The following is a 57,671-nucleotide window of genomic DNA, read 5'->3' on the forward strand; positions in this document are numbered from 1 at the left end:
TCAGAGATAGGCCTATTTGTTCTGATATTTTTGATATAACCCATGATCACTACTTTATTTTTGTCGTGAGTCTGTACTTCAAAATCTACAGACATGCGCTGTGGGGTATATTGTACGATAATATGTTTCCCCAATTCTTTAAAACTATATTCCTTCCCTAAAATATAATCGAGATAACCAAATAAATTACCCTGATATGCCGCAAGATGAAGTGTACTATCCATCTGGAGGATATTGCTATTAAACGAGAATAAGGTTCCTTGTTTTTCTTGTAAGACCTGAAAAACCTGACCAACTGTGGTGCTTGGAAAAGCAGGCATTTGGATATCAGCAGCAAGTTGCTGCTGCCCGTATCCTTTAAAAAAACTAAATAAAACCAAGAGTAATGAAAGGTGTTTAAATCTTGTAAAAGAAAGTAGGGTATAAATATGATGGATAAGTTTTATCAAAAACATGATTATCTAGTTATATGAATAATGGAATCTTTAATAATGACTTTACTTTTAAAAGTATCTGCAATAACCTTCAAAATATCATTTAAAGTATTTTGTTTAAAAGTCGCCGTCAATAAAAGTTTTTTATCCGCTGCAACATCAATGACTATTTTTTGCTCATAAGCTTTACTTAATAACTCCACCACACGTTCCAAGCTTGTATTTTCAAATATAAACTCGCGATCTACATAATATTTATAAAATTGATCTGGCACCTGTTTAACAGAAACTGTAGTTGTGTCGTTGTCTTTCACAGTAATCATTTCTTTAGGATGTAGATATATTTCATGATTGTTGTAAGAAACTTTCACCAAGCCCGTCGCTACAATAACCTCAGTGGCATCTACATGACGACGCACATTAAAACTAGTCCCCAATACCGTAATCTTACTTTTACCAGAAGCGATCACAAAAGGATGTGCCCGATCTTTCAATACTTGAAAAAACACCTCACCTTGCTCTAATTTGACACTACGTGCTGCATTCATCCACGTACTAGAATATGCGAGTTTCGAATTTTTATTAAGTGTGACTGTCGATCCATCGGGCAATGTATTTTTAAGTACTGATGTGGTACTATAGAGATTTTGCTCTTGTCTATTACTTTTATCAAAGTAATAAAATCCCAAAGAACACATCAACAGGACTGCCGCTGCCGCCCACCAATTCCATCCAATGTCGACCGTTTTCCTGTCCCGAGTATCATTCCGATCAGCAGATCTATTGGCTCTAGCAGCTCTAAACTTTGCCCAAGCTTGATCCACATCTACTTCTGGAGCTTCAAGCGCTTGAGGTAGGCTATCCCACATTTGTTTCATTTTTAAATATTCAGCATGATTGCGGCTATCTTGTCCCAACCACTGTTGAATAATCTTATTTTCTTCTTCATTGGTTTCTCCAATGATGTATTTTTCTAACAATTCCTTATTCATATAATATAGATGATATAGAAAACAATCACAGTTAAATAATCTATCAATTCAATACGTAAATGTCGAAGAGCTTTGCTCATATGGCCTTCAACTGTTTTTATGGAAAGATCCAGTGTATCGGCAATATCTTTATATTTCATTTCCTGAAAACGACTCAGCTCAAATACAATACGGCTCTTTTCTGGAAGTCCAGCTAATGCTAACTGCAGCTTTTGATCAAGATCTTTTGCACTTTGATCTACAGCTGGCACGACATCCTGTCGGCTCAGTTGATAAGATTGGTAAGTCAACTTTCTTTGTTCCTTTTTTAGCAAATTCATACTTTCATTATAAACCGCACGATATAAATAGGCTTTTATTGAAGTATGCACCTCCTGTTCCCACTCTTTTTCCCATAAACGCAAAAAAACTTGCTGGACAATTTCTTCAGCACTTTCACTATCCCTCACGTATCGAAATGCCGAACGGTGCAATTCCTGATAATACGTACGAAACAGTTGCTCAAATTTTTTTTCTTTATTTTCTGACATGGATTTTATTTTCCGCACTCATTAAACGATCTACTGTATTATATAGGACAATCAAAACGACCTATACCCTTACCTGAATTTCATTTTTTTCTACCCGATCAAATTTAAAACATATTACACCATAATATTTTAAAATTTATCAAGGGTATGTCCATACTTGGTTGTCATAAAAGAAAGACGAATAATTAATCGACACAAATACAAACAATTTAGAAAAATGAAAACAACATTAAAAACTGCCCTTTTGGGATTGACATTATTAGGATTAGGTACAGTAGCAAATGCGCAGGAAGTGACCTATGGAATTCAAGTTGGAAGTAATTATCATATGACATCATTTGGTAATCATTCCATTAAAGATAATAATGGAAAAGTTGGTTTTTCAGTAGCTGGATTTGCACGCATTGGAAATCAATTATTCTTTCAACCAGGTGTTGGAGCCAGCTTATTACGCAAAAACTATACATTAGATAAGAGTGAGAAGACATTAAAATTTTATCAAATAAATTTACCACTTCAGGTGGGATATAAATTAATCGATCAGGAAGATTTCAACCTTCGGGCGATGTTAGGTCCTCAATTAAATTATGATCTCAAAACGGTTAAATCTACAGGCACCACGGATTACAAGAAATTTTCTTTCGATGGAAGAGTAGGATTAGGTATCGACATTAGTCGATTGACAGTGGACGCTTATTACACCCACGGATTGAGCAGTGTTGATAAAACACTAGATGCCAAAAACAGGACAGTAGGAATTATGGTCGGCTACAAATTCTAATCTTTTGCATGGATATACCACGGGCTTCATTCAAAAAAGTAGTGCTCGTGGTATCTCTAAATATGGACATCTTAAGATCGTTTAAACTCAAAAGCAATAAGACAACTAAACTATTGGATTAATTTCCTCTTCGGACGGTACCTCAACTTTTCTGGCGAGCTCATTTACTTTTATCAAAATAGACTCTACGATTACATCCGCATTTTCGATCCAATCTAAAGTCCAAATACGGAAAATATTCCATCCTAAGCTCTCCAGCATCTTGGGCAATACCAGTTCTCGATCATTCGTAGTTTCAGCATCAAAATAATTGGTTCCATCTAAAAGAATCGATAAAATATAACGGTTTGGAAATTCTGGATGAACAATACCTAGGTCAACTTTAAAATCTGATGTTCCTATATTCTCATTAACCACCAATCCTTCAGCTCGTAATCTACTTGCCACGTTATGACTTAAATTTATGTGGTTATCTTCAGCTTTTATCAGACTTGCATCAAGTGGCAAATGTCCCTTTTCTGCAAAGGCTAAGAAGTTTTTCAGACCGGCGACCCCTTCCGAAGCTGTACGGTTTAAATTAATCTGGTCTGATCGAAGCGTTGCAAACACTTTCATTTCCTCACGAGCTCTTGTTACAGCGACATTAAGTCTCCTCCATCCACCCTCACGATTTAAAGGTCCAAAATTCATACTGAGCTGACCTTTATCATCCGGTCCATAACCAATAGAAAACAAGATCACATCACGCTCATCTCCCTGCACATTTTCCAAATTCTTGATGAAGATCGGTTCATCTCTTTCTACTGCCCATGATTCCAGCTGCGCATCCTTTCGATATAACTCATTGAGTTTATCTTCGATTAAACTCTGTTGCACCTGACTAAAAGTGACGATACCGATACTTTGTTTACGTGTCCTTTCATTTCGAAGTCGTTTTGCGATATCATCCACGATAGCCTGTGCTTCAAATTTATTTTGACGACTTTTACCCTTATCATAATACCCTTCTACATACTGATAAGTAACTCGGCTATTTAAATCATCTGCCGATGGGAATGTTAATAGTTTATTGTCATAATAATGTGCGTTGCTAAAAGCAATTAAACTCTCATGCTTACTCCGATAATGACGCAACAGATACTTCGATGGAAAAGATAAAGAAAGGCAATCATCCAAAATACTTTCCAAATCCTCAATTTCTATATTTTCCTCATCGACTTTATTGCTCATAAAAAATGATGTCGGCGGCATCTGTTTTGGATCTCCCACGATCACGGCATGTTTGGCACGTGCAAGAGAACTTACAGCTTCACAAGTCGGCAATTGCGAGGCCTCATCAAAAATTAATAAATCAAATTGCTCCGGATTTACTTCAAAATACTGCGCAACGGATATTGGACTCATCAACATACAAGGAGCCAATCGAGGTAAAAGAGTAGGCATCTGATCAAATAATCTTCTGATACTTAATCCCCTTCCCTTATTTTTGATAGCACGCTGTAGCACGGCTATTTCAGAACCTTGAGCAGCCTCCTGTACCGCATTTGGCAAGTCCTTGTTTAGCCGTAACAACAATTCCTTTTTTGTCAATTCAGTGAAGCTTTCAGCAATTTGTTTATACTTCGAAATTTTATCCTCAAATAATCGAACATTGAACATATTTAATGCTTCATGAGAAGCGATTACTTGATCCGCCAGATTATAGTGAATGATATAATCAAAATGCTCAACCAAATGTTCTTGCTGGATATCATCATTTTCATAACAAGCTACCAACCATCCTAAGTCTAGTCCTATCGCCCTTTCCTTGGTTTTAGAATAGTTAGTCCAATTTTTAATGGTATCAATATGTGTGACTATGCCGGTCATTTTTTTCCTTATTTCAGTCAACCAATCGATTTCAATAGGATAAGATCGGACATCCAATTGGGTTTCATTTTGAAATTGGTGGATATGACCAAGTAAGGTCTGCCATGCTGCTAAAACATGGCGTAGATCTTGTTTGGGTACCAATTGCTTGATATCGGTTTTCGAATGCGCTATCCATTGCGAGAGAACTTCTTCCAAAGGAGAAGTTAATAAGGGCCCCAACAATTCGTTTAATGCTTGTAAGCCTTCGACTTGTTTTCGGATATCACTCAAATCTGTTTCCTCTTCTAAATAAGAATTGGATAATGCTTGACGGACGAAATCATATTCTCTTGATTTGACAACTTCATTAATTTGTTGGTAAGCATTGACTTCGTTAAAAAATTGATCTAATGCAGCATCTTCATTTAAAAGCTTACTGCTGTAAGTAGATAATCCTTTTTTCACTTGTCTCTTTTTTAACCACTTTGGAAAAAACCAAGTTTGTTTTGCTGCATTCCAGATTGATTCTAAAGCCGTTAGATTCGCATCCAACACACTTTTATGGGCCTTACTTAATAAAATACGCCGTTTAATTTGAAAATTTTCAAAATCAAGCATCCATTTCTGTAGCTTTTCTTGCTGTGGCTGATTAAGGATCAGCCGCCAAAGCGACAAACCCGTTTCTGGCAACTGTGCTAATGAATTTACAAATTGATTAAACTGATTCAAGTCTGACCACGAAAATACTTGGATCGGGATACCAAGAGTTTCAATGACACGCCGCATTACGAGCTCATATTCTTCACAGCTTTGTTTCAATTGAAGAGATGAAGATGCTACCTGTTGTTGAATTGCCGGCGAATAATTAGTAAGCGCAATTCCCTTAAATGGATTATGACTAGGCTTGGTTATGATCTGTGACACAGAATATAAGTCGATAACCAAATCTTTCCATGATCGCCACTTTTCATTAGTTAGGGTATCAAAAATTGTTTTTGGCAAATCAATTTTACCAAAATTATAGGATTCTAATGTTGTAATTGCAATAATACTATCATACAAAGTCCAACCGATGGTCTGTTGTGCATGCAGTTGTTCGATATATACTTGAAGTTCTCTTTTCGCATTTATCAAATGATTAGCCTCTTCATTAAAATCAAAATTACCCAATATCTTCGGCAGATCTAGGGTTTCAGCAAGCTGCGCAAGGACATCTGATTTCTTGGCTTTGTTAGAGTGAAGCTCCAAACAGAAATTTGATAACCCGATAGTCGCCAGTCGTTTATATACAACATCCAAAGCAGCTTTTTTTGCCGCTACAAAAAGTACCTTTTTTCCCTGAAATAGGGCATTAGCAATGATGTTGGTAATGGTCTGCGACTTTCCTGTACCTGGAGGTCCATGTAGCACAAAACTTTTATTTTCACTTGAAGCATATATCGCTGCTAATTGCGAAACATCTGTTGCAATAGGTAATGCTAAAGCCGCGGGATGAATATTATCAAAATCTAATGTATTTTCTTCATTATTGACATTAATCCGCAATTGACCATCGATCAGACTCTGCACAATTGTACTTTGTGCAATCTGCTCAGATTGATGTGCAATATCATTCCAAAGAATCAATTTATTAAACGAGAAATTACCTAAAACCACTTGATCAGCAATATCCCAACCTCTTAATCCCATAATCGCTCTGCGTATGTGTGCGATTACCTGCGTGACATCAATACCTTTGTTGTCTCTCGGAAGTTCTTCCAGATCACTTAAATCAAGTTCATATTCTTGCCTGAGAAATTCCAACAATGTGATATTAATCATCGCCTCTTCTTCCCGGCTACGAAGTATAAATTTGCTATTGATAGAGCGACGGGTCAACTCTACAGGAATCAAGATAATTGGTGCAGACCTGACTTGACTAGGAGTCTTCTTATCCCTCCACTTCAAGAGCCCAATAGCCAAATAAAGTGTACTCGATCCATTTTCCTCAATAGATAATTTGGCGTTTCGATAGATATGGGTGAGGATAGTATCCAAATCCTCACTGTGGTAGTAAGAGATCAAACGATTATGGGCCAATTCCTCCTGAGCTAGCTGATATGCAGGAGATGAAGCATGCAGTGTTTCATTCAAGATACTATACTGTTTTAACAGCGGAGCATTTGCACTTGCGCTAATCGAAAAGCTCTTCCCTTCCACTAACAGATCTTCCAGATCATGAATATTAACATCCATGATCTGTAACATATTTTTTGTCATGCGCAGATTCAGTAAATTGTTGCGCAACGACAGATCCAATAGTTTCCTTTCCCAGATTTTTTGTTTACTGATGGATTTATTCCCGTTTAATTCTTTTTCAGCGTAGATCTTACCAATCTCAATCTTTTCATCTTTTAAAGCAGCATTTCTTACGATTAGATCAGAAAGTTCGCTCATGCTAGCGTCCAACTTGAGAGGGAGAGGTTTAATACCACTAGCTCGGGCTCTTTTGATATCAATAGATAAAACAAAATCATCCTTTTCGACAAGGTTTGCTTCAGCGAGATCAATCGCTTCATTGAAACTGATATCGGTACCTTTACAAACACTGGTCGACTCGATAACGACTATTTCACTTATTCCTTTAGCAAAACGTTTGGTTATAGCCGTTTTATCTTCATTGATAATTTCGGAAAATTTATCATTATGAAGCCAACAACCCACAAAAGCATGTCCTTTCGTTACAATTATAATGGGATTTAGATCTATAGCCTCCAGACAAGCAGCGTACAATAAACTGATATCAATACAATTACCGAAACGCTTACTGGCAATCACATCAAGTAAACGCAAACGTTGCCCCCGTTCCTCATAACTTGGAGGCAGAGCACTGTACACGATCTGTTCAGACTGTATTGCTTTATATATCGCACGCATCATTTCCAGTATGCGCACAGGATCTTCATATTGGTATCCTTCAAATTTAACGGGCAGATTTTGCTCTTCTAGATAGGTTATTGCTTTATTCTTTATATTATAAATATAAGAATGGTTGGGTGTTACATAAGAAGCTAATAGTTCAGGAAGTGCATTAAAACCTCCAAAGAACGACATAGGATGCAATTCTATTTCGACCCTTTCCTCCGTCAATAAATTTTCATCTTGATAAATCCGAATATAATATAAACTGCGTTCAATCTCACTTAATTGAATAAAATAAGCAGGTTTAATCATGATCTTATCTGTCGGTATTTTAACCGATAAACCCACAGGTAAATATGCGAGTTGGTAGGAATAACGCTCCATCCAGGGTTCATCTGTATCAATATCAATACGAATTTTCTCTAAAATTTGATCGCTTTCAGAAGAAATCATCAGGTTGCTTAAAAAAGTAATCTGATTTTGATACATGGAAAGATTCAGGAAATTTGCTGTCTCTTTTTCTATATGAATCTGTTTAATATTTTCCATTCGCAATTTTAACTTATTAACTAAGATAAAAAAGATAAACAATAGTTCAAATATCTTCTATCTTAAATAATTATCATATCAGATTATTGTGCGATAAACACAGGTATTTTTACGGTATGTCTCAATTTATTTACAGTTTCACCAAAAACAAAATCTTTCACACCTGTATGTCCATGACTGCCAACGATTAACAAGTCAGCATGATATTTTTCGCAGATCTTCGCAATTGAAGCAACCCGATTATTATACCCCAGTTCCCAATCCACTTGATAATTTCGGTCTAAAAAAAAGTGAGCATATTTTTTTAGCCGGTCCAAATCTTGTCTAGATTCAAAATCATCGGTACTTTCTCCCGTATATTTTACCCCTGCGCTTTCAACAATGTGCACTAAAATAAAATGAGAATCCGGATTTGCGACTGAAAGTGCATATTTCACGGTTTTAGTATCTGAGGTAGAATAATCCAAAGCTAGAACAATTTTATTAAATACGTCCGGTTCTTCAAATTTCAAATCCTCAAAAGGAGGATGCACATCAAATTCAATGGGTTTATTTTTGTGGAGAATAGGATATAGCAGTGTCATAAAGAGTAAGACCACCATGCCCACCGCACCAAGGATCAATACACTCGTCAACCACAGCGAGTCATACTTGACAATCCATCCCGTAATCTCTTCATATACCAATTTTATATTAAGTATCGCAATAATAGCGGCAATCAGCCAAGCTAATACCTGTACATAAGGTTTAATCGCAAAACTGCCCATTTTTTCCTTATCGCTCACGAAGTGAATTAAGGGGATAACAGCAAATGCTAACTGCATGCTCAATATGACCTGACTAAAAATAAGTAAGGATCCAACCTGAGATTCTCCTGCGATTAAAATAACCAATACTGCAGGAATAATGGCCAACAAGCGTGTAATAATTCTTCTTAATGTGGGGCTAATGCGCAATCTTAGATATCCTTCCATTACAATTTGCCCCGCTAAGGTACCTGTAACAGTTGAGCTCTGCCCTGCAAGTATCAGGGCAATAGCAAATAACTTCGGTGCCAGATCCGTTCCCAATGTTTTTCCCAATAAATGATAAGCGTCCTCTAAGTCTGCAACATGGTGCATTCCGTTTTTATGGAAAGCCGCTGATGCGAGAATGAGGATTGCGGCATTTACCAAGAATGCTAAATTTAAAGCGATAGCGCTATCGAAAAGGTTATATTTAATGGCTTTCTTGATAGAATGGTCATCTCGTTCTATTTTTCGCGTTTGAACTAGGGCAGAATGTAAGTACAAATTGTGAGGCATGACAGTTGCACCTATAATCCCTATTGCGATATACAATGCTGCGCTATTGGGCAAACTGGGTATAAAACCTGTCACCACTTCACTAAAATCAGGCTGCACCAAAAACATTTCTACCATAAAGCACATACCGATCATCGTAATGAGCCCTATAATAAAAAGTTCCATTTTACGCATACCCAGCTTCTGCAAATACATGATGAGAAATGTATCAGCAAAGCTGATCAACACCCCCCAAAGAATATCAATTCCGAAAAGAAGATTAAGACCTATTGCCATACCCAGCACTTCAGCAAGATCACATGCAGCGATCGCAATTTCGGCTAAGATATAGAGCACAAAATTCATGCGTTTTGGATAGGTCTCCCGGTTGCACTGTGCAAGATCCTTACGTCGTACAATACCTAATCGTGTACACAAACTCTGCAATAGCAAAGCCATGATATTACTCATCAATAACACCCACAGTAAGGCATAACCAAATTGACTTCCACCAGCCAGATCAGTAGCCCAATTACCGGGATCCATATATCCTACGCTAATCAGATAAGCAGGTCCAAAAAAACTGAGTACTTTCTTAATCTTTGACTTACCCTTAATAATTTCAACACTTTCGTGTACGTCAGAAAGAGATTTTTCATGTTGGTAAGGATCTTTACTCATGTAGCAATTTATTGTAATTTATACCCGATCTATCTTGTGGAAATAAAGATATAAATCCTTAAACTAAAAACTACATTTTTACACCTTTTATTAAAAATCAAAGGATAATTGCCCGACTTCGACCGGCGGTTTTTGAAAATTCCCAAACTTAAGCTCTTCTATGATATCATATTGCTTTCGAACCGGATTAAATTTACGCAGAAAGATACTTGAACAAAAAAAGTCTAAATCAACTGTTCTAAGATTCTCAGAAGCAATCGCCAGCGCTTCTTGATCTAATTTACGCGCTACGGTCAAGTGAGGTTCTTCGCTTTTATAAAGCTCCGTTGCAAAATCTATTTTAGTGATTGCCTCTATTTTCTTTTTCAAAAATTGCTTGGATTTTAATGCGGGTGCGATATAAAAAGTTCCCTTCTGTGGAAAAACCTGATATTCGTCAAAATATACATATTGAGATTGTTCAAATTTTAACACATCTACAACTTGTTTCTTTATATGCGATAGCATCTCCTGATCAGCATGATATTCACATATCGTAATATGAGCCATTGAATGACAGCTGGAAAACCATCCAATCTTATTTTTTAAACTTTCTTTAATCGATTGTACAAGTTGAATACCTTTTTCACAAGGCTGAAATACAAATGAATACTTTTCTACATGTGCGGACATCTGCCCTCCTTTCAATAACGTCAAATATGCTTTTTTTAAAGATAATCATAATAAAACAATAAAAGAAGTTGATAAAACAAATCAGGCCCTCTCCATCCTCTTGGCGCGCCGTTGATCAAGTAATATACCATAAAGGTCTATATTCGGGTATTTGCAAAGTTTTTTTTAAGTAACTTTGACCATTATTCATTAAATACGACGATAAAGTGTCTCTCGATAAATTAAAATTAGGCAAGCGGTTACAAAAATCCATGGAAGATCTGGGTTATTTAACGGCAAAGGAAATACAGGTAAAATCGATGTCACGGATATTAGGAGGTCAAGATATCATTGCTATCGGTCCTGAAGGTTCAGGAAAAACGACAACTTACGTACTCAGTGTACTTTCTGGACTTAAATTTAATGTTCCTGATGCGCCCAAAGTTTTAATTTTGGCACCTGATCAAGAACGCGTTCAGGCTATTCTAGATCAATTCTATTTGATCAGTAAAAATAAAGACCTCAGTATTATAGGCTTGCGCGCAGGTGGAAGTATGGAACAGGAGATTGAAAAGCTGGTAGCAGGTGTTGAAATCGTTGTTTCCACACCCAATAGAGCAAGAGCTGTTTACCTCAAACTAGGCTTAAATCTCAATTTAATCCATACCCTGATTATCGATGATGCCGAAGAGGTTATAAAGAATGGAATGATCACCCCTGTCAAAGAACTTGTACAAAGCTGTAAAAAATGTCAACATCTAATTTTCAGTACTGTAGAGCACGAAAAATTACATCAGATGATCGATAGTTTTATGGTTACTCCTGCCCTAATTGAAGTAGAGGAACTGGCAGCAGAAAAACTTAACGTTCATGACTTGTTTCTTTATCAAGTACCCAATTTCACTACTAAAATCAATCTTCTCAATAGCTTGATGTTAGATAATGAAGTATTTGATAAAGTCATCATTTTTGTCAACAGTAAACTTACTGCCCAAAAGCTAGGAAAAAGCTTGCACCGCAAGTACAATGAAGAAATTCTGATTTTCAACCCCCTATTTTTTGAAGATAAAAACATTCATGATATCAATCTATTCAAACAAGATAACGCACATCGGATCTTAATCGTTGCAAATGAAGGAACTGAAGAATTAGACTTATCAGGTATACCTTATATCTTTCATTTTGAAATACCTGAGCATAACGATACCCTGATCCAACGTATTATCAAATCTGGTGATGAAGAACAATTGGCGTTTACCCTCGCAACTGATTTGGAATTGCCTGAAATCAAGAAAATTGAACAAATTGTAGGTCAAAAAATGGAAGTACTTGATTTGCCTGAAAAATTATCAATTTATAGTGCAAAAAAAGAAAATCCTACACTGATCGATGAAGGAACCAATGACAATCGTGGCGGAGCCTTCCATCAAAAGAAAGAAAGCAATAGTAAGACCTATAATTATGGCGCTGGCAAAAAAGCTAAAATGACCATGAAAAAGAAAAAAGGTTAAAGGAGTCAAATTCCTAAAAGATGTTAAAAATCACGGAAATAAAATTCCGTGATTTTTTATTTATACCATATTCAAACCAGCACCTTTGACCTTCAGCGAACCTTCTTTAGAAAATTATGGTGTTATGAATTTATCAATTATATTTTATCTTTACATAGGCTATATAAAAGCGCCTTGAACAGATAAAGAACGTAGGAAAATATTAAAAAATGTATAATTTCAAAAATGACTATTCTGAGGGTGCACACCCCAATATTTTAACTAAACTCATTGAAACAAATCTCGTACAGCAACTGGGCTATGGTGAAGATGAATATGGTATTGAAGCTAAAGAGGTATTAAAAGAAAAAATAAAAAACCCTCATGCTACGATACATTTTCTTTCTTGCGGGACACAAACCAATCTCATCGTAATTTCTTTTCTCCTTCGTGTCCATGAAGCGGTTATAAGTGCTAAAACAGGACATATTTCTGCCAACGAGACCGGTTCTATCGAAGCAACGGGTCATAAAGTTATTGCAGTAGAAACGGAGGATGGTAAATTAAGACCTTCAGATATCCAAAACGCATTAAAAGAATATGCACTAAAGCCACATGTCGTCAAACCAAGAATGGTTTATATTTCCAATTCGACTGAGATCGGTACCATATATACAAAAAGTGAATTAGAAGATTTATCTTCATGCTGCAAGACCAATAATTTGTTACTCTATCTCGATGGTGCTCGATTGGGACATGCACTCATGGCGCAAAATAATGATATGATACTCGCTGATATCGCAAGATTAACAGATATCTTCTATATCGGTGGAACAAAAAATGGCGCATTATTGGGAGAAGCGGTTATTTTTAGGACCCAAGAACTAGCCTTCGATTTTGAATATGTATTGAAACAGAAAGGAGCGCTACTTGCCAAAGGAAGAGTACTAGCCATACAGTTTTTAGAATTATTTAAGCACGATCTATATTTCGATTTGGCACATCACGCAAACACGATGGCCTTGAAAATAGTAGATGCCGTACAGTCAAAAGGATTTTCTTTTTTAACAAATTCAATGACCAATCAAATCTTTCCTATTTTACCAAAAGATATTATCCAAAAACTCAGTGAAAACTATCAATTCTATATTTGGAAGGAAATAGATGATGATCATGCTGCAATTAGACTGATCACATCTTGGGCAACAGATGAAAAAAATGTTGATGCGTTTATAGCAGATCTAAAATCACTTTAAGCAGTTTCTCTTACTCGTGAATAATCATTAAAATAAGCGTGGCTTATCTGAAACCAGACAAGCCACGCTTTATTGCTTAAGAAACAAATTTTTAGTAACCGGTATTTTGTGTTAAAGCTCCCCCACTTCTATCAATTTGCGTTTGAGGAATTGGGAAGTATTCATTTTCAGGTTTAAAGTTCAGTCCTTTATAAGTTGGCAAAATACCCCCTTCAAAAGTTGAATAGCTCTCTAATGTAGATTTTGCTTCTCCCCATCGTACTAAATCATAAAAACGATGTCCTTCCATAGCCAACTCTAAGCGGCGTTCAAAACGAACAGCTTTACGAGCATATGCTGGATCAGGAAAAGATAAGTACGGTTTTACCACATACACAGCAGCATTATTATTATATGCTGTTTTTTTAGGTGGCAAATTTGCTGCACGGGCACGCACTGCATTCACATAATTCATCGCTCCTGTCAAATTGCCAGCCTCTATTTCACACTCTGCCGCCATCAATATCACATCAGCTAGACGGATAATATTAACGTCCAAATCCGTGATATATGCTGCCCCAGAAGCGGTATGGCTACCAAATTGACTCTGTGGGATCATCGTTTTGATACCGACAAAAGGACCACCGCTTGCCACCTCTCTTATCCAAGCATTTCCTGGCATAACACCATAATCAAGATAGCGCACACCCCTACGACCTACAGTATAATCTAAACGTGGGTCAAAACGCAATGTAGTATCCAATTTGTAAGTCAATGGCGATGCTTCATTAAAATCTGATTTGTAAGGATTTGTACGGTAAGATCCATCCAACATCGGTAGACCATTGGCATCTACTTTATAAGCATTTACCAAGTCGATCGTAGGCTGATAAAAACCACAACATCCAACAGGGTTATTTCCATTTAAGCCAGCCAACATATCTCCGACATTTGCATTGTCTCCAGTTCCATCAGGATTGATTGCATGTTTCGACACTAACAATGCTTCAGGTCCATCCTCATTCAGCACATCAAAGTTATTTTGAAAAGGCATTCCCTGAATATCTTTACCTGCAATAACTTCTTTGAACAACACAAGAGCTTCAGGATATTTCTTCTGGTATAGATACACTTTACCTAAATATGCCTTTGCAATATTTCTATCCATTCGACCCGACTCTTGATTGATTTTGGTTAAAGGTAAGTTTTCAATACCGATCTTTAGATCATCAATTATTTTAGGCAATACATCATCTTTATTAGGCTTTACTTTAGCTTCATCAGCAGTCGTATTTTCGTCTACATATACCAAGTTTTTAAAAACTCTCCAAAGATAAAAGTAGTAGTGTGCCCTTAATACACGAGCCTCACCTTCAATCTCCTTAGCTCGCGCTGCAGTGATGGTTTTCGCACCAGCCTGATCTACTTTTAATAAGCGCAACGTATTGTTAGCTCGCAATACTCCCTCATAATACACTTCCCACATTTGGCTCAAGTTATCATTTGAGCTGTTTGGTGTATGAAATTCAATCATATTCATATTAGGTTGATCGGTAGATGTTGAACCTTTATGCGCATTGTCTGACGCAACTTCCCCAAATAACCACTGACTAGGAGCAGATGAATAATTTCCCCAAGTTCCACTTACATTTCCATTCAATATGCCATAAGCACCAATCAATACCCCTTCAATTCCCTTTGCATTTTCAACTTGTGATTCTGCCAATTCTCCCTGAGGTAGTTTCTCCAAAAAGCCTTTACCGCACGAAGCAAATAAAAGTGTAGTGGCCCCCAGGATCATATATATATTCTTTTTCTTCATGATATTTAAATTTTAATAATTAATAAAGCCCTAGAATCCTAAACTAAGTCCTAACATATATTGTCTTGACTGCGGATATACTCCAAAATCAACACCCAATGCTGGGTAATCTGAAGGAGTAGCAGTTACCTCTGGATCTAAACCTTCATATTTGGTGATCGTAAATAAATTCGTAACAGCAAAATACATTCTAAATTTGCGTACCGAACTATTTCCTCCAAATAGATTTTGAACAGGTAAATTATAACCGATCTGTAAATTCTTAAGCTTTAAAAAACTTGCATCTTGTACATAGTAACTTGAAGAGGCATATTCATAAGGAGAGGCGTCATTAACTTGCGAAGGGATCATACTTCCTGTATTTGTTGGACTCCACTCATCTAAAACACGCACACTTTTCTGTCCTTTGAAAACTCCAAAATCTGTAAAGTAACGAGTTGCTTCATAATTTTGATTTCCCTTAGAACCATAGAAATAGGCCATTAAATCAAAGTTTTTATATGTAGCATTAATATTCAATGAATATACGAAATCAGGGTGTGGGCTTCCGATGATTGTTCTATCATTAGCATCGATGACCTTGTCTCCATTAATATCTGCATATTTAAGTCCCCCTATCCTTGACTTTCCATCAGCGTAAGGAGCGCTTGCGATATCAGCAGCATCTTGATATATACCAACCACTTTATATCCGTAAAACGCACCCAATGGTTCTCCAGCTTTCAAAATTGATGTTTCCATACTTCTGAATGCTCCATAAACCTGCTGGCTTATTGATGGTGCCAATGACACGATCTTATTGACATTTCTAGAAATATTTGCCGAAAGATCTAATGTGAAAGGTTTGTCCTGTTTCTTACCGTAGTGATAATTCAGTGAAAACTCAACTCCTTTATTTTGCATATCACCGATATTGACATAAGGTGCATCTGCTCTACCTGCAACAACTGCTGGCAAAGGAAGTGGATAGAGCATATCGGTAGTCTTCTTATTATACCAATCAAATGATCCATCAAGATCGCCATTCAGAATCGAAAAATCCAATCCAAGGTTTAGTGCAGAAACTTGCTCCCACTTGATAGCTGGGTTACTGTATGCATTTTGCCATACTCCCGAACTAAGCGGTCCATTGATCGGATAAGAAGATGCATTCACTTCCACTCGATAACGATTCACATATTGATTTTGTGGAATGCGCTGATTTCCCGTCACACCATATCCTGCTCTTATCTTTAGATCATTCAACCACGAAGAGCCTTTTAAAAACTCTTCTTCAGACAAACGCCAAGCGGCACTTACACCCGGAAATACACCATATTTATTATCAGGTCCAAAAGTGGAAGATCCATCTCTTCTCACAGTTCCACTGAAAATGTAACGATCTTTATACGAGTAGTCCACCTTTCCGAACATAGAGAATAGAGCTCCAACACTTCCCTCTCCGTTTCCAAAAATGTCCTTCGAAGCAGAATTGATGTAAAAATAATCTAAACTTGCTGTTGTAAAGTAACCATTTCCTCTAGCAGATATTTGTCTATATCGATTTTCTATTGCCTCTGTACCCAATAAGATATTGAGGTTATGGTCATCATTAAATTTAGCTTTATAATTTAATGTATTTGTCCAAGTCCACTCTTTATTGATTCCAGAAGATTCATTCATTCCATTATTAAAGCTTCCCTCTGTAAATTCTGGATTGGGGTAGGTATATGAAACTGTATTATAATTTTCATACTTCATACCCATACTTGTACGTAAGGTCAACCCCTTAAGCAGATCATACTCACCATACACATTTCCAAAAAATAGATTACTCTTATTTTTATTATCTTTAGCACGATAAGCTATTGCTACAGGATTTTCCCCATTCCCATATTGTCCACCGACCGATCCAGCAAAATTTCCACCTTCATCATATACCGGTATCAAATTGTGAATACGATATGCAAAACCAAGGGCACTACCTTCTCCAATATAATCTCCGGCAGTATTGGTATTTACCCCCATACCAAAGCCTTCAGTGAACGAATATTGTATATTTTCCCCAAATCTCAACTTTTTATCAAAAGCAGAAAATGACATGTTAGAACGGATATTATATTTTTCAAAACCCGTATGAACAATGGTACCCTTTTGTTTTAAATAACCTCCTGAAAATGCATAATTAGCACTTTCACCACCTCCTGTAGCACTCAATTGATAAGATTGTGTAGGTGCATTTTGCGATAAAGCATCAAACCAATTTGTTCCTGCTTTATTTGCTTTCGTGATCTGATAAAAATCAGAACGACTCGTAGCATTGTATTTATATTTTGACATGTCAAGGTCAGCAGGTGTAATGGCATTGCCGAGTGCTGCTCCTGCAATTATATAATCTGGTAAAGTATTGTTTTTTCCATCCAATCTATTTTCAATATCTAAAACTTGTTGCGGACTCAACATTTTCGGAAACCGGCTACTATTAGGCACTTGTAATCCATAATAGGCATCCAAATTAATTTGTGGCTTACCCGATTTCCCCATTTTTGTGGTCACGATCACAACACCATTATTTGCTCGAGAACCATAGATAGAAGCCGCTGATGCATCTTTCAGCACTTGCATAGACTCTATATCGTTTTGATTTAACCAGCTCAGCTTACCTTCGTAAGGCACTCCGTCAATAATATACAAAGGTTCGTTATTGTTGATGGTACTATATCCACGAATTTTAATCTGTGGTGTAGAACCGGGCGCACCGTCTGTAACAACCTGAACACCGGTAGCCCGACCTTGTAAAGATTCGACCGCACTAGCAGCAGGCGTACTCTTCAATTGATCAACGTTAACCACAGAAACAGCTCCTGTTAGATCTTTTTTTCGTTGCGTGCTATACCCCGTTACAACGACCTCCTCTAAATCATCACTTTGACTTAACATGCCTACAATAAGGGGCAATGAAGTGGAAGTGACATTAACAGTCTGCTTCGAAAATCCAACATAAGTAATTTCTAGGACATCATTTACAGCTGCATCAATCTGAAAATTACCGTCCGCATCAGATGATGTGGCTGCCGTTTTCCCGACAACTTTAATGGTTGCTCCAGCGATCGCTTCTTTGGTAGCTGCATCTTGAATTTTTCCTCGAATAGGTTTTTGTACTGACTTTGCACTGACCGCATAATAGGTCGCATCAGCAAATTTGGACATTGGGTTACCTAAGGTTTGATGGCTAATCAACACAAGTGCGGTAGATGCCCAAAGAGAGTATTTTATCGTTTTTTTATGCTCAATAAAATCCTCGTTAAGAAACTGTAGTAGTTTTCTCATAATGTGAAAAAGGTTTAATTTGGTAATTTAATCAGTGCTATATCCTCTTGAAGAATCTCCCCTAGCACTACATGTTTAGTTGTTAATTAAATTTACGCAAACGATTGAAATTTCATAATTATTTGTTAAATATCTTTTAAACAAATACATAACAGATTGATACATAAGCAATAAAACTACAATCACTTATTGTAACAAATACATTTTGTAACAAGAAAAAGACAGTAAAAAATTTAAACTCCCTATAACTCAAAAAAGTTGACACATTAATGTTAAAAAACTGTTAAAATCAAAGTAGATCATAAACTTATTCAACACTTAAAAAGTACTCTTATCTTTTATCAAAAAATTATAAACTTAAAATGACTTTCTTTATAATTTGAAGATCAAACAAAATAGCTTCGTAAGCTAATCTTATTTTAGATAGGCAATATTTCTGTAAAGAAAAGGGCCTATACAATTGTATTGTATAAGCCCTATATATCATTAATCCTTTAGTTTTTTTTTAAAAGGATACTACATGATCAGTATTAACCCATTTTTTTGTTTCCAATGCTAGCAAGAAACAGATAGCCTATCGCTCCTGAAAACAAAGAACCGATCAATACAGCAAACTTTGCTTCTTCGATTAACATCGGGTCTGTAAACGCCAATATAGAGACAAAGATGGACATCGTAAATCCAATTCCCCCAAGTAGACCTACTCCAAAGATATGTTTCCAGTTGGCCCCTTCAGGTAAGGTGCATAATTTAAGTTTTGTAGCAATAAAAGAAATCCCTAAAATACCAATAGATTTTCCAACCAGTAGCCCCCCTATTATACCAATACCCAAAGCAGTAGTTAAGCCTCCAACCATTTCACTATGAATCGTGATATTGGTATTTGCAATTGCAAAAAGTGGGATAATAATAAAATTGACTGGAGAAGTAAGGATGTGTTCCAGTTTTTCTAATGGAGATTCATCATCCGTAGCATTTGTCGGCAATGTCAATGCCACTAATACCCCAGCAATTGTTGCATGTATACCCGAATGGTGAATAAAATACCAAATAAATACTCCAGGAATCAAGTAAGCCCAAATCTTTTTGACACCAAAATAATTCAACCCTAATAAAAATGCAAAAATACCTAAAGCAATAAATAAGTAGTTATAATGTAAATCGCCACTATAAAATAAAGCAATCACTAAAATGGCCAATAAATCATCCACAATAGCTAAGGCAGCCAAAAAAATCTTTAAACTAGCTGGCACCCGATTGCCCAATAGCGTAATAACAGCCAATGCGAAAGCAATATCGGTAGCCATCGGAATTCCCCAGCCATGTTCTGTAGGTAGACCTTTATTAATAAACAAATAAATGAGGGCTGGAAGAATAGCACCACCAACCGCTGCTAAAATTGGTAATAAAGCTTTTTTCGGAGATGATAATTCCCCTTCCACCAATTCACGTTTGATCTCTAAACCCACCAATAGAAAAAATATTGCCATCAAACCATCGTTTATCCACAGCAGAATGGAATAGTTCAAATGAATATTTTCTGTCTCAAATCCGATCGTTGTATTTAAAAGATTACTAAACGAAGTTGCCAGTGGAGTGTTCGCAACAATCAAGGAAACAATAACGCAGATAAATAACAGAATACCACCTATATTACTAGATTGTAAAAACTGCTTGAAAATTTTTAGATTAATTAAATTTGACATGAAGACTTTTTCATTTAGTGATCAATAAGAAAAAAGTAGGTATCAAAATGACTATACGACCTACATAATGTAATTGCACTAAGATAAGTTTTTCTTTTAAAAAACGAAGCTTTACAGCCCGATATATCTGAATACTTCATGCTCAATACCACATGTATATTAACAAAAAAACGATTTCGAAATACTTAACATAAACTTCACATCATATTTACCATATGGTAAGAATACAAGCTTATCTTTATGGTAATTAAAAATGAAACAAAATGATTAAAGACTTTGAAGTAACAGCTTTAGAAAGCTACACAGATGCAATCGAATTTACATTTGATGGAGATGATTTATTATCAGGAGAGGATTAACTTACCTGTATTGAACAATTTGTCGCACGCTTAAAGCGTGTTTTTTTTTCTTACGGATCAAATAAAAAGGACCAATTAAATTAATCAGTCCCTTTATAGTATTGTACGGTAAAAAGTGATTACTTAATCTTCATGACCATATTATCTACACCTTCTATTTTTGTATCCGCTTTACCAGTCTTATTTTTTGATGATTTATAATGTACATGATTTTGAGTCCCCTCTACATGTACAATATCAACATTGTTGGCATTGACCTTATTTCCCATACCTTCTATGCTGACTTTTTTAACTTGATCTAAGTTTACAGAATTACTTGCACCTTCTATCTCTAATTTCGCAAAAGAACCTTCGATGGTCACTGCATTTTCCAGCCCCTCTATTTTGACAACATCATTCGCAGTCACTTTAATAGTACGCTTATTACCTTTACCTTCTATAACAATTTCTTTTCCTTTTACCTGATCCACCTGCTTAATAGGTTTAGAATCGATCGCTGCGTAGGTTACACTTGTGGCCGCTAATAGAATAGCAGCAAAACCAAGTATCATGTTTTTTCTTATCATAATCATAACAATATATTTGTGTCTAGAACAATCAATAAGGCTATAATGTTTTTATTTTTTCAACCAGCCCAACCATCCAGATCCCCAAGCTTTTTTCTTTTCTAAAGCTTTTTCATGTTTTGGAAAAAGCTTTAGGATGGCTTGAATCTTTTGCTTTGCAGTGTCTTGATCACTCAGCTCAAATGATGCTTCAGCAGACATCAACATCATTTCGATCCAGTCATCATCCTCTTCCCAGTTTTCATTAGCATACATTTCTTGTGACTCTTGACTGATCCGAATAACATTTTCCCAATCTCGCAAATGAAAATATGCGCGGACAACATGAATCAATATCAAATGAAAATCACCATACGACTCTTCTTCTACTAAAGTGGACTTAGTAGAATCATAGGCGACTAAAAGATCCTGTAAAGCAGCAGCATAGTTTCCCAACAAATAGTACGATTTACCTCTCAGATAATGCAATTTACGATAATCGATAAGCGCCATTTCCTGTATAGGTTTTGTTGCTTGGTAATTATTAGCACACGCAATACATTGATCGTACTGTTCTAACTGAAAATAATTTTGCATGAGCATATACCAATTTGAGGCATCGTCAGGTTTATTTTCTAATTCTTTTTGCCAATCCTTTAACGTTTCAGAATCTCCCCTATGATTGATTAAGTCAAAGCGTGCATTCTGAATTTCCATATATGCCTGGCGGGTCACAAACAGATCCTCTTCATCATAAGCGGCATAATCTGCCGAATGAATGAGTTCGTCATATTCCTGAGAGATGGTTTTCAACCTTTCCTCTGCTTCTTTTATATAGCCTAATTTAAATTCACATTTGGTGACATACGCAGAAATACGAAGGTAATTAGGTAAGTCAAACTCTTTAAAACTTTCATCCAATAACTCATGATAATTGATCAAGGCATCTTCGTAATCACCTTTTTCAAAATACGCATCAGCCAAAGTATTGTACAGCTCCCAAAACCGACTATAAGTAAGACCTTCTTTACAGATATCAATCACCTCATCATATTTGCGTTTACTACTGAGTGCCAACGCATAGTTATTGCAACACATAGACATAAGTTGGCTATTGATGAAGTAATTAGCTTCAAATTTATTCTCATGAAAATACGCCTTAAATCCTAAGTACGATCTTTTAAAAAACTGTAGGCGATAATTTAATAAAGGCATATCTAGAACTGGAGAACCAATTGAATTTTCAAATTCTGAAAATTCACATCCTGAATTAAAATAATCAATAGGTCCATCTTCTGGCCAGTTCAAAATTTCAGGTAATTCTTTATGAACGTGATAGTAAGTCAAGATATACCGGTGGATCGTAATTGAAAAGCCTTCCAATTCTACGGCTTTCGCTAAGTAAGGCAACGCCTCATCATAGTTTCCGCCTTCAAGAATATACGTTCCAGCAAAATGATAAGGAATGAACCAGTCCGGGTAAAGATCGATATAACGCTTAGCTTCGATGAGAGGGTCGGACAGATCGAGTCCCAACTCCTCACGAAAATTGCGTTGTACCATGATCGCAAAATAGATGCATTGTTTATTTTCCAATCCACCATTTAACAAATCCATTACCCGTTCATAATACTTAAATATTTCAGCATCTACTTCTGGATCTTCATTTCCATATAAAACTGCCTTCACCCCTGCCCAACCAATCATTTCATAATCATGATATTCCAGTGCAAGTTGACCGATATCCAAGTATAGCAAAACATTATTGGATAGAATATCGTGTTTATATTTTTTAAATTCGGCTAATGCCTGTTGATGTTGATTGAGGTTCTCCCGGAGTATCATGGCTTTAAAAAGTACACTTTCCGTTAGCAAAGCACATTTACTAATACGATCATGGGCATATAACACTTCATAAATGGCGAGCAATTCATTTATATTACGAATTGATTCAGCATATTTTTCATGTAGATAATTTAGATCAGCGCTGAATCGACATACATTTTCCAATTCGTCCTCATGTACGCTCAATCTTTCGATATACGACGAGTACTCGTCATAGTCTAAATCTTTATAGAAAAATCGTGTCGTTTCCAATAAACCAAATAATGCAGCTTCATGGTTTGGTTCAATTTCTAAAATAGTTTTATAAATGGTGATGACTTCTTGAAAATCATTTAATGAAAGTTCATTATTGTCTTCTTCTGAAATTTGATAATCAAGTTCTTTAAGTACGTTTGCTTTTAGTAGTAATGCTGGGATATCTTGAGGGTTTAATACAAGAAACACTTCCAATTCAGATAAACAATCCTCATATCTCCCTTCTTCATACAAATTTACTAGATCTTGAAACTTCATAAATTACGGCTCTTTTATATAAAAATAAAAATATATTACAAACTTCAAAACAGTTAAAAAAAATAAACTGTAAAACAGCTCATTATTAAATGATAAAATAATGAATAGCTTGCAACATTAAAATAAAAAAAAGGAACCCAGATGGGTTCCTTTCCAATATCTAACAAATTGACTCGGGGTTAAAACTCTATTTTACTGCGTCAATAACTGCTTTGAAAGCATCTGGGTTGTTTAAAGCTAAGTCAGCTAAAACCTTACGGTTTAAACCAATATTTTTAGCGTTTAATTTACCGATCAACACGGAATAAGATAAACCTTGTTGACGAGCTCCAGCGTTAATACGTTGAATCCATAAAGCTCTAAACTCGCGTTTTTTGGTTTTACGGTCGCGGTAAGCGTACTGTAAACCTTTTTCTACTGTATTTTTAGCAATAGTATATACTTTGCTACGTGATCCATAATAGCCTTTCGCTAATTTAAGGATTTTTTTACGTCTTCTTCTCGAAGCAACTGCGTTAACCGAACGTGGCATATTTTTAAAATTATTTGGTAAAAGGCGCCATGTTTTGCAATGAACTTACTACCCTGTACCCGGTTAAAAAATTATTATTAATTAAATCGAATAAAACTTATTTACCGATAGCAAGCATACGTTTAACGTTGCCCATATCGCCATCAGATACATAACTTGTTGTTGTTAAGTTACGTTTACGTTTTGTGCTCTTTTTTGTCAAGATGTGGCTTTTGAAAGCGTTTTTTCTTGCGATTTTACCTGTTCCAGTAAGCTTAAAACGTTTTTTAGCGCTGGAATTGGTTTTTACTTTTGGCATAATACTTTAAATTTTATATCAATCTGTTAGAATTTCTTTATTATTTTTTAGCCACCAATTTAGGTGCTAAAGTTAAAAACATACGTTTTCCTTCCAATTTAGGTAGCAATTCTACTTTACCCACTTCTTCTAAAGCTTGTGCAAAACGCAATAACAAGATCTCTCCTTGTTCTTTGTGTACAATTGCACGACCCTTAAAGTGTACGTAAGCACGAACTTTCTCACCACTTTCAAGAAACTTAATCGCATGTTTCAATTTGAAATCAAAATCATGTTCGCTGGTATTAGGTCCAAAACGGATTTCCTTAATAACAGTTTGCTTTGCATTAGCTTTGATTTCTTTTTGTTTCTTCTTTTGCTCGTAAACAAATTTACTGTAGTCGATAATTTTACAAACCGGCGGAACAGCATTTGGCGAAATCTCAACTAAATCAAGTTCCAATTCATCTGCAAGCTCTAAAGCTTTACGTGTAGGATATACTCCTGTTTCCACATTGTCACCTACCAAACGTACCTCAGGCACACGGATTAGCTCATTAATGCGGTGATCTGGTTCTTTCTTTCTCATTGGTGGTCTAGGACCACCTGGTCTTTTTAATGCCAAATGTTTAAATATTTAAACGGTTATTTCTTTAATTAATACTTCTCTAAATTCGTCAGCAGTCATGGAACCCAAGTCTACTGAACCATGTTTACGAACAGAAATCGTGCCATTCTCAGCCTCTTTCTCGCCCACAATCAACATGTAAGGCAGTTTTTTCACTTCTGCATCTCTGATTTTGCGACCTACTTTTTCATCACGCAAGTCTATCAGTCCGCGAATATCGGAATTATTTAGCGATTCTAAAAGATTTTTCGCATATTCTTCATATTTTTCTGATACAGGCAAGATGATAAATTGTTCTGGGGCAAGCCATAATGGAAATTCTCCCGCGCAATGTTCGATCAATACGGCGATAAAACGCTCCATAGAACCAAATGGTGCTCGGTGAATCATCACAGGTCTATGTTTTGCATTATCAGAACCTGTATATTCCAATTCAAAACGCTCAGGCAAATTATAATCCACTTGAATGGTACCCAACTGCCATTTACGACCCAAAGCATCTTTCACCATGAAATCTAGCTTAGGACCATAGAAAGCTGCCTCTCCATACTCAATAACCGTAGACAATTCCTTTTCTGCAGCAGCTTCAATAATCGCGCTTTCAGCTAAAGCCCAGTTTTCATCTGTACCAATATATTTAGTACGATTTTCAGGATCTCTCAACGAAATTTGTGCCGTATACTCTTCAAAACCTAGGGCTCTGAAAACATACAGGACCAAGTCGATTACTTTTTTAAACTCTTCTTTTACTTGATCAGGACGACAAAACAAATGCGCATCATCTTGAGTAAACCCTCGCACACGTGTCAAGCCGTGTAGCTCTCCAGATTGTTCGTATCGATATACAGTCCCAAATTCCGCAAAACGTACAGGAAGATCCTTGTAAGAACGCGGTTTTGTCTTATAGATCTCACAGTGATGTGGGCAGTTCATCGGTTTCAAGAAAAACTCTTCATTTTCAACTGGAGTTCTAATAGGTTGGAAAGAATCCTCACCATACTTATCATAATGACCAGAAGTCACATACAATTGCTTGTTACCGATATGCGGAGTCATAACAGGCTCATATCCTGATTTCAATTGCGCTCTTTGCAAAAAATCTTGCAATTTCTGACGTAAAGCAGCTCCCTTTGGTAACCACAATGGCAGTCCAGCTCCAACTTTTTCTGAAAAAGCAAACAATTCCAATTCTTTACCTAATTTACGGTGATCACGTTTCTTAGCCTCTTCGATAAACTTTAAATATTCAGTTAATTCAGAAGCTTTTGGAAATGTAACCCCATAAATACGAGTCAATTGTTTACGAGACTCATCACCTCTCCAGTATGCACCAGCTACATTCGTCAGTTTGATTGCTTTGATAAATCCTGTATTAGGAATATGCGGACCACGACACAAATCTGTAAATTCGCCCTGTGTATAAAATGTGATCTTTCCGTCTTCAAGATCTTTGATAAGATCTAATTTGTACTCGTCCCCTTTTTCAGTAAAATAAGCAACAGCATCAGCTTTTGAAACGGCTTTGCGTTCGAAAGTTTCTTTACGCTTTGCCAATTCCAACATCTTATCTTCGATGTGTTTAAAATCATCCGATGAAAATTCACGATCGCCAAAATCTACATCATAATAAAAACCGGTTTCGATAGCAGGACCAATACCAAACTTGATGCCTGGATAAAGATCTTCTAATGCTTCGGCTAATAAATGCGCTGAAGAATGCCAAAAGGTAGATTTACCATTCGTATCATTCCAAGTTAACAATTTTACGGTAGCATCTTCTTCAATCGGGCGAGATGAATCCCAAATTTCTCCATTTACTTCGGCCGCTAATACATTTCTAGCTAGACCTTCCGAAATTGACAGTGCTACTTGAGCAGCTGAAGTCCCTTTTTCATATTCACGAACGGAACCATCAGGTAATGTAATTTTAATCATCAACAAATATGATTATTTTTAGTAATTATTTATAAAACAATACTTTACAGATAAACAACATACTAAGTTGTTCGCTATCTGCAAAGCTTAACTCTTAAAATCTATTCATAGATTCCTTATCCATCAAATATACTGAAAATAATCGATAATTACACTTTTAAGTCTTACCCATACTCCATTAAGATTTGATATGAGCTACTTTCCTGTACAAATGTCATACTTTTGACTATTTCGCAAACCTAGCACATGAACTTCAGCTATTGAAAAACTACACGATACATGTAATGATTTTTTGTATCGCAGCCGGTACCTAAAATCTCATTAAAAATAATATCGGCAAAGTGCTAAACCTATCTAATCTAAAAGTAATGAATTGAAAACAATCCCGATATCACAATCTTTTTTATTATTTTTGCAATCTTAAATTCATTACTATGTCACATCAAGTTCCAGAAGACGGTACTTTGCTTCCGTTAATGGAAGAATTCTATACAATTCAGGGAGAGGGATTTCACACAGGAAAAGCTGCATATTTTATTCGATTGGGAGGATGTGATGTCGGTTGTCATTGGTGTGATGTCAAAGAAAGCTGGGATGCTAATTTACACCCATTGACTACTGCAGACCAGATTATTGAAAATGCTAAAAAATATCCAGCGAAAACCGTTGTCATTACCGGAGGGGAACCTTTAATCTATAATTTAGACTATCTGACAAAAGGATTGCACAAAGCTGGTATTCAAACGTTTATTGAAACATCAGGAGCCTATCCACTCAGTGGAGAATGGGATTGGATCTGTCTATCTCCAAAAAAATTCAAAGCCCCTAGAAAAGATGTTTTAGAAGCTGCAGGCGAATTAAAAGTCATCGTTTTCAATAAAAGTGATTTTGAATGGGCAGAGGAGCATTCAAAACTAGTCAACAGCGATTGTAAACTATACCTACAACCTGAATGGTCTAAGTATGCCGAAATGACTCCGCTCATCATTGATCATGTTAAAGATAATCCGAAATGGAATATCTCACTACAGACACATAAATATTTGAACATCCCTTAATCAACACGATATTCTTATCCTAAAAAAGGCGATCAATAATCGCCTCTTTTATTACAAGAATTACTTTTCTACTTATTTCAGGTACTTTGCCTGGAAATCTGTTAGCGAATATTGCTGCACTTCTGGGCTCACCTTTAAGTCCTTGACCAGAATATTTCCCTGATCATCTGTATCTATAAAATCCAAAGTAGGCTTAAGCACCACCTTTCCATTGAAATCCAACAGTCCTTGTTTATTATTTTCTGAAAATAAAAGATATGATCCTACAAAATTGCTGATATTATTTAAACCACCAATAATGGAAACTCCTGCTGCGTTAATAATTCCATATTGATCTTCTATCGCATAGACCATATTTTCATCATTGACAGGATACAGCACTTCAAATCCCACTTGATTTATTTTCTTCGCTTCATCATCGATGATCCAAAAAAGACTACTGCTATCCGAAACGATTGCTCTTTTCTTATTCAGCACATCAATAGAATAAAAAGTTGCAGGTTGTACAACAGTACCATCGTTTTTTTTCACACCAAATAAATGTTCGTCGCCATACGCTACATTCTGCTGTGAAAACCATTTTAAAGGAGCCTTCAGTTCAAAAGCATCTTGAAAGACACTCGCATCCTCCAGATTACTTCCCTCCGTTGCAGATAGTTTTACGATTTTCACATCTTGGGGTAACTCAAATTCCTTTAAATCGGTCAGTTTTTTCAAGTCGGACACTTCAAACCCCAACTCTTGATGAACCTGATCATTTAATTTCAAGACCGCCCCCGGGATATTGATCAAGAAAGGTAAACTACTTAAGTAATAACTTGGCAACTCAGGAGCATACCAGACGAGCAAGGTTACTTCACCGGCATTGGGATCAATAACCTTCAACTTTGCTTTTATACAACTTATACCATTTATCGTTTCCTTTTCAGCCTCGTTTTCTAAAGTAAGATAGGCATCCTCAACAGTTTTTGGATCTTTTAATAATGGATAATCAATTGACAGATCATCTTGAGACAATAAATCATCACCTTTGGTAAAAGAATACTCTTGTTTTTGAATCCGATCGGCAATTAAAATATGCCCCAGATTGTCTACAGATTTAATTTTCGATGGAGAAGCATAGATAGCTACTTCCTTAACAGCAGCTCCCCCCTTTATAAAAGGTTCATAAAAATCGACCGCAAATTCGGGTACTGATTTCTCTAATTCTTCTAGCGCTATCTGTCCCTTAAAACTTACTTTCATTTGCCACACTTTATCCTGAGCAATTGCCGAATGGGATAATAATATAGTTAGAAATACAACATGAACCAACTTTTTCATACTTTACAAATATAGCTCGTAAACAACAAAAGACAGACCAAAAAGACCTATCTTTTGCAATAAAAAATTATTTAACTGATTTAGTTTGTTTTTGTTGATTTAAACAAAAATAGCGAAGTTAATTTTACTGATCATATCCAGCATCTTTATACAATCCTATTTAAATACGATTTTCTGATCTACTTTTCACAACAGTTTCATGATAAATCAATGACCTTCTTTGTTTTTACAGCTTCGTCACAGGCAAATGCAATACGCAGACTATTTAACGCATCTTCAGATTGTTTGGTTAAATCCAGATCTTCAATAATTGCTTTTTGAAAAAACAACTGTTCGCGATTACATAAATCCTGATGATTAGGTTCATCCTCAAGCCTAATCCATTCATCCGCTTTTAAAAATTCATTATTCTCATCAATATCGGCATGATGAACACGAATAGATTCTGTTTTGGTATGAGCCTCTACAGAGTCCGAAACGCCATCTTTCACAGCTTCCTGAGGCACGATAGATACAGACCCTCTAGGTCCAAATACATCTTTCACAAAAAAAGCGGTCTGACTCACCATAGGTCCCCAACCTGCTTCATACCATCCCACAGAACCATCATCAAAATGCAACTGGAGCTGTCCATAATTATAGTTTGTTTCTGGTATATCGGTAGTCAGCCGGGCTCCTATCGCAGAAACACGGATTGGTTTTGCATCTGTCATTTGACACATCACATCGATATAATGCACACCACAATCGACGATGGGGCTTAAGCTACCCATCAGATTACGATGTACATTCCACATGTATCCATGACTCTGCTGGTTCAAATTCATGCGCATGACCAAGGGTGTACCCAACGTGCGACTGATGGAAATAAATTTTTCCCAAGACGGATGATACCGCAAAATATAGCCTACCACTAGCTTTTTTCGACACCTTGATGCCGCGTCAATCACCTGTTGCGCTCCTAAAACCGTATCTGCGACAGGTTTTTCGATAAAAACATGAGCACCTGCTTCAAAAGCTTTAATGGCATAGCTTTCATGTGTATCAGGATAGGTTGAAATACATACAGCATCCGGCTTAGTTGCTAGAAGAGCCTGTTCAAAATCATCAAATTCAGGATAGCTCGAACTTAGCTTTTTATTTAACGCAGTCTTACTCGCTCCGCGAGACACCAGACCAACAATTTCAAATCCAGCAAGATCATGATAAGCACGTGCGTGAGAAGCACCCATATTACCACATCCTACAACTAAAATCCTAATTAATTTCTCCATAACTTATACAAACGGGGTTTTTCCAGGTTGGGGAATCGCACGATGATCAGCCTGCATACTCCAATGATATTCCGTAGATGTAGGTCCTAATACTTCAGTAGATTGCATGATCTGCTCATATGTGATTGCTTTTCCAGTATATGCAGCTGCTCTAGACCAAATTGCAAGTAACGTACTGTTAGCAAGATGTTGCCCATCATTGATCACTTTCTTATTGCGAATGGCTTCAAAAAGCTCATCGTGCTGAGTTTGGTACATGTTGTTATTCCTTCCCGTAAATTTCCAGGCTTTATCACCATACACCTCAAAATTAGAAGGAATATTTAAGTTTGCACGCCCATTCTTTCCGATCACCTCTACCGTATTTCTTGAATCGGTACCATTCTGTTGGCGACAGGAGTGAAAACCTTTCAATCCATTACCGTAATCAAATTCGATGGACATATGATCAAATACATTACCCAATTTATCCTGTTCACGAGACTGTCTTCCACCAGTCGCAATAATAGTCTTAGGAACAATATCACCCAATGCCCAAGCCATCATATCGACACTATGGATCGCTTGCTCTACGATCAAATCACCTGAGTATCTTTGAAAATAAAACCAGTTTCGCAATTGATACTCCAGATCAGACCAGTTTGCCTGCCTCTCTTTATGCGACAATTCTCCTCCAAACCTAAATGTAGAAATGGATTGTATAGCACCGACATCACCTTGTTTGATCTTTTGAAAAATCTCGCGGTTTGGTGTCGCATAGCGAAAACAAAAACCACTCACCAGACAAAGGTTTTTATCTTTTGCAAGCTTGACACTTTCAAAAACTCTTTTCAGATTGGGAATATCAACAGCCACCGGTTTTTCACAAAAAATATGCTTGCCCCTTTTCACTGCTTCTTCCAAATGATCAGGTCTGAAATTTGGAGGAGAACAGAGCAATACCACATCCACATCGGTATCCATCAATTTCTGAAAGCCTAGAAAACCCAAAAAGATATTGCTATCATCCACTTTCACTTGATCTTTAGAAATTTGTTTTAGAGAATCAAGACATAGGTCAATTTGATCTTGAAATATATCGGCAACAGCCGTAATGATGACATTTGGATCTGCCCGCAACGCCTGTGAAGCTGCGCCCGTTCCTCTACCGCCGCAACCTACAAGTCCGATTTTAATTTTCTTCGAAGCATTATTCGCGTACAAGTCTAGACTTGAAGCAGCTAAGGCAGTACCCAAGACCATGGTATTTGTTTTCTTTAGAAAAGAACGACGATTTAGATTTTCTAAATTCATGTGATAGTTATTATTTTCGGTTGTATGTATCTCCAATATTGTTTCAAATTGGGAGATTTAAAATTAATATTAAATATGAGACTATAAAATTATAATTGACTTCCTTATGTAATAATCTTGTGCACTGGCGTATTTGCAACCAGCACGTTAAGCTAAATTAACTGGTAACATAGAAAAAAGCACCCTCTAATATCGTTCTACTTTTTAAAATCATATAGAACAGTAACAGGATTTGAATACATTAATGCCATATTTGAGGTATCTCTATTTTATTTTTAGCAATTAATAGCTATTTTAATTTGATTTCTATTAACAAAGTCTTATTTTTGACTCATTATTAATACAAACATGATTTTTGCTCACGTACATCACTTTCATATGCATCATCGCCATTGCGGCGATATGTAATAAGTGTGTTTCTACGTGAAGCATTTTTTCCCTTGTGTTTGATTTCTATATATTAATAATTTACAGCTAACATTATAAAGCTTTGAAAAATCTTAAAATTGCTATCCAAAAATCGGGTAGATTAAACGAAAAATCAGTTCAATTACTTAAAAACTGTGGTCTTGACTTCGAAAACTATAAAAGTTCTTTAATAACAACCGTTTCCAATTTTCCATTAGAAATTCTTTTTCTTCGCGATGATGATATCCCAGGATATGTAGAGCAGGGCATTGCTGATCTTGGAATTGTTGGTGAAAATGTCATTGATGAAACCGAATCTGAAGTAAATTATTTGCAACGATTAGGTTTTGGAAAATGCATGTTAAAATTGGCTGTTCAAAAAGACAGCGACATTCAAGATCTAAAAGATCTAAACGGAAAATCAATTGCAACCTCCTATCCTGTTATCTTAAAGAAGTTCTTAGACGAATATCGCATTGAAGCAGATATTCAGATGATATCTGGTTCTGTTGAAATTGCTCCAGGTTTGGGGCTAAGTGATGCGATCTGCGATATTGTATCCACTGGTGGAACATTAAAAAACAATGGTCTTAAACAATTTGCTGATGTCCGCAAATCCGAAGCTATTCTGATTGGCCGCCCAGGATTAGAGGACAACGAGATACTGTTGGAGCTTTTGCAAAGGATTCAGTCTGTCTTATTGGCGAAGGAAACAAAATATGTTGTTCTCAATGTGGAGAAAACAAATCTACCTACTATTACTGCTTTGTTACATGGTGTAAAATCGCCAACGATTGTTCCTTTAGCTGAAGAAGGTTGGGTTGCTGTTCACACGGTTATCTCAGAAGATGATTTCTGGGGCAAGATCAACAAATTAAAATCTGCTGGTGCCCAAGGAATTGTCGTGATGCCGATCGAGAAAATTATTATGTAAAAAAAGAACGATTTTCGCTTTAAAAAAATCTATGATGCTTAAAACTTTCGAGTATGCCAAGTTAACACCTGCTGAACTGCAAACGTTAACCACGCGTAATACAGATCCTTCACATGCCATTCAGGATACGGTTTTGGATATTATTCAAGAAGTACGTCAGAATGGAGATCTAGCTTTAATTAATTATGCTTATCAATTTGACAAAGTTGAATTAGAGAAGCTTTATCTTGATGCGGATGATATTGATGTATTAGCATCAACGATCAATCGTGATCAACAACGGGCATTAGAGATTGCCTTTCAAAACATTCATAAATTCCATTCTTCACAAGTGAAGCGTGAGCGTGTTGTAGAAACTACTACTGGTGTAAAATGCTGGCGGGAAATTCGCCCTATTGAAAAAGTTGGTCTTTACATCCCTGGTGGATCGGCGGTCTTACCAAGTACATTATTAATGCTGGGTGTGCCGGCACGAATTGCAGGTTGCAAAGAAATTATTGTCTGTTCTCCACCTCAAAAAAGTGGTAAGATCAACGGCTTTGTTGCCTACTGCCTTAAATTGTTAAAAATAGAGCGTATCTATTTAGTAGGAGGTGCGCAAGCTATAGCGGCAATGGCATTTGGTACGGAAACCATACCAAAAGTAGATAAGATATTTGGTCCAGGCAATCAATTTGTAACCAAAGCGAAAAGTATCGTTCAAGGGATGGCCAATGTCAGCATCGATATGCCCGCTGGCCCTTCGGAGGTATTAGTGATTGCAGATGAAACCGCAACTCCTGCTTTTGTTGCAGCTGATCTGTTAGCTCAAGCTGAACATGGTGCAGACAGTCAAGCCGTACTGGTCGCCACTTCTATCGATATTATTCAATCTGTCAATCTAGCATTAGAGCAGCAATTGTCGGTTTTACCACGTTTTGAATTAGCGAGTAAAGCCATCGACAACTCTTACGCGGTACTAGTCGCTGATATGCAAGAAGCTCTTGCCTTTAGTAACTATTACGCTCCGGAACATTTGATTTTGGAAACGGATGAATGGGAACGTCTAGTTCGTCTTATTTTGAATGCAGGTTCGGTATTTTTAGGACACTTAACTCCCGAAAGTGCTGGAGATTATGCATCAGGAACCAATCATACATTACCAACATCAGGTTATGCGAGGTCTTATTCAGGTGTTTCGGTTGACTCCTTTGTCAAAAAGATAACTTTTCAACATATCAGTGAAGAAGGTTTGGTCAATATTGGCCCCACGGTAGAGATATTAGCCGAGTTAGAAGGACTTCACGCCCATAAAAATGCGGTTACTGTCCGAAGAGAAAATTAAAAATTTCAAATCAAAAGAAAAGCCTTTCAGAAATTCTGAAAGGCTTTTTTATTAAAATCTTACTTCGATTTAGTTTTTCAAAGCTTCACCTACTTTTTTGGCTTTATCACCAACAGCTTTAGCCGCATCTTTAGTACCTTCGCCTACAGCCTTAGCCGCATCTTTGGTACCTTCAACTGCAGATTTTCCAGCTTTCGCGGTAGCATCAGCAGCTTTATCAATCGCGTTACCTGTTGCGTGAGCAGCATCTTTAACACCTTCTTCAACATCGTCCGCTACTTTAGCTGTCCCTGCAGTGAATTTTTCCCAAGCAGTTTTTGTTTCTGCTACCGTTTTACGAGCAGCTTCCTCAGCTTTTTTGTCTCCTTTAGCAATCGCTGCGTCCAGATCTCGTTGAGCTTGCTCATATTTAGCTTTCGCTTCATCAGCAGCAGCATCCGTATGTTTATCCAAGCTATCTAAAGAATTATCCAGCTTTTCACCTACTGTGACTTCTCCATCACTATTTTTATCTTCTTTCGGAGTGTTATTACAAGCAGCAAAAGTTAATGAAACTCCTGCGAACAATGCTAAAAATGCAATTTTTTTCATTTCTATATTTTTTTGGTTAACAGATTTAACCAATCAATATTTATGCCAATTATGATCTTGGATATATGGTTCCTTTTGCAGCTTCCAAAGTATTCTTCAATAAACCAACAATAGTCATCAAGCCCACCCCACCTGGTACAGGTGTGATCCATGAAGCCTTAGGTGCTACTTGATCAAAATCCACATCGCCATAAAGCTTAAAGCCAGATTTCGTTTCAGTTGAATTTTCTCTATTGATACCTACATCAATAACAACAGCGCCGTCTTTCACCATATCTGCTGTAACAAAGTTTTTCTTTCCGATTGCAGCAACGATGATATCAGCACGTAAAACTTCGGTCTTAAGATCTTGAGTACGACTATGTGTTAAAGTAACAGTACAGTTTCCTGGGTTTGAATTACGGGCTAAAAGAATACTCATTGGCGAACCAACAATATTACTTCTTCCTACCACTACAGCATGTTTTCCAGCGGTCTCTATGCCATAATAATCCAGCATCAACATAATCCCATAAGGTGTTGCAGGAATAAAACAAGGTAGATTACGCTGCATTCTACCTAAATTGATCGGATGAAAACCATCGACATCTTTACGGTAATCGATTGCTTCCGTGATTTTATCAGGATCGATATGTTTTGGAAGAGGCAACTGCACGATTAAACCGTCAATAGTTTCATCAGCATTGATTTCTTGAATTTTTGCAATCAACTGTTCTTCTGTCACATCGATATCATAACGAATATTAGTAGACTCAAAACCTACTAATTCACAATTGCGCATTTTACTCGCCACATAAGTTTCACTTCCGCCGTCGTTCCCAACTAAGATAGCCACCAAATGAGGTTTACGTCCAGCTTTCGCTGTAAAATCAGCTGCATCTTTTTTGATGTCTTCTTTAATTTTAGCTGATACGAGTTTACCGTCTAATAAATTCATTTTTATAGGAATAGGATTTTTTAATTTCTAATCTAATTTCAATACTGCCATGAATGCCGATTGCGGAATTTCAACGTTACCTACTTGACGCATACGTTTTTTACCTTTCTTCTGCTTTTCCAAAAGCTTACGCTTACGCGAAATATCACCACCGTAACATTTTGCTGTTACATCTTTACGCAATGCTGAAATGGTCTCACGTGCTATGATTTTCATTCCAATAGATGCTTGGATACGAATTTCAAATTGTTGACGAGGCAATAATTCTTTTAATTTTTCACAAATTTTCTTACCAAAATCATAAGCATTACTTCTGTGGATCAAAGAGGACAGTGCATCGACAGGCTCATCATTCAAACGAATATCTAAACGCACCAAATCCGATTGACGGTATCCGATCTGCGTATAATCAAAAGAAGCATAACCTTTAGAAATAGTCTTCAATTTATCATAAAAATCAAATACAATTTCACCCATTGGCATTTCAAACACCAATTCAACACGATCAGATGTCAAATAAGATTGGTTGATGATGGCCCCACGTTTCTGAATACAAAGGGACATAATCGGACCTACGAAATCTGATTTAGTAATGATATTAGCTTTAATATAGGGTTCTTCAATAGCATCTAATTTACTTGGATCAGGTAAATCAGATGGATTATGAACTTGGACTTCTTCATTATCTTTTGTCAAATAAGCTTTATAAGATACGTTTGGTACTGTCGTGATCACAGTCATATCAAATTCACGCTCAAGACGTTCTTGGATAATCTCCATATGCAGCATACCTAAGAATCCACAACGGAATCCAAAACCTAGGGCTGCTGAAGACTCTGGTTCAAACACAAGAGAAGCATCGTTCAGCTGTAAACGGTGCATAGATTCACGCAGTTCCTCATAGTCTTCGGTATCAACAGGGTAAATACCAGCAAAAACCATCGGTTTTACTTCCTCAAATCCTTGGATTGCGCCATCACACGGTCTTTCTTTATGGGTGATGGTATCACCCACTTTTACCTCACGTGCTTCTTTGATTCCTGAGATGATGTAACCAACATCCCCTGTTCTGACCACATCTTTCGCAACTTGATTTAATTTCAAGGTTCCGATCTCATCCGCAGTATATTCTTTTCCGGTAGCCACAAATTTTACTTTGTCACCTTTACGGATCTCGCCATTTTCAACTTTAAAATAGGCCATGATACCACGGAAAGAATTATAAACAGAGTCAAAAATCAAAGCCTGTAATGGAGCTGCCGGATCACCTACAGGTGCAGGAACACGTGCTACAATTGCTTTTAAAATATCAGGAATACCAAGACCTGTCTTACCAGATGCCGGAATAATATCTTCGCGTTTACCGCCTATTAAATCAATGATTTGATCTTTCACTTCCTCTGGCATAGCACCAGGAAGATCCATTTTGTTTAAAATTGGAATAATTTCCAAATCATGCTCCAATGCGAGATAAAGATTAGAAATTGTTTGTGCTTGTATCCCCTGCGATGCATCGACAATTAATAATGCACCTTCACAGGCAGCAATAGAACGTGATACTTCGTAAGAAAAATCGACGTGTCCTGGAGTATCAATTAAATTCAGGATATACTCTACTCCGTCTTGTATATAGTTCATTTGGATAGCATGACTCTTAATGGTAATACCACGTTCACGTTCCAAATCCATATTATCTAGTAATTGTGCCTGCGCTTCACGTTGTGTAATGGTATTGGTATACTCCAATAATCGATCGGCTAATGTACTTTTACCGTGATCAATGTGTGCGATGATACAGAAATTACGTATTTGCTTCATATAGGATTTTTAAAAATCGTTTCTAAAAAGCAAAGATACTTTTTTTGACAGACATTTAAGCTAAGCTCTAACCTAATTTATGCACATAATTTTGTCCTTTAGTCTTCTAGGATGAAAAATGTTTTCGATTGGCGGTTACGTTTTCTACCCGCCATTCAATCTGACCTGTAAATGCTTGGGAGCGTATAGGACAATCCTTTACCTGACAATAACTGCAACACTCCGGAAGGCACGGGTCGGCATGAATAAAAAATTCAGTATCTATGGACATTTTTGTATTCACCATTTTATCTAAGGTAGATATATCATCATGCACCTTATCAAGCCTATAGTAATTAGGCAATGTTAAATGGCAGTCTACATGCAATTCATTGCCATAACGCTGAACCCTCAAATTATGAATATCAATCCAATCGACATGCCGATTTTCCTGTAATACTTGAACCACTTCTTTTACGAGATCCAGATCGGACTCATCCATCAAACCACCTATCGACAGGCGCAACAATTTATATCCATTGTACAAGATAAAACTGCCGAGCACAAAAGAAATCGCAATATCGATCCATGCTAATCCAGTCAATTTCATGAGCATCAAACCGATAATAAGACCTACTGTACTATATGCATCGACTTGCAAGTGCTTACCATCAGCCTCCAAAGTAAGTGAGCCTAATGCACGCCCCCTTTTCATAATATAAAATCCGATGATAAAATTAATCAAAGCAGTAACCGCTACCAGACCTATCCCCTCTTCAAGATTGGACAAAGTAGAAGGAAAAAAGATATTGTAAAATCCTTTTACTAAAATAACGGAGCCCGCTATAAAGATCAATCCTCCTTCTAAAAAAACTGAAAAGAATTCAACTTTACCATGACCATAAGGATGATTGTGGTCTTTGGGTTGTGCAGCTAAATAAATGCTGTAAAAAGCAAAACTAGAAGCAATGACATTGACTATGCTCTCTGCTGCATCTGTAAAGATCGCGTTTGATGCAGTGAGGAAATAGGCAACAAATTTGACTATCATTAGTCCCAAGCCCGTTAGTAAGGACAGTAGAACTAATCTTTTTTGCTTAGACATCATATTATTTGTTTTTTTCGCGACAAAGGTAGTCATATAACGCTACGATTTCCTTTTTAGTTTGATCCCAGCGATCTTTTCAACATACTGTCGTACATGTTCATTTGATATACCGCCCTAAAATAAGGATTCGATCTGAAGTAAAAAAACTCATAAAAATTAATAACATGTTGTAGGTTGCTATGCGATCATTGAGCTTGTCCATAAATTAAGAAGTGCTAACCGCTCATCTAAACAAAAACTTATTTTTAGAAGTAATCAAATCTCGATAAGATTTTACATATTTTTTGTAAAAAAGAAACAATCGTTTGTCTTTTTTCAAGAAATTAAGGCATTATTTGCATTCTAAATAATATCTTTGTCTTACCATGAGCACACAATCATATTTATCAGATAGGATAAACAATTTATCCGAGTCGGCTACGCTTAAAATGACTAAGCTTGGTCGTGAGTTAGCCGCTAAAGGCGTTAATGTTATCAGCTTAAGTGTTGGCGAACCAGATTTTAATACTCCTGACCACGTTAAAGAAGCTGCTAAGGTAGCTTTAGACGAAAATTGGACACGTTATTCTCCTGTTCCGGGATACCCGGAATTACGTCAGGCTATTGTGAATAAATTGAAGATTGAAAATAATCTGGATTATGATATTTCTCAAATCGTAGTTTCTACTGGTGCAAAACAATCTTTATCAAATGTTATTTTAACGCTAATTAATCCAGGAGATGAGGTCATAATCCCTACACCGTACTGGGTTTCCTATTCGGAAATGGTTGTTTTAGCGGAAGGAAAATCGGTTTTCATCAATACTGAGATCGACAACAACTTTAAAATTACACCAGAGCAACTTGAAGCTGCGATCACACCGAAAACAAAATTATTCATGTTCTCATCACCCAATAACCCGACAGGTACGGTGTATAGTAAAGATGAGTTAGCTGCTTTGGCAAAAGTATTCGAAAAATATCCGCAGATTTTCATCTTATCAGATGAAATCTATGAACATATCAATTTTGTAGACAAACACGAATCTATCGCTCAATTTGACAGTATCAAAGACCGTGTAATCATTATAAATGGTTTTTCTAAAGCATTTGCGATGACAGGTTGGAGATTAGGCTACATCGCCTGCAATAAAGAGATCGCTGCTGCAAATGATAAATTACAAGGTCAAACGACATCGGGAACATGTTCGATATCACAACGTGCAGGTATCGTTGCTTATGAGCAAGGATTAGCATCTGTGAATAAAATGAAAGAAGCATTTGCTCGTCGTCGTCAACTGGTTTATGATTTATTAGCTGCAATTCCAGGTGTTAAAACAAATTTACCTGAAGGAGCATTTTACTTCTTCCCAGAAATCAGTTCTTTCTTCGGAAAAAAAGATGAAAATGGAAATATAATCAAAAACTCATCCGACTTAGCACTATACTTATTAAACGTAGGTCATGTTGCTACAGTAGGTGGTGATTCATTTGGAAATGACAAATATATACGTCTATCTTATGCTGCTTCAGACGAAAGTTTAGTAGAAGCTTTAAAACGCATTAAGGAAGCATTAGGCAAATTAGCGTAAACCTTGACGCACTATAAAAAAAGCTGTCTCTTATACCAAAGTTAAGAGACAGCTTTTTTATTGACCTGATCGTATCCCCAAAAACCGCTCATGATCCCATTCTTGGATTATCCACATCTGTACGATTCAATGTAAATGAAAATACACTACCAGAACCGTATTCACTTTGTACGGTAATGGTACCTCCCTGTGCCTCGATAAATTCTTTACTGATACTCAACCCTAACCCCGTGCCTTCCTTCTTTGTTCCAGGGATACGAAAGTACCGTTCAAATATTTTGTCCATATATTGTTCTTCTATCCCCTGTCCCGCATCTTTTACGGCAAATCTCACCTTATCCTGGGTCGACTCAACAATAATAAATATAGCAGAGTTTTCATAAGAATAACGAACAGCATTCGACAATAGGTTGGTCAATACCCAAGCCGTTTTTTCATTATCAGCAAGTACATCCGGTAGATTATTTTCCATTTGTAGGCGCAATTCTAGATGTTTTTGTTCTGCCATGGATTTTGTTGCGCGTATGGCATACTCCACCAGCTCACTCACGTTTGTAGGTGCCACGTTCAACTGAATAGTCCCACTTTCAACCTGCGTCATATTTAAGAGTTCACCTGTAATTTTCAACAATCTTCCTGTATCATCGCGAATACTTTGCACCAGGTTACTTTGATCATCATTGAGCACGCCGATCTGCTTATTTTCTAAAAGCTGTAAACCCATTTTTATCGACGCAATAGGTGTTTTTAATTCATGTGAAATGGTCGCTATAAAATTAGTTTTGGCGAAATCCATTTCTTTAAATTGTGTGATATTGCGCAACATGATAACTTGTCCGATAAATTGTGAATCTGTCTCTCCGGTAGGTACGATATCGATATCCACGATTTCTTTTTCAAAATAGCTTTCTTTACCATTAGCATAGATTTTGAGAAGAGCAGATTCTCGTTTCTTCTCATCTTGAAATAGATCTTTAATAAAATCCCGCATCAGATCATTGGTGACTGCTACATCTTGTATTTGTTTACCAATCAATTGATCGCTTTGTAAACCGATTATCTTCAACGCTTCTTCATTAGCAAACAACACGATCTTCTGCTCATCGATACCAATGACAGGGTCATGCATCTTGTTAATAAGCGTATCAATTCGTTTTTTCCCTTTCAATATCTTATCGAGTTTACTTTCCGCATACTCTTCAAGTTTTTCAGCCATGGTATTAAAAGAATTTGCAAGCTCCCCAAATTCATTCCGTTTTTCATAATGGATACGCTTTTTATAATTTTCATTTGCTATCTGTTTAATACTCTCGGTCAATTCCTTTATAGGATTGGCGATATTCGAAGGGAGGTTGATGATGAGGACAAAAGCAATTAAGAAGCACAAGGTCCCGCTAATGGAAATGACTGCAATCGCTTTTTCTGCTGTTATAGATGCAATATCACTTTTCCGTTCTATCGCTTCCATATTAAGCCGCATCAATTCCGTTATATCCTTTCTGATTTTTGAAAGCAGCGTTACATCTTCCTTATTTTTCACAAATTGATAAAAATGTCTTTCCACCTGATCCGTTGCCTGGACCTCCCCGATCTCAGTAACATTCTGCTTCTGTTTCTCCAAGTTTTCCTTAAAGTCATGTATGGCAGCGGGATCGACAGTATATTCCTCGAGTGCTAACAACATATTGCGCGCGTACTGCAAAGTATTATAATTTGCGACAAGAATATTATTGGTATCTCTTTTTAACTGATTGACATACCAACCGCTCACCACAACCAACAGTACGATCATGAGAAACAGCGACCCGACGCCAAAGGTTAATTTTGTTTTTATACGCATTATGAAAGAATTATAAGGTCAATTTTTTCGTTAGAAAGCTTCGTGAGAAGCGTATTAAAAGTATTTGTTGCCCAAATTATTTTGATCAATCCCAAATGAGGTTTACCGATACACACGGTGGTTATCTGTCTAGCTTCACATTGTTCAATAATTGCTTTCGCGATTTTACTATGATTAACTTTTATAATCTCTGCCCCCAATTCTGTTGCTAATTTAAAATTATTAATCAGATGTCTTTGCTTATCCAAAGCTATTTTAGCAACACTTTCTTTAGGGGTCTGTACATAAAGTACAAACCATTTACTATTATAATAGTTTGCTAACCTTGCTGTTTTACGAATCACAATGGTAGCCGTCTTCTCATTTGAACTAATGCAGGCTAAAAACTGTTCCTTTTTTACATATTTATGATGAATGACCTCCGTTTCAACTTTTCTTTGCACCTGCGAAGCAACTTCTTTTAAAGCCAATTCACGCAATTGTAGGATATGATCGCTACTGAAAAAATTAGCCAATGCCATTTCAATCTTAGCGGGATCATAAATTTTACCTTCTTTCAGGCGGTTGATCAATTCCTCTGCAGTCAAATCAATATTGACCACCTCATCGGCTAATCCAAGTACACTATCCGGTATTCGCTCCTGTACATCGATCCCCGTAATATCTTTAATCTCATCATGCAAACTTTCAATATGCTGAATATTGACTGCGCTGATCACATTGATCCCTGCATCCAAGATATCGATTACATCCTGCCAACGCTTGGCATTGAGACTTCCTTCGATGTTGCTATGTGCAAGTTCATCAATAATAACAATTTCCGGATGCAAATTAATAACCGCCTGCACGTCTAGTTCTTCAAGTTCTTTTCCCTTATAAAACAGTTTACGTCTCGGTATCATCGGCAGTCCATCTAGCAAGGCGTGGGTTTCCTTTCTATTATGCGTCTCAATATAACCTATTTTAATGTCGATCCCATTATGCAGAAGCATATGTGCCTCTTGCAACATACGATAAGTCTTGCCCACACCGGCACTCATACCGATATACAGTTTAAATTTTCCTTTCCTTGATTTTTTGATCAAGCTCAAGAAATGTTCCGCATCTTTTCTTTCTTCCATATACCATAAATCCTTTTATATAATTTCCTACTGTATCGTAAATGAACAATACAGCAGGAAAAAAAATTGATTTAATTAAAAACGCAATGCCAAAGAAGTAATTGCAAGCATATTATGCTTCTCCAAAGAATCATTTCGATTTACAAAAATAGCATCTTTACTCTGTAGTCTCTTTAACTCTGTTCGCCAGATCAAATTCGAGAAAACCGCATAATCTAACGTAGCAGAATAACCAAATGTTTGAAACCCATTAGCGGTTCCGGTATTGATCATCACGCCTTTTTTATCTTGATAATATTCTCCTCGTATCGCTATAGCCAAGTCATCATGCGGTTTATATGAAGCAATTAAAACAGGAGTAAACCAGGTGTTATAACGACTGCTTCCTTTTTCCTTCTGTTCAGCTCCCATATCAAAACCAGTTATAAGCATCCATTTATCATCCAGTTGGAACTGTCCATAAAAATGATGGAAATACCGCATCTGCCGAACTGAATCAGCTTTATCACTACCTATGAATGAGCTGCTGTTCAAGGTGATGCCGGCGGTAGGTTTATAGGTTAATTGATGACCAAAAGCAGGTGTACTATTTCCATCTACGCGTTGAATGCGCTGCCAGCCATTTAAAATCAATCCACTCATCATCCACTTTCCATCATCCGTTGTATAAGATAGTTTAGCTCCAGTTTCAAAGTAAGGAGAATTATCAGCTCCGATACTTCGAGTTAAAGTATAGCAATCCTTACTGATCGCACTTTCAAATCCAATATGGGAGGGCAAAACACCAGCGTCGATCCATAGATGGTGCTTTTCTGAGATCTTGACGCCAACATTTGCTTCATAGATATTCCGCAACGTTACAGGCTCAGCAGCATAATTTGCACTCATGTATGTTCCCGCGCCAATTGCAAGGTTAGTCCTAATTCGATCGGTTTCATAATTTAATTTAATCAATCCAAGATTTAGATTCACCTCATTATTACGATGATGGCTGTATACAAACCCAGGTCTTGTGTTGTTTTTAGGATTAGAAAAGTCGTATTGACTGTACACTTCTACATAACCACTAATTGTTAACGGTTTTTTGACTTCAACGTTTTCTTGTGCTTGCAAAATATGGATGCTTCCAAGCAATAGCATGGAACTGATGATGTATTTTTTCATATAAAATTATTTTGCAGCTAATTCATCTAATGCAATATTCAATTTCAGTACATTTATTTTTGCTGGACCAAACAATCCCCATAATGGTTTTTCGGTTTGCTCATTGACTAGTGTCCTCAATTCGGCTTCCGGTATATTTCGGATCTTCGCAATACGTTTTACTTGAACCCGTGCCGCCTGTACTGAAAAGTGTGGATCCAGACCACTCGCACTAGCCGTAATCAGATCAGCTGGTATTTCGGCCTTAGTGATGGCTGGGTTATGTACCAAAAAGGTATCTATTCTACCCTTTACCTCTTCAAGGTAAAGGGGGTTCGAAGGTCCTTTGTTACTACCTGCAGAACCTGCTGCATTATAATTTGCGGCAGAAGGTCGGGACCAAAAGTATTGATGGTCTGTAAAGGACTGACCGATGTTGCTGTAATAAGTATTGCCTTTAAAAGTGACAATTTCACCTTTGCCGCTGTTGGGAGCTACCTGTGCAATGGCCCAAACGGCAAAAGGATAGATCACCGCAAAAAAAACAATTAGGATAAGAGTCAGCTTTATCGCTGGTAATATATGCTTTTTCATATTTTTGTTTTTTAGATAAATAAGGATACAATCAGGTCGATCAATTTAATGCCGACAAAAGGCACCAAAATACCACCTACACCAAAGAAGAGCAAGTTGCGACGTAACAGTGCGCTTGCACCAATCGGTTTGTATGCGACTCCTTTCAAAGCCAATGGTATTAAAAATGGAATAATCAGTGCATTAAATATAACTGCAGATAAGATGGCACTTTCAGGACTATGTAACTGCATAATATTTAATCCCTGCAACGCAGGAATAGCCGTGATAAACAAAGCTGGAATGATCGCAAAATATTTAGCCACATCATTTGCAATACTAAAAGTAGTAAGCGTACCACGGGTCATCAATAACTGTTTACCGATCTCCACCACTTCGATCAATTTCGTAGGATCATTATCCAAATCAACCATGTTACCTGCCTCCTTAGCCGCTTGCGTCCCACTGTTCATGGCAACACCCACATCTGCCTGAGCCAATGCAGGAGCATCATTGGTCCCATCTCCCATCATCGCAACCAGACGGCCATTAGCTTGTTCCATCTTAATGTAGTTCATCTTATCCTCTGGCTTGGCCTCAGCAATAAAATCATCTACTCCGGCCTTTTCCGCTATATATTTTGCCGTCAATGGATTATCTCCGGTTACCATAACTGTTTTGATTCCCATTTTTCGTAAACGTTCAAACCGCTCTTGAATACCGGGTTTTATCACATCTTGCAGCTCAATGACTCCTAACGCAATTTCGTTCTCACAGACGACCAACGGGGTACCTCCATTTTGAGCAATTTTAGTAACCTGATCGGTTATATCTGCTGGAAATTCATTTCCGGCCTGCGTAACGATATTACGGATCGCATCTGTCGCCCCTTTACGGATTCGGGTCTGATCAAAATCAATTCCCGAACTTCTCGTCTCTGCGGTAAACTTGATAAAAATCGGTGAATTGATTTTGAATGCCATCGGATCAATACCCGCTAGCTCAATAATTGATTTGCCTTCAGGCGTTTCATCACTCATTGAACTTAATACAGCAGCTTTAACCAAACGATCAGCGGCTATGCCTCGAGTTGGATAGAAATTTGTCGCTTTACGATTACCAATCGTAATCGTACCTGTTTTATCCAATAATAAAACATCGATGTCTCCTGCAGTCTCGACAGCTTTTCCACTTTTGGTAATGACATTAGCCCGCAAAGCTCTATCCATACCGGCGATACCAATTGCAGATAATAACCCGCCAATGGTAGTGGGTATTAAACAAATAAATAGTGAAATAAATGCAGCGATTGTGATAGGAGCCTGTGCATAATCTGCAAAAGGTTTTAACGTCACGGTCACGATAATGAATACCAAAGTGAAACCTGCCAGAAGAATAGTCAATGCAATTTCATTTGGTGTTTTCTGCCGGCTTGCCCCTTCTACCAAAGCGATCATTTTATCCAAAAAACTTTCACCAGGTTCAGTCGTTACTTTTACAAGTATTTTATCGGACAATACCTTGGTACCACCTGTCACACTACTTTTATCCCCACCAGCCTCGCGGATCACTGGAGCAGACTCCCCCGTAATCGCACTTTCATCTATTGTTGCCAACCCCGAAACAATCTCGCCGTCGGAAGGAATGATATCGCCCGCTTCACAGATAAAAACATCTCCCTTAACCAATTGTGAGGAAGAAATCATCTTTCCATCTGCCAATTTAGCTGGCGTTTCTTCTCTTGTTTTACGCAGACTGTCCGCTTGTGCTTTTCCCCTTGCCTCGGCAATAGCTTCAGCAAAATTGGCAAATAGCAGGGTAAGCAATAAAATCAGAAATATGCTGAAGTTATAACCAAAGCTACCTTGTGATGTTTCTCCTGTCAATATCCATAAACTGACGATGAGCATCACAAAAGTTCCGATCTCTACCGTAAACATCACGGGATTACGAAACATCAGTTTGGGGTTCAATTTCACGAAAGACTGTCTACAAGCTTGCAATAACATGTCACTCTGAAATAATGATTGATTCTTATTCATTTTTAAATATTTATATGGACGATGGCAACGATCGTTTTTACGATATAGGCCACCGATCCGTTACCATTCAAATGAGATTAACGCATAGAAAAATATTCTGCAATAGGACCTAAGGTCAGGGCAGGGAAAAATGACAATGCTGCCACGATGATGATTACTGTAAATACCAGAATCCCAAAAGTTGCCGTATCTGTTTGCAAAGTACCTTCCCCTTCAGGAATAAACTTTTTCTTAGCCAACAAACCAGCAATTGCTACAGGCCCTATAATCGGCAAGAAGCGTGATAGGATTAAAACGATACCTGTACTGATATTCCACCAAGGTGTATTATCCCCTAAACCTTCAAATCCACTCCCATTATTTGCCGACGAAGACGTATATTCATATAAGATCTCACTAAATCCATGAAATCCAGGATTGTTTAATGTAGAGGCTCCCTGTCCAGGAAATGCTGTTGCTAAACCGGCGCTGATTAAGATCAGAAAGGGATGAATCAATGCAATGATCATCGCGATTTTCATCTCTCGAGCTTCTATTTTTTTACCTAAAAACTCAGGCGTACGTCCGACCATCAAGCCACTGATAAATACGGCCAGAATAATGAAGATAAAAAAGTTCAGAATACCGACACCTGCACCTCCATAAAAACTATTGATCATCATCGCCAGTAATTCATTCATTCCGGAAAGTGGCATCGAACTATCGTGCATGGAATTGACCGATCCAGTTGAAATCACGGTCGTCACAATGCTCCAGAATCCAGATGTCGCTGCACCAATTCGGATTTCTTTTCCTTCCATTGCACCCAATGACTGATCGATCCCCATACTTGTTAGAGCAGGGTTACCTCCCATTTCCATTTTGATATTTGGAATTGCCAATAGCAAAAATCCTACGGTCATCACGGCAAACATCATCCACGATAATTTTCTTCTTTTAATAAAGTAACCGAAAGCGAAGATCATGGCAAATGGGACGATCATCTGTGCAGCCATTTCGACCATGTTACTGAGGTAAGTCGGATTTTCAAAAGGGTGAGCCGAATTGGTTCCAAAAAAACCACCACCATTTGTGCCGATATGTTTGATGGCTACAAATGCTGCAGCAGGTCCACGTGAGACTTCCACTGTATCTCCTTGCAGACTCACCATGGTATCCTTACCCTCAAACGTCATAGGCGTTCCTTGAAAAGCAAGTATGATCGCCACAACAAAGGATAAAGGAAGTAAAATCCGTGTACAGGATTTTATAAAATATTCATAAAAATTACCTAGATCTGTAGCTGTTTTATCTCTAAAAGCTCTAAAAAGAGTAACTGCAGCAGCCATACCTGTACCGGCACTGACAAATTGTAAAAACATCAACCAATACTGTCCCAAATAACTCACCCCCGTTTCACCAGAGTAATGTTGCAAATTACAATTAACAACAAAAGAGATGATGGTATTGAATGCGAGATCTGCTGTCATACTCGGGTTTTGGTCTGGATTTAAAGGCAAACTTCCCTGTCCCATCAGTACCAGCATCCCCAACAGGAACCAGATCATATTGATGCTAAGCAGTGCAACCATATGTTGCTTCCAACTCATTTCAACCTTTGGATCAATACCTGTTAGCTTATAAAATAATCTTTCAATTGGATTGAAAACCGGATCAAAAATGGTCCTATCTCCTGCATAAACCTTGGCAATGTATTTTCCTAAAGGAATTGCTAAAGCAATCGTGCCAAGAAACATGACGATTATGGCTATAATTTCTGTATTCATAATTAAATTTTAAATATAATTTCATTCACAGTTTGACGATTTAAAACTGTTCAGGCTTTAGTAATACATATACGATATATGCAAACACGCCTACCGCTACTACAAGTAATGCTATCATCGTTTTCTTAATTTTAATTTTCTAATATCGTTTTTAGATATTCCTTCCTCAATTCCTTAGGCAGTATGTCTAAATGCTTTTTTAAACTTGCTGGACTTTCTTCTGTAGATAGTTTCGTCAGAAATTCATTTTCGATCGCATTACGGATGTATTGATTCCCTCCTTGGTAGATCAAATTCACCACTTTTGCAATCTCCCCTGCATCCGCATATTCATACTCATTTCCTGAATTTATCTTTTTTAAACACTCTTCTGCTAATTTCCGCAATACGATATAATCAGTTATCGTATCGTCTCCTAGTTCTTGATCCGAAATCCAACTACGGGATTCTGGCAGCCATTCTTCCAGTGTGCTGATCATCTTTGATTTCATCTTATTACTTCTTTATTATATCTGGAGAGAGCTCAACGAAATTATTTTTGCTATCGAACAAGATCACTTACCTGCTGGTTTTATATTAAATCTGATCAAAAAAGTCAATCGATTTAAAAAACAGTGCGAAACAGATCACACCGACCAGTAACAATACTATGGTTATCATATCTACTTAATTTATGTGCTTAGGATATCTACAAATTTTACTACTGCAAAAGTTACAATTGCAACAAAGGCAAGTTTCAATAGTCCCTGCGTGATTCCGCACTTCCAGTACCGGTCGTACTGCCTGATTTTTTTCCATTTTGAATTTAACATGAGTATTCATTTTGGAAATGGAGGATGCCAATTTTATTCCAAGTCAAAGGCAACAAAACCAAAAACCTAGAAAACAACAGGTTAGCGTAAAACGGTGAAAAAACAGAAACAAAAAAGCCTATCATTTTGATAGGCTCTATATCATAATAGAAGGATTTAATTCAATAAATACGATGTGCGACTATAGAAGATGTGGAGTTTTCATATCTACTCTATGCTCCTACGCTGCAATACAAATAAGGAAGTAATGCAAGATATCTGATACCTGTAAGCAGGGTCAGAAAATAATGATATCATGCTGAAAGTATCGTAATAGTGGACTTAACACGGACTCACCACGGACTTAACACGGATTTATGCTCTATAAAGCATGTATTCAGTATGAAGAAAACTCGAATATCCTCTTATACGAGCTGCACTTATTGGCAAGCTAACAATACTTAAAAAGTAGGCCTAAAACAACTTAAACAATGTTTTTTCGAGATTTAATAAGAGATTATCCATATCCTCAAGGGATGGATAAGCGTAAACTTGACTTCTAGTTGATCGTCTCATGATCCATCGGCGAGTCCGAGTCAATAGATAAAAAAGTCATATTCATCAGGTTAATTTATACTCTTCGATCTTACGATAAAGTGTTGCAATACCAATTTCCAACAGACGAGCCGCTTCAGCTTTATTGCCCTGCGTATGTTGCAGTACTTTTTGAATATGTAATTTTTCTACACTAGCCATGGAGAAAGCAGATAACATTTTTGCTCCAGTAGCAACAGTTAAATTAGCAAACGGAAGTGTTTCTACACCAAGAACATCGGTATCGGATAAGATTACACTCCGCTCAATACAATTCTTAAGTTCTCGAATATTTCCTTTCCAATCATGATTTTCCAATGCGGTAATGTATTCAGAGGAAAGCTGTATTTCCTTTCTTTTTGCGCGCAAAGAGTATATCTGAGTAAAATGATGAGCCAATAATCCAATATCCTGTTTACGTTCTCGCAATGCTGGCAAATAGATACTGAATACCGAAAGACGATAAAAAAGATCACTTCGGAAGTGTTCATTGGCGATCTCTTGTTCTAAATTTCGATTCGTAGCCGCAATAATACGTACATCGACCTTTGTTACTTTTGTTTCACCGATCTTCAGAAATTCACCAGTTTCCAAAACCCTTAATATCTTAGCTTGAAGTTCGATTGGCATCTCTCCAATCTCATCTAAAAAAATAGTTCCTTTATTCGCTTCTTCAAAAAGTCCTTTTTGATCTTTCATCGCGCCAGTAAAAGAACCAGCCTTATGTCCAAAGAGTTCACCTTCTAATAATTCTTTACTAAATGCCGCACAGTTGATGGCAACAAAATTAAATTTACTGCGGCTACTGGCCTGATGTACTGCTTGCGCAAAAACTTCTTTTCCAGTACCCGTATCGCCGGTCAGTAACACGGTTGTATCTGTTACAGCAACCCTTTTAGCCAAATCTATAGCATTCAAGATCGCTTTAGATTTACCTATAATCTGATCAAAAGAAAAACGATCACCAAGCTGTCTTTCGAGCTGTTGCACCCGTTTTGCCAATGCAACCTTTTCACTAGCATTGTATACCAAGGGGATGATCTTATTATTATCATCTCCTTTCGTTATATAATCAAAAGCACCATTTTTCATAGCTTTCACACCATCGGGTATATTGCCATATGCTGTCAACAAAATAATTTCAAGACAAGGGTATTTCTGCTTGATTACTTTTGTGCTGTCTACGCCACTCCCATCGGGTAATTTGACGTCGCAAATAACAACATCAATATCTTGCTCTTCCAATCGTTTCAGTCCCTTTTTGAGATCTGATGCCTGAAATACCTCGTAGCCTTCAAGTGTAATTATTCTAGCGAGTAATGTACGAATCTTATCTTCGTCGTCGATGATTAGGATAGTGCTCAATGCTTAAAATTTAGATATCAAACTTAGATAATTTTTATACGATATACACCATTATCCAGAAATATTAACATAGTTAACGTCCAAATTGATCGTAATTATCTGTAGCATATTTTTCAAAACGTGTCAATATAGCGATGTTATCCCGTTCCAATTTTGACAGCTCTTTGGTTACATCGTTAGAAACTGGCACATACCAATCTACAGGATCAAAGAATTGACGCACATTAATTTTGGTAAAAGCATAGCCGTGTCTCGCAAAAATTGTATTTCGAATAATCTCTAAATCCAACTTCTTGAGATTTTTCAGATCTCCTTCTGTCAACTTCATTTTTGAACCATTCAATTTAAATACTGCTGGAGATGCTGCCCGATACAGATCATTGATGTAGGTATACGTTGTGTCACCATCTTCAACTGTCTGAGTTTCCTTTTTTGAGGCATACCAATCTATTAATGGTTCACTATGCTCATCATTGGGCAACATGAGGTTGGCATTATATACAAACTGCTTTTTCGTCAGTTTAAAATTACGCTTTCTAACATGTACTCCTTGATCAAAAGCGGTCCAGGATCCGACCAGCGTATCGTTTTTCCATTTAAATTCAAATCGTCCATCAGATTTTTTATCACTTGGCTCATCCAAGATAAATGATATTACATTTCCGTTTTCTTCGATTTTTCCGACCAATGGCCTTAAATTGCCTTTCACGACATTCTGACCAATTACCGTATCGGCAGTAATGCGTTTGATTGTCAAATTAATTTTAGGACTGTAATCAAATCCAGCTGGAAATTCTCCCTTATTTTGAAGAATTTCTTCAGAGACCTTTTCATCGACAGTAAAGTCACCTACCCAATTCCCATACAATTCTTTGTGAATCTCATTTTCAACAACAGCTGCAACTGAATCAGTTGGGATTGAAGATTTCTTATTCGTTTTGTTATGACAAGAAGCGAGTGCGGCAAATCCAAGCACTGCAAAAAAAAGTCTTTTCATCTTATTTATTTTGGTTAATAATCCATTCTGCTAGTAGTAGATTTGGAATCCAACCTAACCAGGCAATCAGCTGATATAAATCCATGGGATTAGGGTGAAAAAAATATACTAATATGACCTTCCAATAGCGCAAAGTTAATGCCGAACATGTCAATGCAAAACTTCTGATCATAAAATTTTTATGCGCTTTGAAATCTCCAATCTTTGCTCTTAGGACAGCCTGGAGCGTATAATAAAACCATAAACAGGCTAATACGGTAAACGCAATTTGCGCTGTAAGTCCACCATTTGCTTTCATGCCAATTAGAAAACCTGAAGGTGCTGCACAACCTAAAATGATAGCAACATACAGATAACCCAGTACATGGTGTACGCGGGGGTAATTTCTTAATATAGTTTTATTGAATTGTGTAAATCCAGCTGGCAATGCTAGCACAGCAGAGATGACATGGATATAAAAGGCATATTTATACCAACTAATCTGTGTAACCTCTGTTTGCTTAATTTGTAAAAATGAAGCATCTAATTCAAAATTTCGATATCGCCATGTGATCTCGCCCATCAACATACAACTATATGTAAACAGCAATATTAGAACCAAATTATAGGTGGTATTTTTCCAGTCCGAAATCATGATCAGCACTTGATAGAATTAAGGTAATTAATCAGGGTTAATTACCTTAATTAGAAATTTAACTTAACATCCAATCGTTACACCATTTACGATAACGGCTTCTTTTTTGACCACTACTATACCATCACAAACGGCATAGGTCTCGAAATCACCATCTTTCAGATGCTTTCCTCCCTTTATCCTGACATTATTGCCAATACGGCAATTTTTATCTAAGATTGCATTTTCGATATAGCAACGTTCACCAACGCCTACAGGTGGAGGTGCTTGGGTGCTCCCTAGTTCTAATACATCTTCCAATTGCTCATAATAGTCACTACCCATCATGTACGTGTTTTTAATGACTGTGCCATGGCCTATACGGGAACGAATACCGATCAGCGAGCGTTGAATTTTATCCCCGTTGAGAATACATCCATCTGCTACGATTGTATTATTTAATGTGGTTCCCGATATTTTGGAGGGAGGCAGCATGCGCGCTCTCGTATACACTGTTTCATTAAAAAGATTGAAATCGGGAACATCATCTGTTAAACCAATATTTGCTTCAAAGAAAGAACTTATAGTACCAATATCTGTCCAATATCCATCAAATTGGTAACTCAGTACATTTTTAGAATCGATACTTTCCGGAATGATTTCTTTTCCAAAATCCATTCCTGGATTTTCTTTTAACAAAGAGGCCAAGATCCCTTTTGAAAAAACATAGATGCCCATAGAAGCTAAATAATGACGTCCACGCTTGTCCATCTCCTCGGAAACTTCAGAGCTCCAGTTTACCAATTCTTCTTTATTGGGTTTTTCGGTAAAGGAAGTAATGATATTATTTTCATCAGATTTGAGTATGCCAAATCCCGTTGCATCCTTAGCGCTTACGGGTATTGTAGCAATCGTGACATCGCCCTTGTTTTTCACATGAAAGTCGACTAGCGCGGCGTAATCCATTTGATACAATTGATCTCCTGATAATATCAGCACATAGTCATAATCGACATTCAACAAATTCTTTTGGGTTCTTCTCACTGCATCAGCTGTTCCTTCAAACCAACGATCACCTTCATTATTCTGATCTGCCGCCAAGATGTCTACAAATCCTTTACTAAAAATACTGAAATTATATGCATTTTTAATGTGCTTATTTAAAGATGCCGAGTTATACTGTGTCAGCACAAAGATTTTATTATATCCAGAATTTAAACAATTCGAAATCGGAATATCCACCAAACGGTATTTACCTGCAATTGGTACAGCTGGTTTTGAGCGCTGTTCCGTCAAAGGGTACAAACGAGTACCTCGCCCTCCCCCCAAAACAATAGAGACTACTTTGTGTGACATATTAATTCAATAATTTAGTGTACAAATCCAAGTATTTTTGAGCCGACTTATGCCATGAAAAATCCAAATTCATTTCCTTATCTCTCACTTCTGATAATAAATCGGCTTGAGCAACAATTTTTAAAGCCCTGATCACACCTTCGGTTGCATCGTTAACACGTGCTTCAGGAAATACAATTCCATAACCATTAGACTCTTGTATATCAATTACCGTATCTCGGAGACCGCCGATCCCTCTAACGACAGGAATTGTCCCGTATTGAAGCGCATATAATTGGTTTAATCCACAAGGCTCCACACGTGAAGGCATCAACAACAAGTCTGTTGCGGCATATACCTGATGTGCTAGTGATTCGTTATAACCAAAATAAACGGCTAACTGTTGCGGGTATTTTTCCATGACCTGTTGCAATGCAGCCTGTATATCTTGATCTCCAGAGCCTAAAATAAATATACTCATTTTAGCCTTAACTTTTCCTAAAAGTTGAGCAATTATTTCTGCTAATAAATCTGCTCCTTTTTCAATAGCAAATCGACCAATAAACGACATTAAAGGCAGTGAAGGGTCTAGTTTGTATTGCTCGCATAAGGCTTTTTTATTTTCATACTTACCTTTTTTGACTGAAGTAGAATCGTAATGAGTATGAATTAGCGTATCCAACATTGGATTCCAATATTCAGTATCGATACCGTTCACGATGCCATAACCTTTTTGAGATTCAGCCTTAAATAAATCTTGCAATCCATTTGCATCAACAAACAATTCTTTCAAATAGCCTTCTGATACCGTAGAAAATGCGTCGCAGCATTTAACTGCCGCCGCCATTGGATTGATCAGACCATCCCAATCCAGCAGTCCCCATCGCCACGTATCAAAACTTGGCATCAAAATTCCCTTATTCCAATTCATCCAACCTTGGTACTGTCCATTATGAACTGTAAAAAGTGTTTTTACAGATGAAAATTGTTGAAAGTCATGACTATATTTTAGTAAGAAAGGAACCAATCCAACATGATGGTCATGACAATTGATCAAATCGGGCATGATCTGATCTGCTTTTAACCAATGTAAAAATGCATGTTGAAAAGACAGCCACTGCTCCGCCTCATCTGGATAACAATACACCTCTTCCCGATCTAACTTACCAGGTATTCGGATGAGATACAAGGGAAATCCAAGTTGATCACTTGCTTCTTTCCATATTTCATAATGCAACTGTTCCGATCCCTGATAGAAAGAACCCATAGCAATCTGATCAAATTTATTTTCTTGCGTAAATTTTCGATCGTACCAAGGCATCACCACAGATGCATCAATTCCCAGCTTACGTTGATATTTTGGCAAAGCGCCTACTACATCTGCCAATCCCCCAACCTTGGCTACAGGAAAACATTCGACACTTAGATGTATTACTTTCATTATGCTTTTCGTTTTAATATTAGGCCACCCAAGGGAGGCAATGTCATCACTATGGATTGATCAAAACCCATCCAGTGTACTGTACTAGAATTATATACTGGATCACCTACACCACTTCCATAAAAATCCCGTTGGTCCGAATTCAAAATTTCTTCCCAGATTCCATTCTTCGGAACCCCCACACGAAAGTCTTGTCTCACCACAGGAGTTAAATTTAAGACGATCAATAAATCATCCTTTTCTTCATATCCTTTTCGGAGATAAGCATACACACTATTTTTATCATCGCCCTGTTCAACCCATTGAAACCCTTCTTCTACAAACGCTCTCTGATATAGCGCAGGCTGGTTTTTGTAGGTATGATTTAATCGGCTGATAAATTTAAGCATACCGCTATGGGGTGTATATTCCAACAAATGCCAATCCAAGGATTTATTTTCATTCCACTCTGTCGTCTGTGCAAATTCGTCGCCCATAAATAACAGTTTTGTACCTGTTAATGTGAACATATATACATATAGAGCTCGCAAATTGGCAAATTTCTGCCATTCGTCACCTGGCATTTTGTCTAACAGAGACTGTTTTCCATGTACAACTTCATCATGTGACAAAGGCAGCATAAAATTTTCATGATAGGCATACACCGTCGCAAAAGTTAATTTATGATGATGATAACTCCGATTTATCGGATCTTCTTTGAAGTAATCTAGGGTATCATGCATCCATCCCATCATCCATTTCATTCCAAAGCCTAAGCCACCTGCAAATGTTGGTTTACTCACTCCTGGCCATGACGTCGATTCCTCTGCTATCGTCTGTACATCAGGATAATGATGATATACAGCTTCATTGAGTTCTTTGAGAAAGTGAACTGCTTCAAGATTTTCTCTTCCCCCAAATTCGTTCGTTTCCCATTCTCCTTCATTTCGGGAATAATCCAAATAAAGCATGGAGGCAACTGCATCTACCCGCAGTCCATCGACATGATAGCGATCTAACCAAAAGAGCGCATTACTGATCAAAAAAGATCGTACTTCATTTCTTCCGTAATTAAAGATATAAGATTTCCAGTCTGGGTGAAATCCTTTTCTTAGATCTTCATGTTCGTAAAGACAGCTGCCATCAAAACGATGTAATCCATGTGCATCACCAGGATAATGCGAAGGAACCCAGTCCAGAATCACACCGATATGATTTCGGTGTAGTGATTCAATCAAATACATCAGATCTTGAGGCCCTCCATAGCGAGATGATGCAGCAAAATATCCGGTTATCTGATATCCCCAAGAAGGATAAAAAGGATGTTCCATAACGGGCAAAAACTCGACATGCGTAAATCCTGTCTCTAGGATATAGGGGACCAACCGGTCTGCAATTTCACGGTAGGACAGCAACCGTTCAGGATCCGCTGGGTCGCGCTGCCACGATCCTAAGTGCATTTCATAAACAGACATTGGCTTGTCCAAACTATTGAATTGAGCGCGCTGCGAAATCCAACTGGAGTCTTCCCATTCATACCAAGTTGTACCGACAATGGATGCAGTCTTTGGGGGTAATTCGCAGATCAGAGCAAAAGGATCTGC

The 57,671-nt window shown here is 37.2% G+C and carries 43 protein-coding genes (2 of these 43 cut by a window edge); 7 read left to right on the forward strand and 36 right to left on the reverse strand.

All coding sequences use genetic code 11. From position 1 onward, the window contains the following. The 3 genes in view from MUB18_RS19375 to MUB18_RS19385 are tightly spaced (at most 2 nt apart) and all read right to left on the reverse strand, a layout consistent with a single transcriptional unit that may run on beyond the window. On the reverse strand, positions 1–455 hold the 5' portion of the coding sequence (locus MUB18_RS19375) for a hypothetical protein (protein ID WP_248754285.1). 1,270 nt of this gene lie to the left of the window's left edge; only the first 455 of its 1,725 coding nucleotides appear in the window; it begins with the start codon at positions 453–455; its stop codon lies off the left edge, out of view. A 2-nt stretch (positions 456–457) separates the two neighbouring features. Continuing rightward, a complete protein-coding gene (locus tag MUB18_RS19380) occupies positions 458–1,426 on the reverse strand; it encodes a FecR domain-containing protein (protein ID WP_094773548.1) in 969 nt (322 codons plus the stop codon). Next, complete coding sequence (locus MUB18_RS19385; protein WP_045754294.1) at positions 1,423–1,956, reverse strand: RNA polymerase sigma-70 factor; 534 nt, start codon at positions 1,954–1,956, stop codon at positions 1,423–1,425. The genes MUB18_RS19380 and MUB18_RS19385 overlap by 4 nt, the downstream gene beginning before the upstream one ends. 217 nt (positions 1,957–2,173) lie before the next feature. Here MUB18_RS19385 and MUB18_RS19390 point away from each other — a divergent pair, with 217 nt between their 5' ends. Continuing rightward, complete coding sequence (locus tag MUB18_RS19390) at positions 2,174–2,737, forward strand: porin family protein (protein WP_248754286.1); 564 nt, start codon at positions 2,174–2,176, stop codon at positions 2,735–2,737. Positions 2,738–2,842: 105 nt separating this feature from the next. Here MUB18_RS19390 and MUB18_RS19395 read toward each other — a convergent pair whose 3' ends face one another. The 3 genes from MUB18_RS19395 to MUB18_RS19405 all read right to left on the reverse strand — a co-directional run bounded on the left by MUB18_RS19395 (position 2,843) and on the right by MUB18_RS19405 (position 10,698). Continuing rightward, positions 2,843–8,038 carry a DUF4011 domain-containing protein gene (locus MUB18_RS19395; RefSeq protein WP_248754287.1) on the reverse strand — a complete coding sequence of 1,732 codons (5,196 nt, stop codon included), beginning with the start codon at positions 8,036–8,038 and terminating at the stop codon, positions 2,843–2,845. Between the two features lie 83 nt (positions 8,039–8,121). After that, positions 8,122–10,002 carry an Nramp family divalent metal transporter gene (locus tag MUB18_RS19400; protein WP_248754288.1) on the reverse strand — a complete coding sequence of 627 codons (1,881 nt, stop codon included), beginning with the start codon at positions 10,000–10,002 and terminating at the stop codon, positions 8,122–8,124. 90 nt (positions 10,003–10,092) lie between these two features. Beyond that, positions 10,093–10,698 carry a 2'-5' RNA ligase family protein gene (locus tag MUB18_RS19405; protein WP_248754289.1) on the reverse strand — a complete coding sequence of 202 codons (606 nt, stop codon included), beginning with the start codon at positions 10,696–10,698 and terminating at the stop codon, positions 10,093–10,095. Positions 10,699–10,925: 227 nt separating this feature from the next. Between MUB18_RS19405 and MUB18_RS19410 the strand changes: the two genes are divergently transcribed. Both MUB18_RS19410 and MUB18_RS19415 read left to right on the forward strand, forming a co-directional pair. Next, complete coding sequence (locus tag MUB18_RS19410; RefSeq protein ID WP_248754290.1) at positions 10,926–12,164, forward strand: DEAD/DEAH box helicase; 1,239 nt, start codon at positions 10,926–10,928, stop codon at positions 12,162–12,164. Positions 12,165–12,373: 209 nt separating this feature from the next. Further along, positions 12,374–13,399, forward strand: coding sequence for a threonine aldolase family protein (locus MUB18_RS19415; RefSeq protein ID WP_248754291.1), 1,026 nt, complete (start codon positions 12,374–12,376; stop codon positions 13,397–13,399). A 91-nt stretch (positions 13,400–13,490) separates the two neighbouring features. Here the strand turns inward: MUB18_RS19415 and MUB18_RS19420 are convergent, their stop codons facing one another. The 9 genes from MUB18_RS19420 to thrS all read right to left on the reverse strand — a co-directional run bounded on the left by MUB18_RS19420 (position 13,491) and on the right by thrS (position 26,849). Continuing rightward, positions 13,491–15,200: a RagB/SusD family nutrient uptake outer membrane protein gene (locus tag MUB18_RS19420; protein ID WP_248754292.1), complete on the reverse strand. Its 1,710-nt coding sequence runs from the start codon at positions 15,198–15,200 to the stop codon at positions 13,491–13,493. A 30-nt stretch (positions 15,201–15,230) separates the two neighbouring features. Next, the gene (locus tag MUB18_RS19425) at positions 15,231–18,509 is read right to left on the reverse strand and encodes a SusC/RagA family TonB-linked outer membrane protein (protein ID WP_045755908.1); all 3,279 of its coding nucleotides are present in this window, start codon (positions 18,507–18,509) and stop codon (positions 15,231–15,233) included. Between the two features lie 530 nt (positions 18,510–19,039). After that, on the reverse strand, positions 19,040–20,215 hold the full coding sequence (gene nhaA / locus MUB18_RS19430) for a Na+/H+ antiporter NhaA (RefSeq protein WP_248754293.1): 1,176 nt from the start codon (positions 20,213–20,215) through the stop codon (positions 19,040–19,042). A 478-nt stretch (positions 20,216–20,693) separates the two neighbouring features. Further along, the gene (locus tag MUB18_RS19435; protein ID WP_248754294.1) at positions 20,694–21,125 is read right to left on the reverse strand and encodes a DUF3060 domain-containing protein; all 432 of its coding nucleotides are present in this window, start codon (positions 21,123–21,125) and stop codon (positions 20,694–20,696) included. A 66-nt stretch (positions 21,126–21,191) separates the two neighbouring features. Next, positions 21,192–23,477: a tetratricopeptide repeat protein gene (locus MUB18_RS19440; RefSeq protein WP_248754295.1), complete on the reverse strand. Its 2,286-nt coding sequence runs from the start codon at positions 23,475–23,477 to the stop codon at positions 21,192–21,194. A 187-nt stretch (positions 23,478–23,664) separates the two neighbouring features. After that, a complete protein-coding gene (gene rplT / locus MUB18_RS19445) occupies positions 23,665–24,009 on the reverse strand; it encodes a 50S ribosomal protein L20 (RefSeq protein WP_021191518.1) in 345 nt (114 codons plus the stop codon). A 97-nt stretch (positions 24,010–24,106) separates the two neighbouring features. Beyond that, positions 24,107–24,307 carry a 50S ribosomal protein L35 gene (rpmI, locus tag MUB18_RS19450; RefSeq protein WP_021191519.1) on the reverse strand — a complete coding sequence of 67 codons (201 nt, stop codon included), beginning with the start codon at positions 24,305–24,307 and terminating at the stop codon, positions 24,107–24,109. 40 nt (positions 24,308–24,347) lie between these two features. After that, positions 24,348–24,911 carry a translation initiation factor IF-3 gene (gene infC, locus MUB18_RS19455; protein ID WP_021191520.1) on the reverse strand — a complete coding sequence of 188 codons (564 nt, stop codon included), beginning with the start codon at positions 24,909–24,911 and terminating at the stop codon, positions 24,348–24,350. Between the two features lie 12 nt (positions 24,912–24,923). Beyond that, positions 24,924–26,849: a threonine--tRNA ligase gene (thrS, locus tag MUB18_RS19460; RefSeq protein WP_094773544.1), complete on the reverse strand. Its 1,926-nt coding sequence runs from the start codon at positions 26,847–26,849 to the stop codon at positions 24,924–24,926. 434 nt (positions 26,850–27,283) lie between these two features. Between thrS and MUB18_RS19465 the strand changes: the two genes are divergently transcribed. Next, a complete protein-coding gene (locus MUB18_RS19465; protein ID WP_045754401.1) occupies positions 27,284–27,907 on the forward strand; it encodes a 7-carboxy-7-deazaguanine synthase QueE in 624 nt (207 codons plus the stop codon). Between the two features lie 72 nt (positions 27,908–27,979). On the opposite strand, the gene MUB18_RS19470 is transcribed toward MUB18_RS19465, so the two are convergent. From MUB18_RS19470 to MUB18_RS19480, 3 genes are all read right to left on the reverse strand, one after another. After that, complete coding sequence (locus MUB18_RS19470) at positions 27,980–29,230, reverse strand: hypothetical protein (RefSeq protein WP_045754400.1); 1,251 nt, start codon at positions 29,228–29,230, stop codon at positions 27,980–27,982. Positions 29,231–29,427: 197 nt separating this feature from the next. Then, complete coding sequence (locus MUB18_RS19475; protein ID WP_248754296.1) at positions 29,428–30,504, reverse strand: Gfo/Idh/MocA family oxidoreductase; 1,077 nt, start codon at positions 30,502–30,504, stop codon at positions 29,428–29,430. Positions 30,505–30,507: 3 nt separating this feature from the next. After that, positions 30,508–31,797 (reverse strand): Gfo/Idh/MocA family protein, encoded by a 1,290-nt coding sequence (locus MUB18_RS19480; RefSeq protein WP_248754297.1) that lies wholly within the window; start codon positions 31,795–31,797, stop codon positions 30,508–30,510. Between the two features lie 490 nt (positions 31,798–32,287). Here MUB18_RS19480 and hisG point away from each other — a divergent pair, with 490 nt between their 5' ends. Beyond that, the gene (gene hisG, locus MUB18_RS19485; protein ID WP_045754398.1) at positions 32,288–33,139 is read left to right on the forward strand and encodes an ATP phosphoribosyltransferase; all 852 of its coding nucleotides are present in this window, start codon (positions 32,288–32,290) and stop codon (positions 33,137–33,139) included. A gap of 34 nt (positions 33,140–33,173) precedes the next feature. Further along, positions 33,174–34,463: a histidinol dehydrogenase gene (hisD, locus tag MUB18_RS19490; protein WP_248755940.1), complete on the forward strand. Its 1,290-nt coding sequence runs from the start codon at positions 33,174–33,176 to the stop codon at positions 34,461–34,463. A 69-nt stretch (positions 34,464–34,532) separates the two neighbouring features. On the opposite strand, the gene MUB18_RS19495 is transcribed toward hisD, so the two are convergent. The 4 genes from MUB18_RS19495 to MUB18_RS19510 form a co-directional block, all read right to left on the reverse strand. After that, positions 34,533–35,054 (reverse strand): hypothetical protein, encoded by a 522-nt coding sequence (locus tag MUB18_RS19495; protein WP_094773542.1) that lies wholly within the window; start codon positions 35,052–35,054, stop codon positions 34,533–34,535. A gap of 49 nt (positions 35,055–35,103) precedes the next feature. Then, complete coding sequence (locus MUB18_RS19500; RefSeq protein ID WP_045754397.1) at positions 35,104–35,991, reverse strand: bifunctional 5,10-methylenetetrahydrofolate dehydrogenase/5,10-methenyltetrahydrofolate cyclohydrolase; 888 nt, start codon at positions 35,989–35,991, stop codon at positions 35,104–35,106. A 27-nt stretch (positions 35,992–36,018) separates the two neighbouring features. After that, complete coding sequence (gene lepA, locus MUB18_RS19505; protein ID WP_045754396.1) at positions 36,019–37,809, reverse strand: translation elongation factor 4; 1,791 nt, start codon at positions 37,807–37,809, stop codon at positions 36,019–36,021. Positions 37,810–37,915: 106 nt separating this feature from the next. Then, a complete protein-coding gene (locus MUB18_RS19510) occupies positions 37,916–38,893 on the reverse strand; it encodes a cation diffusion facilitator family transporter (protein ID WP_248755941.1) in 978 nt (325 codons plus the stop codon). Positions 38,894–39,261: 368 nt separating this feature from the next. Here MUB18_RS19510 and MUB18_RS19515 point away from each other — a divergent pair, with 368 nt between their 5' ends. Continuing rightward, complete coding sequence (locus MUB18_RS19515; RefSeq protein ID WP_248754298.1) at positions 39,262–40,467, forward strand: pyridoxal phosphate-dependent aminotransferase; 1,206 nt, start codon at positions 39,262–39,264, stop codon at positions 40,465–40,467. Between the two features lie 88 nt (positions 40,468–40,555). Here the strand turns inward: MUB18_RS19515 and MUB18_RS19520 are convergent, their stop codons facing one another. From MUB18_RS19520 to glgB, 14 genes are all read right to left on the reverse strand, one after another. Then, the gene (locus tag MUB18_RS19520; RefSeq protein ID WP_248754299.1) at positions 40,556–42,307 is read right to left on the reverse strand and encodes an ATP-binding protein; all 1,752 of its coding nucleotides are present in this window, start codon (positions 42,305–42,307) and stop codon (positions 40,556–40,558) included. After that, positions 42,307–43,428, reverse strand: a complete 1,122-nt coding sequence (locus tag MUB18_RS19525) for a sensor protein KdpD (RefSeq protein ID WP_045752921.1) — start codon at positions 43,426–43,428, stop codon at positions 42,307–42,309. The genes MUB18_RS19520 and MUB18_RS19525 overlap by 1 nt, the downstream gene beginning before the upstream one ends. 75 nt (positions 43,429–43,503) lie before the next feature. Then, positions 43,504–44,592, reverse strand: coding sequence for a porin (locus tag MUB18_RS19530; protein WP_094773539.1), 1,089 nt, complete (start codon positions 44,590–44,592; stop codon positions 43,504–43,506). A gap of 6 nt (positions 44,593–44,598) precedes the next feature. Continuing rightward, entirely contained in the window at positions 44,599–45,165 is a 567-nt protein-coding gene (locus MUB18_RS19535) for a K(+)-transporting ATPase subunit C (protein WP_248754300.1), read from the reverse strand. 11 nt (positions 45,166–45,176) lie between these two features. Continuing rightward, the gene (gene kdpB / locus MUB18_RS19540) at positions 45,177–47,186 is read right to left on the reverse strand and encodes a potassium-transporting ATPase subunit KdpB (protein WP_248754301.1); all 2,010 of its coding nucleotides are present in this window, start codon (positions 47,184–47,186) and stop codon (positions 45,177–45,179) included. Between the two features lie 77 nt (positions 47,187–47,263). Continuing rightward, positions 47,264–48,952, reverse strand: a complete 1,689-nt coding sequence (gene kdpA, locus MUB18_RS19545) for a potassium-transporting ATPase subunit KdpA (RefSeq protein WP_248754302.1) — start codon at positions 48,950–48,952, stop codon at positions 47,264–47,266. A gap of 40 nt (positions 48,953–48,992) precedes the next feature. After that, positions 48,993–49,070, reverse strand: coding sequence for a K(+)-transporting ATPase subunit F (kdpF, locus tag MUB18_RS22060; RefSeq protein ID WP_084405401.1), 78 nt, complete (start codon positions 49,068–49,070; stop codon positions 48,993–48,995). Positions 49,071–49,083: 13 nt separating this feature from the next. After that, positions 49,084–49,443 carry a hypothetical protein gene (locus MUB18_RS19550; protein ID WP_248754303.1) on the reverse strand — a complete coding sequence of 120 codons (360 nt, stop codon included), beginning with the start codon at positions 49,441–49,443 and terminating at the stop codon, positions 49,084–49,086. 921 nt (positions 49,444–50,364) lie between these two features. Continuing rightward, a complete protein-coding gene (locus MUB18_RS19555) occupies positions 50,365–51,702 on the reverse strand; it encodes a sigma-54-dependent transcriptional regulator (protein ID WP_248754304.1) in 1,338 nt (445 codons plus the stop codon). A 73-nt stretch (positions 51,703–51,775) separates the two neighbouring features. Next, positions 51,776–52,699 carry a YARHG domain-containing protein gene (locus MUB18_RS19560; protein ID WP_248754305.1) on the reverse strand — a complete coding sequence of 308 codons (924 nt, stop codon included), beginning with the start codon at positions 52,697–52,699 and terminating at the stop codon, positions 51,776–51,778. Position 52,700: 1 nt separating this feature from the next. Next, entirely contained in the window at positions 52,701–53,333 is a 633-nt protein-coding gene (locus tag MUB18_RS19565) for a DUF2306 domain-containing protein (RefSeq protein ID WP_248754306.1), read from the reverse strand. A 63-nt stretch (positions 53,334–53,396) separates the two neighbouring features. Then, positions 53,397–54,668 carry a glucose-1-phosphate adenylyltransferase gene (locus tag MUB18_RS19570; RefSeq protein ID WP_045752930.1) on the reverse strand — a complete coding sequence of 424 codons (1,272 nt, stop codon included), beginning with the start codon at positions 54,666–54,668 and terminating at the stop codon, positions 53,397–53,399. 1 nt (position 54,669) lies between these two features. Continuing rightward, a complete protein-coding gene (locus MUB18_RS19575; protein ID WP_317233170.1) occupies positions 54,670–56,088 on the reverse strand; it encodes a glycogen/starch synthase in 1,419 nt (472 codons plus the stop codon). Next, positions 56,088–57,671, reverse strand: the 3' portion of a protein-coding gene (gene glgB, locus MUB18_RS19580) for a 1,4-alpha-glucan branching protein GlgB (protein ID WP_248754307.1). Its footprint extends 327 nt past the window's final position; 1,584 of the gene's 1,911 nt are visible here — the last part of the coding sequence; its start codon lies off the right edge, out of view; its stop codon occupies positions 56,088–56,090. Before glgB ends, MUB18_RS19575 begins: the two co-directional genes overlap by 1 nt.

The organism is Sphingobacterium sp. PCS056, from assembly GCF_023273895.1.
In the GTDB taxonomy this organism is placed as follows: Bacteria; Bacteroidota; Bacteroidia; order Sphingobacteriales; family Sphingobacteriaceae; genus Sphingobacterium.

Coding starts and splice junctions, on each gene's coding strand:
- MUB18_RS19380 (WP_094773548.1), bottom strand. CDS start 1,426: ATGAATAAGGAATTGTTAGAAAAATACATCATTGGAGAAACCAATGAA.
- MUB18_RS19385 (WP_045754294.1), bottom strand. CDS start 1,956: ATGTCAGAAAATAAAGAAAAAAAATTTGAGCAACTGTTTCGTACGTAT.
- MUB18_RS19390 (WP_248754286.1), top strand. CDS start 2,174: ATGAAAACAACATTAAAAACTGCCCTTTTGGGATTGACATTATTAGGA.
- MUB18_RS19395 (WP_248754287.1), bottom strand. CDS start 8,038: ATGGAAAATATTAAACAGATTCATATAGAAAAAGAGACAGCAAATTTC.
- MUB18_RS19400 (WP_248754288.1), bottom strand. CDS start 10,002: ATGAGTAAAGATCCTTACCAACATGAAAAATCTCTTTCTGACGTACAC.
- MUB18_RS19410 (WP_248754290.1), top strand. CDS start 10,926: ATGGAAGATCTGGGTTATTTAACGGCAAAGGAAATACAGGTAAAATCG.
- MUB18_RS19415 (WP_248754291.1), top strand. CDS start 12,374: ATGTATAATTTCAAAAATGACTATTCTGAGGGTGCACACCCCAATATT.
- MUB18_RS19420 (WP_248754292.1), bottom strand. CDS start 15,200: ATGAAGAAAAAGAATATATATATGATCCTGGGGGCCACTACACTTTTA.
- MUB18_RS19425 (WP_045755908.1), bottom strand. CDS start 18,509: ATGAGAAAACTACTACAGTTTCTTAACGAGGATTTTATTGAGCATAAA.
- nhaA (WP_248754293.1), bottom strand. CDS start 20,215: ATGTCAAATTTAATTAATCTAAAAATTTTCAAGCAGTTTTTACAATCT.
- MUB18_RS19435 (WP_248754294.1), bottom strand. CDS start 21,125: ATGATACTTGGTTTTGCTGCTATTCTATTAGCGGCCACAAGTGTAACC.
- MUB18_RS19440 (WP_248754295.1), bottom strand. CDS start 23,477: ATGAAGTTTCAAGATCTAGTAAATTTGTATGAAGAAGGGAGATATGAG.
- rplT (WP_021191518.1), bottom strand. CDS start 24,009: ATGCCACGTTCGGTTAACGCAGTTGCTTCGAGAAGAAGACGTAAAAAA.
- rpmI (WP_021191519.1), bottom strand. CDS start 24,307: ATGCCAAAAGTAAAAACCAATTCCAGCGCTAAAAAACGTTTTAAGCTT.
- thrS (WP_094773544.1), bottom strand. CDS start 26,849: ATGATTAAAATTACATTACCTGATGGTTCCGTTCGTGAATATGAAAAA.
- MUB18_RS19465 (WP_045754401.1), top strand. CDS start 27,284: ATGTCACATCAAGTTCCAGAAGACGGTACTTTGCTTCCGTTAATGGAA.
- MUB18_RS19470 (WP_045754400.1), bottom strand. CDS start 29,230: ATGAAAAAGTTGGTTCATGTTGTATTTCTAACTATATTATTATCCCAT.
- MUB18_RS19475 (WP_248754296.1), bottom strand. CDS start 30,504: ATGGAGAAATTAATTAGGATTTTAGTTGTAGGATGTGGTAATATGGGT.
- MUB18_RS19480 (WP_248754297.1), bottom strand. CDS start 31,797: ATGAATTTAGAAAATCTAAATCGTCGTTCTTTTCTAAAGAAAACAAAT.
- hisD (WP_248755940.1), top strand. CDS start 33,174: ATGCTTAAAACTTTCGAGTATGCCAAGTTAACACCTGCTGAACTGCAA.
- MUB18_RS19495 (WP_094773542.1), bottom strand. CDS start 35,054: ATGAAAAAAATTGCATTTTTAGCATTGTTCGCAGGAGTTTCATTAACT.
- MUB18_RS19500 (WP_045754397.1), bottom strand. CDS start 35,991: ATGAATTTATTAGACGGTAAACTCGTATCAGCTAAAATTAAAGAAGAC.
- lepA (WP_045754396.1), bottom strand. CDS start 37,809: ATGAAGCAAATACGTAATTTCTGTATCATCGCACACATTGATCACGGT.
- MUB18_RS19510 (WP_248755941.1), bottom strand. CDS start 38,893: ATGTCTAAGCAAAAAAGATTAGTTCTACTGTCCTTACTAACGGGCTTG.
- MUB18_RS19515 (WP_248754298.1), top strand. CDS start 39,262: ATGAGCACACAATCATATTTATCAGATAGGATAAACAATTTATCCGAG.
- MUB18_RS19520 (WP_248754299.1), bottom strand. CDS start 42,307: ATGCGTATAAAAACAAAATTAACCTTTGGCGTCGGGTCGCTGTTTCTC.
- MUB18_RS19525 (WP_045752921.1), bottom strand. CDS start 43,428: ATGGAAGAAAGAAAAGATGCGGAACATTTCTTGAGCTTGATCAAAAAA.
- MUB18_RS19530 (WP_094773539.1), bottom strand. CDS start 44,592: ATGAAAAAATACATCATCAGTTCCATGCTATTGCTTGGAAGCATCCAT.
- MUB18_RS19535 (WP_248754300.1), bottom strand. CDS start 45,165: ATGAAAAAGCATATATTACCAGCGATAAAGCTGACTCTTATCCTAATT.
- kdpB (WP_248754301.1), bottom strand. CDS start 47,186: ATGAATAAGAATCAATCATTATTTCAGAGTGACATGTTATTGCAAGCT.
- kdpA (WP_248754302.1), bottom strand. CDS start 48,952: ATGAATACAGAAATTATAGCCATAATCGTCATGTTTCTTGGCACGATT.
- kdpF (WP_084405401.1), bottom strand. CDS start 49,070: ATGATAGCATTACTTGTAGTAGCGGTAGGCGTGTTTGCATATATCGTA.
- MUB18_RS19550 (WP_248754303.1), bottom strand. CDS start 49,443: ATGAAATCAAAGATGATCAGCACACTGGAAGAATGGCTGCCAGAATCC.
- MUB18_RS19560 (WP_248754305.1), bottom strand. CDS start 52,699: ATGAAAAGACTTTTTTTTGCAGTGCTTGGATTTGCCGCACTCGCTTCT.
- MUB18_RS19565 (WP_248754306.1), bottom strand. CDS start 53,333: ATGATTTCGGACTGGAAAAATACCACCTATAATTTGGTTCTAATATTG.
- MUB18_RS19570 (WP_045752930.1), bottom strand. CDS start 54,668: ATGTCACACAAAGTAGTCTCTATTGTTTTGGGGGGAGGGCGAGGTACT.
- MUB18_RS19575 (WP_317233170.1), bottom strand. CDS start 56,088: ATGAAAGTAATACATCTAAGTGTCGAATGTTTTCCTGTAGCCAAGGTT.